Raw genomic sequence first — 50,833 nt, 5'->3', positions numbered from 1 at the left:
TTTGAGCGGACCAAGCCGCACGTCAACGTTGGAACGATTGGTCACGTTGACCACGGCAAGACGACGCTGACGGCAGCTATCACGACGGTGCTGACGAAGAAGTTCGGCGGCGAAGCGAAGGCCTACGACCAGATCGACGCGGCACCGGAAGAAAAGGCGCGCGGCATCACGATCAACACGGCACACGTCGAGTACGAAACGGCTAACCGCCACTACGCACACGTCGACTGCCCGGGCCACGCTGACTATGTGAAGAACATGATCACGGGCGCAGCGCAGATGGACGGCGCGATCCTGGTTTGCTCGGCAGCAGACGGCCCGATGCCGCAAACGCGTGAGCACATCCTGCTGGCGCGTCAGGTTGGCGTTCCGTACATCATCGTGTTCCTGAACAAGTGCGACATGGTGGACGACGCTGAACTGCTCGAGCTGGTCGAGATGGAAGTTCGCGAACTCCTGTCGAAGTACGATTTCCCGGGCGACGACACGCCGATCGTGAAGGGTTCGGCCAAGCTGGCGCTGGAAGGCGACACGGGCGAGCTGGGCGAAGTGGCGATCATGAGCCTGGCAGACGCACTGGACACGTACATCCCGACGCCGGAGCGTGCGGTTGACGGCGCGTTCCTGATGCCGGTGGAAGACGTGTTCTCGATCTCGGGCCGTGGTACGGTTGTGACGGGTCGTGTCGAGCGCGGCATCGTGAAGGTCGGCGAGGAAATCGAAATCGTCGGTATCAAGCCGACGGTGAAGACGACCTGCACGGGCGTTGAAATGTTCCGCAAGCTGCTGGACCAAGGTCAGGCAGGCGACAACGTTGGTATCCTGCTGCGCGGCACGAAGCGTGAAGACGTGGAGCGTGGCCAGGTTCTGGCGAAGCCGGGTTCGATCACGCCGCATACGCACTTCACGGCTGAAGTGTACGTGCTGAGCAAGGACGAAGGCGGCCGTCACACGCCGTTCTTCAACAACTACCGTCCGCAGTTCTACTTCCGTACGACGGACGTGACGGGCTCGATCGAGCTGCCGAAGGACAAGGAAATGGTGATGCCGGGCGACAACGTGTCGATCACGGTGAAGCTGATCGCTCCGATCGCGATGGAAGAAGGTCTGCGCTTCGCAATCCGCGAAGGCGGCCGTACCGTCGGCGCCGGCGTCGTCGCCAAGATCATCGAGTAAGCCAGTTATTCGTTGATCGACAGTTTTGGGGCTGGCATCAGCCAGTCCCAACATGGTTTAGGGGTATAGCTCAACTGGCAGAGCGTCGGTCTCCAAAACCGAAGGTTGGGGGTTCGATTCCCTCTGCCCCTGCCAAAAATCGCCACGTGCCACACGTGGCATTTGTTTTAAGGTGTTATGGCGAATCCATCCGTCGAAACTGTAAATACCTCCGGCGATAAGCTGATGCTGGCCCTGAGCGTATTGCTGGTCTTGGCCGGATTCGTGGGCTTCTTCTGGCTGGCCAACCAGCAGTGGTATGTCCGCGGTGCCGCGCTGGCGGTAGGTATCATCGCCGGCGTGGCCGTCGGGCTGATGTCCGCACCTGGCAAGAGCCTCATCGCATTTGCCAAGGATTCGTACAAGGAAGTCCGCAAGGTCGTTTGGCCCACCCGCAAGGAAGCAACGCAAACCACACTCGTCGTGTTCGGTTTCGTGCTCGTGATGGCGATTTTCCTCTGGTTGAGTGACAAATCGATCGAATGGGTGATTTTCTCGGCGATTCTGGGTTGGAAATGATATGAGCGATACTCCGGCATCCCCGAGCGGAAAGCGTTGGTACGTCGTGCACGCCTACTCCGGTATGGAGAAGAGCGTGCAGCGTGCGCTTCAGGAGCGCATCGAACGTGCTGGCATGCAGGACAAATTCGGTCAGATCCTGGTTCCGACCGAAGAAGTGGTCGAAGTCAAAGGCGGTCACAAGGCTGTGACCGAGCGTCGTTTCTTCCCCGGCTACGTGCTGGTGGAAATGGAAATGACGGACGAAACGTGGCACCTCGTGAAGAACACGGCAAAGGTCACCGGTTTCGTCGGCGGTGCGCGTAACCGCCCGACCCCGATTTCTCCGAAGGAAGTCGAAAAGATCATGTCGCAGATGCAGGAAGGCGTTGAGAAACCGCGCCCGAAAACCCTGTTCGAAGTTGGCGAGATGGTGCGTGTCAAGGAAGGTCCTTTCACGGATTTCAACGGCACGGTCGAAGAAGTCAACTACGAAAAATCGCGCGTGCGTGTGTCGGTCACCATCTTTGGCCGTTCCACCCCGGTCGAACTCGAGTTCGGTCAGGTCGAAAAAGTTTGATCCCGATTCGGTGGGCAGCCTCGGCTGCCCACGTTCGCGCTTACGGTCCGCGTTATGGCCGTTGAGGAGCGTCAGTAGCCAGCGGCGAACGCGCGTTATCACTCACCGAACGCCGTCTGGCGTTCCAACGAGGTTTACAAATGGCAAAGAAGATTGTCGGCTTTATCAAGCTGCAGATTCCTGCAGGTAAAGCCAACCCGTCGCCGCCGGTCGGTCCGGCACTGGGCCAGCGCGGCCTGAACATCATGGAGTTCTGCAAGGCGTTCAACGCGCAGACTCAAGGCATGGAGCCGGGTCTGCCGGTGCCGGTGGTCATCACGGCATACGCTGACAAGAGCTTCACGTTCGTGATGAAGACGCCGCCGGCGACCGTCCTGATCAAGAAGGCGGCGAAGGTGGACAAGGGCTCGAGCAAGCCGCACACCGACAAGGTCGGTTCGATCACGCGCGCCCAAGCCGAAGAAATCGCGAAGACCAAGATGCCGGACCTTACGGCAGCTGATCTGGACGCAGCCGTTCGCACCATCGCTGGTAGCGCACGCTCGATGGGCATCACTGTGGAGGGCGTGTAAATGGCTAAGATCTCCAAGCGCCGTCAGGCATTTGCCGCCAAGGTCGACCGTCAGAAGCTGTACGCGATCGAAGACGCACTGGCACTCGTGAAGGAATGCGCGAGCGCGAAGTTCAACGAGTCGATCGACGTCGCAGTTCAGCTCGGCATCGATGCAAAGAAGTCGGACCAGGTTGTTCGTGGTTCGGTCGTTCTGCCGGCAGGTACGGGCAAGTCGGTTCGCGTTGCTGTGTTCGCGCAAGGCGAGAAGGCTGAGCAGGCTCGTGCAGCAGGCGCGGAAATCGTCGGTATGGAAGACCTGGCTGAGCAGATCAAGGCTGGCCAGATGGACTTCGACATCGTGATCGCTTCGCCGGACACGATGCGTATCGTCGGTACGCTCGGTCAGATCCTCGGCCCGCGCGGCCTGATGCCGAACCCGAAGGTCGGCACGGTCACGCCGGACGTCGCGACCGCAGTCAAGAACGCGAAGGCTGGTCAGGTGCAATTCCGTGTCGACAAGGCCGGTATCATCCACGCGACCATCGGCCGTGCATCGTTCGAATCGACCGCACTGCGTTCGAACCTGTCGGCGCTGATCGAAGCGCTGCAGAAGGCGAAGCCGGCAACGAGCAAGGGTGTCTACCTGCGCAAGATCGCACTGTCGAGCACGATGGGCGTCGGCGTGCGTGTCGACCAGGCTACGCTGGCAGCACAGTAAGCAAGTATTCGGGCCGCTTCGTTCGCGAAGCGGCCTACATGGGCTTTGGGCGGTTGTTCGTGCAGTAGGGCGGGCGACCGGTTATCAAAGACCGTTGGTGGGACGCAGCAGGCAGGCGATCCCTTAATTCAAGCCAACGCAGATGGCGAACCCGAAAAAGTTTTGCAGTGGTGAAGCCGCAGGTCGTGAAGCGATTCACGGCGTGAGGTGGAAATACTCCTAACGAGGTCGGACGCCGTTGTTGAACGAGGTACGTGAGGTTCATGCCATACCGGCAAGCTGAACGTATCGTTTCTGGAGGCTAACCGTGCCGCTTAATAGAGAAGACAAGCAAGCCGTCGTCGCTGAGGTTTCCGCGCAAGTCGCGAAGGCTCAGACCGTTGTGCTGGCTGAGTATCGTGGAATTGCGGTTGGCGATCTGACCAAGCTGCGCGCGAAAGCGCGTGAGCAACAGGTTTACCTGCGCGTGTTGAAGAACACGCTGGCGCGTCGCGCTGTTGAAGGTACGCCTTTCGCTCCGCTGGCAGAGCAGATGACTGGTCCGCTGATCTACGGCATCTCGGAAGATGCAATTGCCGCTGCTAAGGTCGTCAACGACTTCAGCAAGAGCAATGACAAGTTGGTCATCAAGGCTGGTTCGTTCGATGGCAAGGTGATGGACAAGGCTGGCGTGCAAGCGCTGGCAAGCATCCCGAGCCGCGAAGAACTGCTCTCGAAGCTGCTGTTCGTTATGCAATCGCCTGTTTCGGGCTTCGCGCGTGCTCTGGCCGCGCTCGCCGAGAAGAAGCAAGCGGAAGCTGCGTAAGCGAACGTGCATCAGCGTTACTGATCGCTGGCTGTATCCGAATTCAATTTAGGAGTATTTCAAATGGCAATCGCAAAAGAAGACATCCTGGCAGCAGTCGAAGGGATGACCGTTCTGGAACTGAACGAACTGGTCAAGGCGTTCGAAGAGAAGTTTGGCGTGTCGGCAGCTGCAGTGGCAGTCGCTGGCCCGGCAGGCGGCGGCGCTGCTGCTGCTGCTGAAGAGCAGACCGAATTCACGGTCATGCTGCTCGAAGCAGGCGGCAACAAGGTTGCAGTCATCAAGGCAGTTCGTGAACTGACGGGCCTGGGCCTGAAGGAAGCGAAGGACCTGGTTGACGGCGCACCGAAGCCCGTCAAGGAAGCGGTGCCCAAGGCTGCTGCTGACGAAGCCAAGAAGAAGCTGGAAGACGCAGGCGCGAAGGCCGAAATCAAGTAAGTTTCGACGCGCTGTGCGAAGGCTGGCGGTATTTTCACCGCCGGCCTTTTTGTGCTTTGTGGGGACGTTATTCTGGCACTCTTTTGGGAGCCCGAATAATCGGCCCCAGAAGCCAAAGAAAACCGCCAAATCGTTGTCGATGGTCACGATTGGCGTTTCTCTTTGTCTTCTGAAGCGACTGCAGAAGGCAAGTTTGGTCGGGTAGCGGGCAACACAGGCATCCGCTGCCGTCAGCCAGCGGTTGGTAGCGGCCAACCACCAAGCTTCTCGGCTCGTTCAAGCCGTTGGACGGCCATCGGGTCTCAGTCGGTGAACACTCGGGTTTGAAACGTCCAGGTATTCCGCCTCGACAGCACCCGCCGTGATTCGGAGATCGTATGCAATATTCCTTCACCGAGAAGAAGCGCATTCGCAAGAGTTTCGCGAAGCGCCCCATCGTTCACCAAGTTCCGTTCTTGCTGGCCACCCAGCTTGAATCATTCAGCACGTTTCTGCAAGCCGATGTGCCGGTCACGCAACGCAAGCCTGAAGGTTTGCAGGCCGCATTCACATCGGTATTTCCCATTGTTTCGCACAACGGCTTCGCGCGCCTCGAGTTCGTGAGCTATGCGCTGTCCTCGCCGGCATTCAACATCAAGGAATGCCAGCAGCGGGGCCTGACGTACTGCTCCGCACTGCGCGCGAAGGTCCGCCTCGTCATCCTCGACAAGGAATCGCCGAACAAGCCGGTCGTCAAGGAAGTGAAGGAGCAGGAAGTGTACATGGGCGAAATGCCGCTCATGACGCCGACGGGCTCGTTCGTCATCAATGGCACCGAGCGTGTCATCGTCTCGCAGCTGCACCGTTCGCCGGGCGTGTTCTTCGAACACGACAAGGGCAAGACGCACAGCTCGGGCAAGCTGCTGTTCTCGGCACGGATCATTCCGTACCGCGGCTCGTGGCTCGACTTCGAATTCGATCCGAAGGACATCCTGTACTTCCGCGTCGACCGTCGCCGCAAGATGCCGGTCACGATCCTGCTGAAGGCCATCGGCCTCACGCCGGAACAGATCCTCGCGAACTTCTTCGTGTTCGACAACTTCACGCTGATGGACGAAGGCGCGCAACTCGAGTTCGTGCCCGAGCGCCTGCGTGGTGAAGTCGCGCGCTTCGACATCACGGATCGTGATGGCAAGGTCATCGTCCAGAAGGACAAGCGGATCAACGCGAAGCACATTCGCGACCTCGAAGCCGCGAAGACCAAGTTCATCTCGGTGCCGGAAGACTATCTGCTCGGCCGCGTGCTGGCGAAGAACGTCGTCGACGGCGATACCGGCGAAGTGATCGCGAACGCGAACGACGAAGTCACGGAAAGCGTGCTCGAGAAGCTGCGTGAAGCGGGCATCAAGGACATCCAGACGCTCTACACGAACGACCTGGACCAGGGTCCGTACATCTCGTCGACGCTGCGTGTCGACGAAACGACCGACAAGACGGCCGCGCGCATCGCGATCTACCGCATGATGCGTCCGGGCGAGCCGCCGACCGAAGAAGCGGTCGAGGCCCTGTTCAACCGTCTGTTCTACAGCGAAGAAGCGTACGACCTGTCGAAGGTCGGCCGTATGAAGTTCAACCGCCGTGTCAGCCGTGACGAGATCACCGGCCCGATGACGCTGCAGGACGACGACATCCTCGCGACGATCAAGATCCTCGTCGAGCTGCGCAACGGCAAGGGCGAAGTGGACGACATCGACCACCTCGGCAACCGTCGCGTGCGTTGCGTCGGCGAACTGGCGGAAAACCAGTTCCGCGCGGGTCTCGTGCGTGTCGAGCGCGCGGTCAAGGAACGCCTCGGCCAGGCCGAAAGCGAAAACCTGATGCCGCACGACCTGATCAACTCGAAGCCGATTTCGTCGGCGATCCGCGAGTTCTTCGGTTCGTCGCAGCTGTCGCAGTTCATGGACCAGACCAACCCGCTGTCGGAAATCACGCACAAGCGCCGTGTTTCCGCACTGGGCCCGGGCGGTCTGACGCGCGAACGCGCAGGCTTCGAAGTGCGTGACGTACACCCGACCCACTATGGCCGCGTGTGCCCGATCGAAACGCCGGAAGGTCCGAACATCGGTCTGATCAACTCGCTCGCACTGTATGCGCACCTGAACGAGTATGGCTTCCTCGAGACGCCGTACCGCAAGGTCGTGGACAGCAAGGTGACCGACCAGATCGACTACCTGTCGGCGATCGAGGAAGGCCGCTACATGATCGCGCAGGCGAACGCCGCGATCGACGAGAACGGCCAGTTGGTCGACGAACTCGTGTCGTCGCGTGAAGCCGGCGAAACGATGATGGTCACGCCGGACCGTATCCAGTACATGGACGTCGCGCCGTCGCAGATCGTGTCGGTTGCAGCTTCGCTGATTCCGTTCCTTGAACACGATGACGCGAACCGTGCACTGATGGGTTCGAACATGCAGCGTCAGGCCGTGCCGTGTCTGCGTCCGGAGAAGCCGGTCGTCGGTACGGGCATCGAGCGCACCTGCGCGGTCGACTCGGGCACGACGGTTCAGGCGTTCCGCGGCGGCGTCGTCGACTATGTCGACGCAGGCCGTATCGTGATTCGCGTGAACGACGACGAAGCGGTCGCAGGTGAAGTCGGTGTCGACATCTACAACCTGATCAAGTACACGCGTTCGAACCAGAACACGAACATCAACCAGCGTCCGATCGTGAAGATGGGCGACAAGGTCTCGCGCGGCGACGTGCTGGCCGACGGCGCCTCGACGGACCTGGGCGAGCTCGCGCTCGGCCAGAACATGCTGATCGCGTTCATGCCGTGGAACGGCTACAACTTCGAGGATTCGATCCTGATCTCGGAGAAGGTCGTGGCCGACGATCGCTACACGTCGATCCACATCGAAGAGCTGAACGTCGTTGCACGCGACACGAAGCTCGGACCGGAAGAAATCACGCGCGACATCTCGAACCTGGCGGAAGTCCAGCTCGGCCGTCTCGACGAATCGGGCATCGTGTACATCGGTGCGGAAGTCGAAGCGGGCGACGTGCTGGTCGGCAAGGTCACGCCGAAGGGCGAAACCCAGCTGACGCCGGAAGAGAAGCTGCTGCGCGCGATCTTCGGCGAGAAGGCTTCGGACGTGAAGGACACGTCGCTGCGCGTGCCGTCGGGCATGAACGGTACCGTGATCGACGTCCAGGTGTTCACGCGTGAAGGCATCCAGCGCGACAAGCGTGCGCAACAGATCATCGACGACGAACTGAAGCGCTACCGTCTCGACCTGAACGACCAGCTGCGCATCGTGGAAGGCGACGCGTTCCAGCGTCTCGCACGCATGCTGGTGGGCAAGGTCGCGAACGGCGGTCCGAAGAAGCTCGCGAAGGGTACGAAGATCGACCAGGCTTACCTGGAAGACCTCGACCACTACCACTGGTTCGACATCCGCCTGGCGGAAGACGAAGCAGCGGCACAGCTCGAAGCGATCAAGAACTCGATCGAAGAGAAGCGTCACCAGTTCGACCTCGCGTTCGAAGAGAAGCGCAAGAAGCTCACGCAAGGCGACGAACTGCCGCCGGGCGTGCTGAAGATGGTCAAGGTGTACCTCGCGGTGAAGCGTCGTCTGCAGCCTGGCGACAAGATGGCAGGCCGTCACGGTAACAAGGGTGTCGTGTCGAAGATCGTGCCGATCGAAGACATGCCGTACATGGCCGATGGCCGTCCGGCAGACGTCGTGCTGAACCCGCTCGGCGTTCCGTCGCGGATGAACGTGGGGCAGGTTCTGGAAGTGCACCTCGGCTGGGCCGCGAAGGGCCTCGGCTGGCGTATCGGCGAAATGCTGCAGCGTCAGGCGAAGATCGAGGAACTGCGCGTGTTCCTGACGAAGATCTACAACGAGTCGGGCCGCCAGGAAGACCTGGAAAGCTTTACCGACGACGAGATCCTCGAACTCGCGAAGAACCTGCGCGAAGGCGTGCCGTTCGCGACGCCGGTGTTCGACGGTGCGACCGAGGAAGAAATGGGCAAGATGCTCGACCTCGCGTTCCCGGACGAGATCGCAGAACAGCTCGGCATGAATCCGTCGAAGAACCAGGTCCGCCTGTACGACGGCCGCACGGGTGAAATGTTCGAACGTCGCGTGACGCTTGGCTACATGCACTACCTGAAGCTGCACCACTTGGTCGACGACAAGATGCACGCCCGTTCGACCGGTCCGTACTCGCTCGTCACGCAGCAGCCGCTGGGTGGTAAGGCGCAGTTCGGTGGCCAGCGTTTCGGTGAAATGGAAGTGTGGGCACTCGAAGCGTATGGCGCGTCCTACGTGCTGCAGGAAATGCTGACGGTGAAGTCGGACGACGTGAACGGCCGGACCAAGGTTTATGAAAACCTCGTCAAGGGCGATCACGTGATCGATGCAGGCATGCCGGAATCCTTCAACGTGCTCGTGAAGGAAATCCGCTCGCTCGGTATCGACATCGATCTCGACCGCAATTAATCGGACTACGGAGAGAAAGCAATGAAAGCTCTGCTCGATCTATTCAAGCAAGTCCAACAGGAAGAAGTTTTCGACGCGATCAAGATCGGTCTGGCCTCCCCGGACAAGATCCGTTCGTGGTCGTTCGGTGAAGTGAAGAAGCCGGAGACCATCAACTACCGTACGTTCAAGCCGGAACGCGATGGTCTCTTCTGCGCGAAGATCTTCGGGCCGATCAAGGACTACGAGTGCCTGTGCGGCAAGTACAAGCGCCTGAAGCACCGTGGCGTGATCTGCGAGAAGTGCGGCGTCGAAGTGACGCTGGCGAAGGTGCGTCGCGAACGCATGGGCCACATCGAACTGGCCTCGCCGGTCGCGCACATCTGGTTCCTGAAGTCGCTGCCGTCGCGTCTGGGCATGGTGCTTGACATGACGCTGCGCGACATCGAACGCGTGCTGTACTTCGAAGCGTACGTGGTGATCGAACCGGGCATGACGCCGCTGAAGGCGCGGCAGATCATGACCGAAGAGGATTACTACAACAAGGTCGAGGAATACGGCGACGAATTCCGTGCCGAGATGGGCGCGGAAGGCGTGCGTGAACTGCTGCGCGCGATCAACATCGACGAGCAGGTCGAGACGCTGCGCACCGAGCTGAAGAACACCGGCTCGGAAGCGAAGATCAAGAAGTACGCGAAGCGCCTGAAGGTCCTCGAGGCATTCCAGCGCTCGGGCATCAAGCCCGAGTGGATGATCCTCGAAGTGCTGCCGGTGCTGCCGCCGGAACTGCGTCCGCTCGTGCCGCTGGACGGCGGCCGTTTCGCGACCTCGGACCTGAACGACCTGTACCGCCGCGTGATCAACCGTAACAACCGGTTGAAGCGTCTGCTCGAGCTGAAGGCGCCTGAAATCATCGTCCGCAACGAAAAGCGGATGCTGCAGGAAGCCGTCGACTCGCTGCTCGACAACGGTCGTCGCGGCAAGGCGATGACGGGCGCGAACAAGCGTCCGCTGAAGTCGCTCGCCGACATGATCAAGGGCAAGGGCGGTCGTTTCCGTCAGAACCTGCTGGGCAAGCGCGTCGACTACTCGGGCCGTTCGGTCATCGTGGTCGGCCCGACGCTGAAGCTGCACCAGTGCGGTCTGCCGAAGCTGATGGCGCTCGAGCTGTTCAAGCCGTTCATCTTCAACAAGCTGGAAGTGATGGGCGTCGCGACGACCATCAAGGCTGCGAAGAAGGAAGTCGAGAACCAGACGCCGGTGGTGTGGGACATCCTCGAAGAGGTGATCCGCGAGCACCCGGTGATGCTGAACCGTGCGCCGACGCTGCACCGTCTCGGTATCCAGGCGTTCGAGCCGGTCCTGATCGAAGGCAAGGCAATTCAGCTGCACCCGCTCGTCTGCGCGGCGTTCAACGCCGACTTCGACGGTGACCAGATGGCCGTTCACGTGCCGCTGTCGCTCGAAGCGCAGATGGAAGCGCGTACGCTGATGCTGGCGTCGAACAACGTGCTGTTCCCGGCCAACGGCGATCCGTCGATCGTGCCGTCGCAGGATATCGTGCTGGGTCTGTACTACGCGACCCGCGAAGCGATCAACGGCAAGGGCGAAGGCCTGTCGTTCACCGGCGTGTCGGAAGTGATCCGCGCGTACGAGAACAAGGAAGTCGAGCTGGCATCGCGCGTCAACGTGCGGATCACCGAAATGGTCCACAACGAGGACACGTCGGAAGGCGCGCCGCAATTCGTGCCGAAGATCTCGCTGTACGCGACGACCGTCGGTCGCGCGATTCTGTCGGAGATCCTGCCGCACGGCCTGCCGTTCTCGGTGCTGAACAAGCCGCTGAAGAAGAAGGAAATCTCGCGCCTGATCAACACCGCATTCCGCAAGTGCGGTCTGCGTGCGACGGTCGTGTTCGCCGACCAGCTGATGCAGTCGGGTTTCCGTCTCGCGACGCGTGCCGGTATCTCGATCTGCGTGGACGACATGCTCGTGCCGCCGCAGAAGGAAACGATCGTCGGCGACGCCGCGAAGAAGGTGAAGGAGTACGACCGCCAGTACATGTCGGGTCTCGTCACCGCGCAGGAACGCTACAACAACGTGGTCGACATCTGGTCGGCAACGTCGGAAGCGGTCGGCAAGGCGATGATGGAGCAGCTGTCGACGGAGCCGGTGACGGACCGCGACGGCAACGAGACGCGCCAGGAGTCGTTCAACTCGATCTACATGATGGCCGACTCGGGCGCCCGGGGTTCGGCGGTGCAGATTCGTCAGCTGGCCGGTATGCGAGGCCTGATGGCGAAACCGGACGGCTCGATTATCGAGACGCCGATTACCGCGAACTTCCGCGAAGGTCTGAACGTGTTGCAGTACTTCATCTCGACCCACGGTGCACGTAAGGGTCTGGCTGATACGGCACTGAAGACCGCGAACTCGGGTTACCTGACGCGTCGTCTCGTCGACGTCACGCAGGATCTGGTGGTGGTCGAGGACGACTGCGGCACGTCGAACGGCGTGGCGATGAAGGCGCTGGTCGAAGGCGGTGAAGTTGTCGAAGCACTGCGCGACCGTATCCTCGGCCGCGTCGCGGTCGCGGACGTCGTGAACCCGGAAACGCAGGAAACGCTGTACGAATCGGGCACGCTGCTCGACGAAACAGCGGTCGAGGAAATCGAACGCCTCGGCATCGACGAAGTGCGCGTGCGCACGCCGCTGACCTGCGAAACGCGTTACGGTCTGTGCGCGGCCTGCTACGGTCGCGATCTGGGCCGCGGCTCGCTCGTGAACGTCGGCGAAGCAGTCGGCGTGATCGCGGCGCAGTCGATCGGTGAACCGGGCACGCAGCTGACGATGCGTACGTTCCACATCGGTGGTGCGGCATCGCGTGCGGCAGTGGCGTCGTCGGTCGAAGCGAAGAGCAACGGTATCGTGCGTTTCACGGCGACGATGCGTTACGTCACCAACGCGAAGGGCGAGCAGATCGTCATTTCGCGTTCGGGCGAGGCGCTGATCACCGACGATATCGGCCGCGAGCGCGAACGTCACAAGATCCCGTACGGCGCGACGCTGCTGCAGCTCGACGGCGCGGCGATCAAGGCCGGCACGCAGCTGGCGACGTGGGATCCGATGACGCGTCCGATCATCACCGAGTACGGTGGTACGGTGAAGTTCGAGAACGTCGAGGAAGGCGTGACCGTCGCGAAGCAGATCGACGACGTGACCGGCCTGTCGACGCTGGTCGTGATCGACGTGAAGCGTCGTGGTTCGCAAGCTTCGAAGAGCGTGCGTCCGCAGGTGAAACTGCTCGACGCGAACGGCGACGAAGTGAAGATCCCGGGCACGGAGCACGCAGTGCAGATCGGCTTCCAGGTCGGCGCACTGATCACCGTGAAGGACGGCCAGCAGGTGCAGGTGGGTGAAGTGCTCGCACGTATCCCGACCGAAGCGCAGAAGACGCGTGACATTACCGGCGGTCTGCCGCGGGTGGCGGAACTGTTCGAAGCGCGTTCGCCGAAGGATGCCGGCATTCTCGCGGAAGTCACCGGTACGACGTCGTTCGGCAAGGACACGAAGGGCAAGCAGCGTCTCGTCATCACGGACCTCGAAGGCAATCAGCACGAGTTCCTGATCGCGAAGGAAAAGCAGGTGCTGGTCCACGATGCTCAGGTCGTCAACAAGGGCGAAATGATCGTGGACGGCCCGGCGGATCCGCACGACATCCTGCGTCTGCAGGGTATCGAGGCGCTGTCGCGCTACATCGTCGACGAAGTGCAGGACGTGTATCGTCTGCAAGGCGTGAAGATCAACGACAAGCACATCGAGGTGATCGTTCGCCAGATGCTGCGTCGTGTGCAGATCACCGATAACGGCGATACGCGCTTCATCCCGGGCGAACAGGTCGAGCGTTCCGACATGCTGGACGAGAACGATCGCATGATCGCCGAGGACAAGCGCCCGGCTTCGTACGACAACGTGCTCCTCGGTATCACGAAGGCGTCGCTGTCGACCGACTCGTTCATCTCGGCGGCATCGTTCCAGGAAACGACCCGCGTGCTGACCGAAGCGGCGATCATGGGCAAGCGCGACGATCTGCGCGGCCTGAAGGAAAACGTGATCGTCGGTCGTCTGATCCCGGCCGGTACGGGTCTCGCGTTCCACAAGGCACGCAAGGCGAAGGAATCGTCGGATCGCGAGCGTTTCGACCAGATCGCAGCGGAAGAGGCATTCGACTTCGGCACGCCGAGCGCGCCGGCGGAAGAGCCGCAGCAACACCCGACAGCCGAGTAAGTGCGGGCGGCGCGAGCCGCCTCACGTTGCTGTATTCGCTGTCATCGAAACCGCCCGGTTCGCCGGGCGGTTTTTTTTGTCGTTCACGTGCATGACGGGCTTGCTGCGCGACTGCGCAGGCCTGTCATGCGCACTCGAACCCTGTCCGATTGGCCAACGTTGCACGATTCGCCACGCGCTGCGCGAGCGGGTTGTTAAAATTGCGGTCATCGTTCTGCCGTCCACTTTCTCGTTCATGTCCCGCGCCCTCGAAATCCTCGACGAAGTCTTTGGTTATTCCGCATTTCGCGGCCAGCAGGGCGAGATCGTCGAACACGTCGCTAGCGGCGGCGATTGCCTCGTGCTGATGCCGACGGGCGGCGGCAAGTCGCTGTGCTACCAGATTCCGGCGCTGCTGCGCCGCGAGGCCGGGCAGGGGGCGGGCATCGTCGTGTCGCCGCTGATCGCGCTGATGCAGGACCAGGTCGCCGCGCTCAGCGAAGTCGGTGTGCGCGCGGCCTACCTGAATTCGACGCTGTCGGGCGCCGAAGCCGCGGCGACCGAGCGTGCGCTGCGCGAAGGCGAGATCGACCTGTTGTATGTCGCGCCCGAGCGGCTGATGACCGGCCGCTTCCTCGACCTGCTCGAGCGCGCGAAGATCGGCCTGTTTGCAATCGACGAGGCGCACTGTGTGTCGCAGTGGGGACATGACTTCCGTCCCGAATACATTCAGCTGTCGGTGCTGCACGAGCGCTTCCCGTCAGTGCCGCGTATCGCGCTGACGGCGACCGCCGACGCGATCACGCGCGACGAGATCATCCATCGCCTCGCGCTCGACGATGCGCGCGTGTTCGTGTCGAGCTTCGACCGGCCGAACATCCGCTACCGTATCGTCGAGAAGGACAACGCTCGCTCGCAGCTGCTCGACTTCATCCGCGCGGAGCACACGAACGCGGACGGCACGACCGACGCGGGTGTCGTCTACTGCCTGTCGCGCCGCAAGGTCGAGGAAACGGCCGAATGGCTGAAGGCACAGGGCGTGCGCGCCCTGCCGTATCACGCGGGGATGGAGTTCGAGGTGCGGCAGAAGCACCAGGAAATGTTCCAGCGCGAGGAGGGCATCGTGATGTGCGCGACCATCGCGTTCGGCATGGGCATCGACAAGCCGGACGTGCGTTTCGTCGCGCACCTGGATCTGCCGAAGAGCGTCGAAGGCTATTACCAGGAAACGGGTCGTGCGGGCCGCGATGGGATGCCGGCGAACGCGTGGATGGCGTATGGGCTCGGCGACGTCGTCCAGCAGCGCAAGATGATCGACGAGTCCGATGCGGACGACGCGCACAAGCGCGTCCAGACGTCGAAGCTCGACGCGCTGCTTGGGCTGTGCGAGACGATCTCGTGCCGGCGCGTGCGATTGCTGAACTACTTCGGCGAGGCGAGCCAGCCGTGCGGCAACTGCGACACGTGCCTCGAGCCGCCCGATTCATGGGATGCGACGCGCGAGGCGCAGATGGCGCTGTCGTGCGTGTTCCGCGCGCAGCGCGCGAGCGGCTTCAATTTCGGCTCGAGCCACCTGATCGAGATCCTGCGCGGCGGCCGCACCGAGAAGGTGCTGCAGCGCGGTCACGACCAGCTCAGCACGTTCGGGATCGGCGCGTCGCTGTCCGAGCCCGAGTGGCGCGCGATTTTCCGGCAGCTCGTGGCGTATGGCTACCTCGCGGTCGATCATGGCGGTTTCGGCGCGCTCATGCTGACCGAAGCCGCGAAACCGGTGCTGAAGAACGAGGAGAAGGTCACGCTGCGCCGCTACGTGAAGCCGCAGCGCACGCGCCAGTCGTCGAGCCGCAGCGGCACGCGCGTCGACCCGACGGCCGGCATGGGCACGCGCGAGCGCGCCCGCTGGGACGCGCTGAGAACATGGCGCGCGGAAACCGCGAAGTCCGACGGCGTGCCGGCCTACGTGATCTTCCACGATGCGACGCTCGCGGAAATCGCGCGCAACGCGCCCGAGACGATTGACGACCTGCGCCATATCCCGGGCATGGGTGTGCGCAAGCTCGAACGCTTCGGCGACGAGATCATCGATGTCGTCGAATCGGCGTGACACTGTGTTCCGACCTTCCGGTAAACCGCCGGCGCGGGCGGCAAATCACGCAAGCCGTTGACTTAGTTGGCATTTCCGGAATATCATGTTGGGTTCCGGTATTCGGTGGGCCGAGTCGCGTTCGAAGGTTCGTGTCCGTATCGCCGGTTCGGAAGTCAACTGTGCGCCGATTCTCGCTTTGCCCGAAATCGATGTGCAGATTTTGTTCAATTTCAGGAATAAACAATGCCAACCATCAACCAACTGGTTCGCAAAGGCCGTCAGTCGGAAACGACGAAGAGCAAGAGCCCGGCCCTGCAGGACTGCCCCCAGCGTCGCGGCGTGTGCACCCGTGTGTACACGACGACGCCGAAGAAGCCGAACTCGGCACTCCGTAAGGTCGCCAAGGTTCGTCTGACGAACGGCTTCGAAGTGATTTCGTACATCGGCGGTGAAGGCCACAACCTGCAGGAACACTCGGTTGTGCTGATCCGCGGCGGCCGTGTGAAGGACTTGCCGGGTGTGCGTTACCACATGGTTCGCGGCTCGCTGGATACCCAGGGCGTCAAGGACCGTAAGCAAGCGCGCTCGAAGTACGGCGCGAAGCGTGCAAAGGCTGCCAAGTAAGCAGTTTTTGATCAGGGATCGCCGAAGGGCGGTCAAGGCGGGAGTGCCGGATTGCCGGTGCTGTCGAGTAAGTGGTCACCCGGCCAAGCTGGTTAGTCGTGAAGATGTGATCGGGTTTGTTGGTGGCCGCGGGGCTGGAACCAGCTCCAACTGAACAGGTAAAGGAAGAATCATGCCGCGTCGTCGCGAAGTCCCCAAGCGGGAAGTGTTGCCGGATCCGAAGTTCGGCAACGTTGATGTAGCCAAGTTCATGAACATGCTGATGCTGTCCGGCAAGAAGTCGGTCGCAGAGCGCATCGTTTATGGCGCATTCGAACAAATCCAGACCAAGGGTGGCAAGGACCCGCTGGAAGTGTTCACCGTTGCGCTCAACAACGTGAAGCCGGTGGTCGAAGTGAAGAGCCGCCGCGTTGGTGGTGCCAACTATCAGGTTCCGGTCGAAGTGCGCCCGTCGCGTCGTATGGCATTGGCGATGCGCTGGCTGCGTGAGGCTGCGAAGAAGCGCAGCGAGAAGTCGATGGCTCTGCGCCTGGCAGGCGAACTCTCCGAAGCGGCCGAAGGCCGTGGCGGCGCGATGAAGAAGCGCGACGAAGTTCACCGCATGGCAGAAGCCAACCGCGCGTTCTCGCATTTCCGTTTCTAAGCGCCTGGCTGGGCTGTTTGCGGAAATAAATTCCGGGCGGGTGCGCTTTTCAGGCGCCTCGCCCGTTTGTGTTGAAGCACGATGCAGCAGGGCTGCATCGTGTCATCCCAGTAGAGGATCAAAGTGGCTCGCAAGACTCCTATCGAGCGCTACCGCAATATCGGTATTAGCGCTCACATCGACGCCGGCAAAACGACGACGACCGAGCGCATTCTGTTTTACACCGGTGTGAACCACAAGATCGGTGAAGTCCACGACGGCGCAGCAACGATGGACTGGATGGAGCAGGAACAAGAGCGTGGCATCACGATCACGTCCGCTGCTACCACGGCCTTCTGGAAGGGCATGGGTGGCAACTATCCGGAACACCGCATCAACATCATCGACACCCCGGGTCACGTCGACTTCACGATCGAAGTGGAGCGTTCGATGCGCGTGCTCGACGGCGCGTGCATGGTGTACTGCGCAGTGGGCGGCGTGCAGCCGCAGTCGGAAACGGTGTGGCGCCAGGCTAACAAGTACAAGGTGCCCCGTCTCGCGTTCGTCAACAAGATGGACCGTACCGGCGCGAACTTCTTCAAGGTCTACGACCAGCTCCGTCTGCGCCTGAAGGCGAACCCGGTTCCGGTCGTGGTGCCGATCGGTTCGGAAGAAAACTTCAAGGGCGTGGTCGACCTGATCAAGATGAAGGCGATCATTTGGGACGAAGCGTCGCAAGGCACGAAGTTCGACTACGTCGACATCCCGGCCGAGCTCGCAGAGACCTGCAAGGAATGGCGCGAAAAGATGGTCGAAGTGGCTGCTGAAGCCAGCGAAGACCTGATGAACAAGTACCTGGAAGAAGGCGATCTGCCGGAAGCCGACATCGTCAAGGCGCTGCGCGACCGTACGATCGCGTGCGAAATCCAGCCGATGCTGTGCGGTACCGCGTTCAAGAACAAGGGCGTGCAGCGTATGCTCGACGCCGTGATCGACTTCCTGCCGTCGCCGGTCGACATCCCGCCGGTCAAGGGCGAGCTCGAAAACGGCGAAGCTGCGGAGCGCAAGGCATCGGACGACGAAAAGTTCTCGTCGCTCGCGTTCAAGATCATGACCGACCCGTTCGTCGGCCAGCTGATCTTCTTCCGTGTGTACTCGGGCGTCGTCAACTCGGGCGACACGCTGCTGAACTCGACCAAGGGCAAGAAGGAACGCCTCGGCCGTATTCTGCAGATGCACGCGAACCAGCGTGAAGAAATCAAGGAAGTCCGTGCAGGCGACATCGCCGCAGCGGTCGGCCTGAAGGAAGCAACCACGGGCGACACGCTGTGCGACCCGGCGAACCCGATCGTTCTCGAGCGCATGGTGTTCCCGGAGCCGGTGATTTCGCAGGCTGTCGAGCCGAAGACGAAGGCTGACCAGGAAAAGATGGGCCTCGCGCTGAACCGCCTGGCGCAGGAAGACCCGTCGTTCCGCGTGCAGACCGACGAAGAGTCGGGCCAGACCATCATTTCGGGCATGGGCGAGCTCCACCTCGAAATTCTGGTCGACCGGATGAAGCGTGAATTCGGCGTGGAAGCGACCGTCGGCAAGCCGCAGGTTGCGTACCGCGAAACGATCCGTTCGACGGCGAAGGATGTCGACGGCAAGTTCGTCAAGCAGTCGGGTGGTCGCGGTCAGTACGGTCACGCGGTCATCACGCTCGAGCCGAACGAGCAAGGCAAGGGCTACGAGTTCTTCGACGAGATCAAGGGTGGTGTGATTCCGCGTGAATACATCCCGGCGGTCGATAAGGGTATCCAGGACACGCTGAAGTCGGGCGTGCTGGCTGGCTTCCCGGTCGTCGACGTGAAGGTTCACCTGACGTTCGGTTCGTACCACGACGTTGACTCGAACGAAAACGCGTTCCGCATGGCCGGTTCGATGGCGTTCAAGGAAGCGATGCGCAAGGCGAACCCGGTCGTCCTCGAGCCGATGATGGCTGTCGAAGTCGAGACGCCGGAAGACTACATGGGCAACGTGATGGGCGACCTGTCGGGCCGTCGCGGCATCGTCCAGGGCATGGAAGACATGGTTGGCGGCGGCAAGATCGTTCGCGCCGAAGTGCCGCTGTCGGAAATGTTCGGTTACTCGACGTCGCTGCGTTCGCTGACGCAAGGTCGTGCAACGTACACGATGGAGTTCAAGCACTACGCTGAAGCTCCGCGCAACGTTGCTGAAGCGATCATCAGCGCGAAGTCGAAGTAAATCTGTAGCTACCAACCGATATTTTTTGAAAGAAGAGAATCATGGCAAAAGGTAAATTTGAGCGGACCAAGCCGCACGTCAACGTTGGAACGATTGGTCACGTTGACCACGGCAAGACGACGCTGACGGCAGCTATCACGACGGTGCTGACGAAGAAGTTCGGCGGCGAAGCGAAGGCCTACGACCAGATCGACGCGGCACCGGAAGAAAAGGCGCGTGGCATCACGATCAACACGGCACACGTCGAGTACGAAACGGCTAACCGCCACTACGCACACGTCGACTGCCCGGGCCACGCTGACTATGTGAAGAACATGATCACGGGCGCAGCGCAGATGGACGGCGCGATCCTGGTTTGCTCGGCAGCAGACGGCCCGATGCCGCAAACGCGTGAGCACATCCTGCTGGCGCGTCAGGTTGGCGTTCCGTACATCATCGTGTTCCTGAACAAGTGCGACATGGTGGACGACGCTGAACTGCTCGAGCTGGTCGAGATGGAAGTTCGCGAACTCCTGTCGAAGTACGACTTCCCGGGCGACGACACGCCGATCGTGAAGGGTTCGGCCAAGCTGGCGCTGGAAGGCGACACGGGCGAGCTGGGCGAAGTGGCGATCATGAGCCTGGCAGACGCACTGGACACGTACATCCCGACGCCGGAGCGTGCGGTTGACGGCGCGTTCCTGATGCCGGTGGAAGACGTGTTCTCGATCTCGGGCCGTGGTACGGTTGTGACGGGTCGTGTCGAGCGCGGCATCGTGAAGGTCGGCGAGGAAATCGAAATCGTCGGTATCAAGCCGACGGTGAAGACGACCTGCACGGGCGTTGAAATGTTCCGCAAGCTGCTGGACCAAGGTCAGGCAGGCGACAACGTTGGTATCCTGCTGCGCGGCACGAAGCGTGAAGACGTGGAGCGTGGCCAGGTTCTGGCGAAGCCGGGTTCGATCACGCCGCACACGCACTTCACGGCTGAAGTGTACGTGCTGAGCAAGGACGAAGGCGGCCGTCACACGCCGTTCTTCAACAACTACCGTCCGCAGTTCTACTTCCGTACGACGGACGTGACGGGCTCGATCGAGCTGCCGAAGGACAAGGAAATGGTGATGCCGGGCGACAACGTGTCGATCACGGTGAAGCTGATCGCTCCGATCGCGATGGAAGAAGGTCTGCGCTTCGCAATCCGCGAAGGCGGCCGTACCGTCGGCGCCGGCGTCGTCGCCAAGATCATCGAGTAACATCGACGATCCGCGGATCTCTCCGGGGTCCGCGATTCCACGGTAGGCAGTTGTACCGTCGAAGCCGGGTGTCCAGTTCGATCTGGCACCCGGTTTTGTTTTTGTGGTGCGTGCGTCGCTGTATTGCAAACGCACACCACTGTTGAGAATTTTCGTGTAGAATCGCGGGCTTAGCAGTGGAAGTGCCGTTCGGAACCAGGCGCCTCGCTCCCCGCAGGCAACAGGTTTCGCGTTCTTTTAGTGTCCGGCGATGCAACATCGCCTCGCTCTTTTCAAGGAATCGTCATGCAGCAACAGAAAATCCGGATTCGCCTGAAGGCTTTCGACTATCGTCTGATCGATCAATCGGCTGCCGAGATCGTCGATACCGCGAAGCGGACTGGCGCAATCGTCCGTGGCCCGGTGCCGCTGCCGACGCGCATTCAGCGTTTTGACATCCTGCGTTCGCCGCACGTCAACAAGACGTCGCGCGATCAGCTCGAAATCCGTACCCACCAGCGCCTGATGGACATCGTCGATCCGACCGACAAGACGGTTGATGCGCTGATGAAGCTCGACCTGCCGGCTGGCGTCGACGTGGAAATCAAGCTGCAGTAAGGCTTTCGGTGCCAACCGGCTTGCTGGGTGGTGCTAAGTCTTTGTATTGCTTGCGGAAATCGAGAAGTCGGGCTATACTGCTTGGCTTTTCGCGTATTCGCGTAAAAAAGTTGGGCCTTGCGTGCCTGGCATTTTGTAAATCAGCCCCGACCAATCGCAGTCGGGAATGGAGAAAATGATGAGCCTTGGACTCGTAGGTCGCAAGGTTGGCATGACCCGTATCTTCACGGCTGAAGGGGATTCGATTCCCGTCACCGTGCTGGACGTGTCGGACAACCGCGTGACGCAGATCAAGACTGTTGAAACCGACGGCTACACGGCCGTGCAGGTTGCATTCGGCTCCCGCCGCGCATCGCGCGTGACGAAGCCGCTGGCAGGTCATCTCGCCAAAGCCGGTGTCGAAGCCGGTGAAATCCTCAAGGAATTCCGCATTGATGCGGCCAAGGCAGCTGAGCTGTCGAATGGCGCCGTGGTCGGTGCTGATCTTTTCGAAGTGGGCCAGAAGGTCGACGTGCAAGGCGTGTCGATCGGTAAGGGCTACGCCGGTACGATCAAGCGTTACAACTTCTCCTCCGGCCGTGCTACCCACGGTAACTCGCGCTCGCACAACGTGCCGGGCTCGATCGGTATGGCGCAGGATCCGGGTCGCGTTTTCCCGGGTAAGCGCATGACGGGTCACCTCGGTGACGTTACTGTGACGGTGCAGAACCTCGAAATCGCTCGTATCGACGCAGAGCGCAAGCTGCTGCTCGTCAAGGGCGCGATTCCGGGCGCGAAGGGCGGCAAGGTTTTCGTGACGCCGGCCGTCAAGACCAAGGGGGCGAAATAATGGAACTCAAGCTCCTGAACGAAAATGGTCAGGAAGGTGCAGTGGTTAACGCGTCGGACGTCGTGTTCGGCCGTGACTACAACGAAGCGCTGATCCACCAGGTCGTCGTCGCGTACCAGGCGAATGCTCGCCAGGGTAACCGCGCACAGAAGGACCGTGAGCAAGTCAAGCACACCACCAAGAAGCCGTGGCGTCAGAAGGGTACGGGCCGCGCTCGTGCCGGTATGTCGTCGAGCCCGTTGTGGCGTGGCGGTGGTCGCATCTTCCCGAACTCGCCGGAAGAAAACTTCTCGCACAAGGTCAACAAGAAGATGCATCGCGCAGGTCTCTGCTCGATCTTCTCGCAGCTGGCCCGTGAAGGCCGTCTGTCGGTCGTCGAGGACATCATCCTCGAGGCGCCGAAGACCAAGCTGCTGGCTGACAAATTCAAGACCATGGGTCTCGACTCCGTTCTGATCATCACGGACACGGTCGATGAGAACCTGTACCTGGCTTCGCGCAACCTGCCGCACGTGGCGATTGTCGAGCCGCGCTACGCTGACCCGCTGTCGCTGATCTACTTCAAGAAAGTGCTGGTCACGAAGGCTGCGGTCGCCCAGATCGAGGAGTTGCTGTCATGAGCGAGATTCGCAAGAACGATCATCGTTTGATGCAGGTCCTGCTCGCACCGGTGATCTCGGAAAAGGCGACGCTGGTTGCCGACAAGAACGAGCAAGTCGTGTTCGAAGTCGCACCGGATGCCACGAAGCAGGAAGTGAAGGCGGCTGTCGAGCTGCTGTTCAAGGTTGAAGTTGATTCGGTCAACGTGCTGGTTCAGAAGGGCAAGCAAAAGCGCTTCGGCCGTTCGATGGGCCGCCGTAAGGACGTGAAGAAGGCGTACGTTTGCCTGAAGCCCGGCCAGGAAATCAACTTTGAAGCGGAGGCCAAGTAATCATGGCAATCGTGAAAGTTAAACCGACTTCGCCGGGTCGCCGCGCGATGGTCAAGGTGGTCAACAAGAACCTGCACCAGGGCAAGCCGTTCGCGGCACTGCTCGACTCGCAGAGCTCGACCGCCGGTCGTAACAACAACGGCCGTATCACCACGCGTCACAAGGGTGGTGGTCACAAGCAGCACTACCGTATCGTCGATTTCCGTCGCACGAAGGACGGCATCCCGGCAAAGGTCGAGCGTCTCGAGTACGACCCGAACCGTAGCGCGAACATCGCGCTGGTGCTCTACGCAGACGGCGAGCGTCGCTACATCATCGCCCCGAAGGGCCTGACCGTCGGCCAACAGCTGATGTCGGGTTCGGAAGCGCCGATCCGTGCAGGTAACACGCTGCCGATCCGCAACATTCCGGTCGGTACGACGATCCACTGCATCGAGATGCTGCCGGGCAAGGGCGCGCAAATGGCGCGTTCGGCTGGCACGTCGGCCATGCTGCTGGCACGTGAAGGCGTCTACGCGCAGGTTCGTCTGCGTTCGGGCGAAATCCGCCGCGTGCACATCGAGTGCCGTGCAACGATCGGTGAAGTCGGCAACGAAGAGCATAGCCTGCGCCAAATCGGCAAGGCTGGCGCGAACCGCTGGCGCGGTATCCGCCCGACGGTGCGTGGCGTTGCGATGAACCCGGTTGATCACCCGCACGGTGGTGGTGAGGGCAAGACGGCTGCAGGTCGCGACCCGGTGAGCCCGTGGGGTACGCCGGCTAAGGGTTACCGCACCCGCAGCAACAAGCGCACGACGACGATGATCGTCCAGCGCCGTCACAAGCGTTAAGGAGTAGGCAATGGCACGTTCTGTAAAAAAAGGTCCGTTCTGCGACGCCCATTTGCTGAAGAAAGTTGAGGCGGCTGCAGCTTCGCGCGACAAAAAGCCGATCAAGACCTGGTCGCGTCGCTCGACGATTCTGCCGGATTTCATCGGCCTGACGATCGCTGTTCACAACGGCCGTCAACACGTTCCGGTGTACATCTCGGAAAACATGGTCGGCCACAAGCTTGGCGAGTTCGCACTGACCCGTACGTTCAAGGGTCACGCGGCCGACAAGAAGGCCAAGAAATAAGGGGCAATCAAGATGGAAGTGAAAGCAATTCATCGCGGTGCCCGCATCTCGGCGCAAAAAACGCGCCTTGTGGCTGACCAGATCCGCGGTTTGCCGGTCGACAAGGCGCTGAACGTTCTGACGTTCTCGCCGAAGAAGGCGGCTGGCATCGTGAAGAAGGTTGTGCTGTCGGCAATCGCGAATGCGGAGCACAACGAAGGCGCTGATATCGACGAGCTCAAGATCAAGAGCATCTACGTCGACAAGGCTGCATCGCTCAAGCGTTTCACCGCGCGCGCCAAGGGCCGCGGTAACCGCATCGAGAAGCAATCCTGTCACATCACTGTGACGGTCGGGAATTAAGGAGCCATACGATGGGACAGAAAATTCATCCGACTGGCTTCCGCCTGGCTGTCAGCCGCAATTGGGCTTCGCGTTGGTACGCGAACAACAACAATTTCGCGGCGATGCTGCAGGAAGACATCGGTGTTCGTGAATACCTGAAGAAGAAGCTGAAGAACGCTTCGGTCGGTCGGGTCGTCATCGAGCGTCCGGCAAAGAACGCGCGCATCACGATTTACAGCTCGCGTCCGGGCGTCGTCATCGGCAAGAAGGGCGAGGATATCGAACAGCTGAAGACGGAACTGCAACGCCGCATGGGCGTGCCGGTTCACGTCAACATCGAAGAAATCCGCAAGCCGGAAACCGATGCTCAACTGATCGCTGACTCAATCACGCAACAGCTCGAACGTCGGATCATGTTCCGTCGCGCGATGAAGCGTGCGATGCAGAACGCGATGCGTCTGGGTGCCCAGGGCATCAAGATCATGAGCGCAGGCCGTCTGAACGGTATCGAAATCGCTCGTACGGAGTGGTATCGCGAAGGTCGCGTGCCCCTTCATACGCTGCGTGCCGACATCGACTACGCAACCTCGGAAGCGAAGACGACCTACGGGATCATCGGCGTCAAGGTGTGGGTATACAAGGGCGACACGCTCGGCCGCAATGACGCGCCGGTGGTCGAGGAAGTAGCCGAAGACAAGCGTCCGCGTCGCAATGCGCGTCCGGGCGACCGTCGTCCGCGCCGTGACGGCGAAGGCGGCGCTCCGGGTGCTCGTCGTGGCGCACCGCGCCGCGGCGCCGGCAAGCCGGAAGACGGCAAGACTGGAGAATAACGATGCTGCAACCGAAACGCAGGAAGTATCGCAAAGAGCAGAAGGGTCGTAACACCGGCAAGGCGACGCGCGGCAACGCAGTGTCGTTCGGTGAATTCGGCCTGAAGGCGATCGGTCGCGGTCGTTTGACCGCACGTCAGATTGAAGCGGCGCGTCGTGCAATGACGCGTCACATCAAGCGTGGCGGCCGCATCTGGATCCGGATCTTCCCGGACAAGCCGATTTCGCAAAAGCCGGCAGAAGTGCGTATGGGTAACGGTAAGGGTAACCCGGAGTACTACGTCGCTGAGATCCAGCCGGGCAAGATGCTCTATGAAATGGACGGCGTAACCGAAGAACTGGCACGCGAAGCGTTCCGTCTGGCTGCAGCCAAGCTGCCGCTGAAGACGGCATTCATCGTGCGCCAGCTCGGCGCCTAAGGAGAAAACATGAAGGCTTCCGAACTTCTCCAGAAAGACCAGGCCGCGCTCAACAAGGAGCTGGCGGACCTGCTGAAGGCGCAATTCGGCCTGCGCATGCAACTCGCGACCCAGCAGCTCACGAACACGAGCCAGCTGAAGAAGGTTCGTCGCGACATCGCACGTGTGCGGACCGTCATGACTCAGAAGGCGAACCAGAAATGAACGATAGCGTGAAAACCTCGCTGAAGCGGACGCTGGTCGGTCGGGTCGTCAGCAACAAGATGGACAAGACCGTCACCGTGCTGATCGAGCACCGCGTCAAGCACCCGATCTACGGCAAGTATGTCGTGCGCTCGAAGAAGTACCACGCGCATGATGAAGCGAACACCTACAACGAGGGTGACCTCGTTGAAATCCAGGAAACTCGTCCGCTGTCGAAGACGAAGGCCTGGACGGTGTCGCGCCTCGTCGAAGCAGCTCGCGTCATCTAAGCGGGCAGCGCAGTAGGCAGTAACAAGCACTTCGCCACGAAGTGCTTGAAATCGCAAAGTTTTTGCTTGCGTGACCAGGGTTATTTGTTATAATCCTGGTCTTCCCTCTTTATGGGAGCCCCGTCGCGGGCGAAGTTGGTGGGGGAAGCGGACTGGTGCCAGCCTGTCCGAAAGATTCACCGAATTGCGATGGCGGGTTTCGTTTGCCGTCGCTGCTGTTCCAACCCAAGCAGCCGATTGGCTGACGGGACCAAGACTGACCGAATGCATCATGGTGGTGCATCCGGATTAAGTTGGGAAAGACAAACCATGATCCAGACCGAATCTCGGCTCGAAGTAGCCGACAACACGGGTGCGCGTGAAGTCATGTGCATCAAGGTGCTCGGCGGCTCGAAGCGTCGTTATGCCGGCATTGGCGACATCATCAAGGTGACCGTCAAAGAAGCAACGCCGCGCGGGCGCGTGAAGAAAGGCGAAATCTACAACGCCGTGGTGGTCCGCACCGCCAAGGGTGTTCGCCGTCAAGACGGCTCGCTGATCAAGTTCGACGGCAACGCCGCTGTGCTTTTGAATAACAAGCTTGAGCCGATCGGCACCCGTATTTTTGGGCCGGTGACGCGTGAGCTGCGTAGCGAACGATTCATGAAGATCGTTTCGCTGGCGCCGGAAGTGCTGTAAGGAGTCGCGATGAACAAGATTCGCAAAGGTGACGAAGTCATCGTCGTCACTGGCAAAGACAAGGGCAAGCGCGGCGTCGTGCTGGCTGTCGGTGCAGAACATGTGACGGTTGAGGGTATCAACCTCGTCAAGAAGCATGTGAAGCCGAACCCGATGAAGGGTACGACGGGCGGCGTGGAAGCGAAGACGATGCCCCTGCATATTTCGAACGTCGCACTGGTCGACGCGAATGGCAAGGCGTCGCGTGTTGGCATCAAGGTCGAGGAAGGCAAGAAGGTTCGCTTCCTGAAGACGACCGGTGCCGTACTGAGCGCCTGACGCAGCGGAGTAAAAAATGGCTCGTTTTCAAGAGTTTTACAAAGAAAAGGTTGTGCCCGGCCTGATCGAGAAGTTCGGTTACAAGTCGGTCATGGAAGTGCCGCGCATCACCAAGATCACGCTGAACATGGGTCTTGGCGAAGCGATCGCTGACAAGAAGATCATCGAGAACGCCGTTGGCGATCTCACGAAGATCGCAGGTCAGAAGCCGGTCGTCACGAAGGCACGCAAGGCAATCGCAGGCTTCAAGATCCGCCAGGGCTACCCGATCGGCGCGATGGTGACGCTGCGTGGTCAAGCGATGTATGAATTCCTCGACCGTTTCGTGACCGTTGCCCTGCCCCGCGTGCGTGACTTCCGCGGTGTGTCGGGTCGTGCCTTCGATGGCCGCGGCAACTACAACATCGGTGTGAAAGAGCAGATCATTTTCCCCGAAATCGACTACGACAAGATCGACGCACTGCGTGGGCTGAACATCAGCATCACGACGACTGCGAAGACCGACGACGAAGCAAAGGCTCTGCTCGCCAGCTTCAAGTTCCCGTTCAGAAACTGAGGTTACCGTGGCTAAACTGGCACTGATCGAACGTGAAAAGAAGCGCGCCCGCCTGGTCGCGAAGTTCGCAGCAAAGCGCGAAGCGCTGAAGGCGATCGTCGAAGACCAAAGCAAGTCGGAAGAAGAGCGCTACGAAGCACGCCTTGAGCTGCAGCAACTGCCCCGCAACGCAAACCCGACCCGCCAGCGTAACCGCTGCGCGATCACGGGCCGTCCGCGTGGCACGTTCCGTAAATTCGGCCTCGCGCGTAACAAGATTCGTGAAATCGCATTCCGTGGCGAGATTCCTGGCCTGACCAAGGCGAGCTGGTAATAGGAGAAACGTAAATGAGCATGAGTGATCCTATCGCCGATATGCTGACTCGCATCCGCAACGCGCAGATGGTTGAGAAGGTATCGGTTGCGATGCCCTCGTCGAAGGTCAAGGTTGCAATCGCGCAAGTCCTGAAGGACGAAGGCTATATCGACGATTTCGCCGTCAAGGCGGAAGGTGCGAAGTCCGAACTGAATATCGCGCTGAAGTACTACGCAGGTCGCCCGGTCATCGAACGCCTCGAGCGCGTGTCGAAGCCTGGTCTGCGCGTGTACCGCGGCCGTAACGACATTCCGCAGGTCATGAACGGCCTGGGTGTGGCAATCGTGTCGACGCCGAAGGGCGTGATGACCGACCGCAAGGCGCGCGCTACCGGCGTCGGCGGCGAAGTCATCTGCTACGTTGCTTAAAGCCGAGGAGAGAGAAACATGTCTCGAGTAGGTAAAAGCCCGATCGCGCTGCAAGGCGCGGAAGTCAAGCTGGCCGACGGTGCAATCACCGTCAAGGGCCCGCTGGGCACCATCACGCAAGCGATCAATCCGCTCGTGAACGTGGCGAACAACGACGGCACGCTGAATCTGTCGCCGGTCGACGAAAGCCGCGAAGCAAACGCACTGTCGGGCACGATGCGCGCGATCATCGCGAATGCCGTGCACGGCGTGACCAAGGGTTTCGAGCGCAAGCTGACGCTGGTTGGCGTCGGTTATCGTGCGCAGGCGCAAGGCGACAAGCTGAACCTGTCGCTGGGTTTCTCGCACCCGGTGGTGCACCAGATGCCGGAAGGCGTCAAGGCTGAAACCCCGACGCAAACCGAAATCGTGATCAAGGGGATCAACAAGCAACAAGTCGGTCAAGTGGCTGCGGAAGTCCGCGGTTACCGTCCGCCGGAGCCGTACAAGGGCAAGGGCGTGCGCTATTCCGACGAGGTTGTGATCCTCAAAGAAACGAAGAAGAAGTAAGGGTGCGCAATCATGGATAAGACTCAATCTCGCCTGCGCCGCGCTCGCCAGACGCGTATCAAGATCGCTGAGCTGCAGGTCGCGCGTCTCGCCGTGCATCGCACGAACACGCACATCTACGCTCAAGTGTTCTCGCCCTGCGGCACCAAGGTGCTCGCCAGCGCGTCGACGCTCGAAGCAGAAGTGCGCGCAGAACTGGCCGACAAGTCGGGCAAGGGCGGCAACGTTAATGCCGCGACGCTGATCGGCAAGCGTATTGCCGAGAAGGCAAAGGCTGCCGGCATCGAATCCGTCGCCTTCGACCGCTCGGGCTTCCGCTACCATGGCCGCGTCAAGGCGCTGGCTGAGGCAGCTCGCGAAGCTGGGCTCAAGTTCTAAGGAAGGAATTCGTCATGGCAAAGATGCAAGCGAAAGTTCAGGCTGACGAGCGCGACGACGGCCTTCGCGAAAAGATGATTTCGGTCAACCGCGTGACCAAGGTCGTGAAGGGTGGCCGTATTCTCGGCTTCGCCGCACTGACCGTGGTTGGCGACGGCGATGGCCGCATCGGTATGGGCAAGGGCAAGGCGAAGGAAGTGCCGGTCGCTGTCCAGAAGGCAATGGAACAAGCTCGCCGCAACATGTTCAAGGTGCCGCTCAAGAACGGCACGCTGCAGCACGAAGTGCACGGCAAGCATGGCGCATCCGCTGTCCTCCTCGCTCCGGCGAAGGCAGGTACGGGCGTGATCGCCGGCGGCCCGATGCGCGCAGTGTTCGACGTGATGGGCGTTCAGAACGTCGTGGCAAAGAGCCACGGTTCGACGAACCCGTACAACCTCGTTCGCGCCACGCTGGACGGCCTGCGCAAGCAGTCGACCCCGGCAGACATCGCGGCGAAGCGCGGCAAGTCCGTCGAAGATATTTTGGGCTAAGCCCGGGTGGTCACCATGTCTGAAAAAACTGTCAAGGTTCAGCTCGTGAAGAGCCTGATCGGGACCCGCGAATCGCACCGTGCGACCGTGCGTGGCCTCGGCCTGCGCCGACTCAACTCGGTTAGCGAGCTGCAGGATACACCGGCGGTCCGCGGCATGATCAACAAGGTCTCGTACCTCGTTAAGGTCATCGCGTAAGCGGCCCTACGGATCAAGGAGTTGATATGGAATTGAATAACCTGAAGCCGGCCGCTGGTGCAAAGCATGCCAAGCGTCGCGTCGGCCGCGGCATCGGTTCGGGCCTCGGCAAGACGGCTGGCCGTGGTCACAAGGGTCAGAAATCGCGTTCGGGCGGCTTCCACAAAGTCGGTTTCGAAGGCGGTCAGATGCCGCTGCAACGTCGTCTGCCGAAGCGCGGTTTCACGTCGCTGACGAAGGAATTCGTCGGTGAAGTGCGCCTGGGCGACCTCGAGAAGCTGCCGGTCGATGAAATCGATCTGCTCGCACTGAAGCAAGCCGGCCTGGTCGGCGAGCTGACGAAGAGCGCAAAGATCATCGCGACGGGCGAACTGAAGCGCAAGATCGTCGTGAAGGGTCTCGGTGCCACCAAGGGTGCGCGCGCTGCGATCGAAGCGGCTGGCGGTTCGTTCGCCGAGTGACACGCGTAGCGCGTCGTTACTTGCATTCATCGGAGAAGGTACTTGGCTAACAGCCCGAGTCTTGCAAAACCCGGTCGAAGCACGGCGAAATTCGGCGATCTGCGTCGGCGAGCGATGTTCCTGCTCCTGGCGCTGATCGTCTATCGCATCGGCGCGCACATCCCCGTGCCGGGCATCGATCCGGATCAACTGGCGAAGCTGTTCCAGAGCCAGGCGGGCGGTATCCTGGGCATGTTCAACATGTTCTCGGGTGGCGCGCTTTCCCGCTTCACGATCTTTGCGCTGGGGATCATGCCGTACATCTCGGCGTCGATCATCATGCAGCTGTTGGCGATCGTCTCGCCGCAGCTCGAGGCGCTGAAGAAGGAAGGGCAGGCAGGGCAACGGAAGATCACGCAGTACACGCGGTATTTCACCGTGGTGCTCGCGACCTTCCAGGCGTTCGGTATCGCGGCTGCGCTGGAAAACCAGCCGGGCCTCGTGATCGACCCCGGCATGCTGTTCCGACTGACGACGGTCGTGACGCTGGTTACCGGCACGATGTTCCTGATGTGGCTGGGTGAGCAGATCACCGAGCGTGGTCTGGGCAACGGCATCTCGATCATCATCTTCGGCGGGATCGCAGCAGGGTTCCCGAATGCCGTCGGTGGGCTGTTCGAGCTGGTGCGTACGGGTTCGATGAGCATCATTTCGGCGATCATCATCGTCGTTCTGATTGCCGCGGTGACTTACCTGGTCGTGTTCATCGAACGCGGTCAGCGCAAGATCCTCGTGAACTACGCGAAACGCCAGGTCGGCAACAAGATCTACGGTGGCCAGTCGTCGCACTTGCCGCTGAAGCTGAACATGTCGGGCGTGATTCCGCCGATCTTCGCATCGTCGATCATCCTGTTCCCGGCCACGATTCTCGGCTGGTTCAGCACAGGTCAGCCGTCGGGAAGCTGGATCTCCAACACGTTGCATAACGTCGCGGAGGCGCTGAAGCCGGGCCAGCCGGTCTATGTGCTGCTGTACACGCTGGCAATCGTGTTTTTCTGCTTCTTCTACACCGCACTGGTGTTCAACAGCAGGGAAACCGCGGACAACCTGAAGAAGAGCGGCGCGTTTGTTCCGGGCATTCGTCCGGGCGATCAGACCGCACGATATATCGACCGCATCCTCACGCGTCTGACGCTGGCCGGTGCGATCTACATCGTCTTCGTGTGTCTGCTGCCGGAATTCCTGGTGCTGCGCTGGAACGTGCCGTTTTATTTTGGTGGAACGTCGCTGCTGATCATTGTCGTCGTCACGATGGACTTCATGGCGCAGGTGCAGTCGTACGTTATGTCGCAACAGTATGAGTCGCTGCTCAAGAAGGCAAACTTCAAGGGCGGCAACATCCCAATGCGTTAATTAAGGACTATGGCCAAAGACGATGTAATCCAGATGCAAGGTGAGGTGATCGAAAACCTCCCGAATGCGACCTTCCGCGTGAAGCTGGAAAACGGCCATGTCGTGTTGGGGCATATCTCCGGGAAGATGCGGATGCACTACATCCGCATCCTGCCGGGCGACAAGGTGACGGTTGAATTGACGCCTTACGATCTGTCTCGTGCGCGGATCGTGTTCCGGGCGAAGTGATTTGAAAAAAGGGTATTATCATGAAAGTGATGGCATCGGTTAAGCGCATTTGCCGCAATTGCAAGATCATCAAGCGCAAAGGCGTCGTTCGCGTGATCTGCAGCTCGGATCCGCGCCACAAGCAGCGCCAAGGCTGACCGCGCGTTTGTTTGCGCTTTTTGTTTGAGGAAAAACAATGGCTCGTATCGCAGGGGTTAACATCCCGAATCACCAGCATACCGAGATCGGCCTGACGGCAATCTTCGGTATCGGCCGCACGCGCTCGCGCAGCATCTGCGTGGCGTCTGGCGTGGAATTCTCGAAGAAGGTCAAGGACCTGACCGACGCAGACCTCGAAAAGCTGCGTGAAGAAGTGGGCAAGTTCATCGTCGAAGGCGATCTGCGCCGTGAAGTGACGATGAACATCAAGCGCCTGATGGACCTCGGTTGCTACCGTGGCGTTCGTCATCGCAAGGGCCTGCCGATGCGCGGTCAGCGTACGCGTACGAACGCACGTACCCGCAAGGGTCCGCGTCGTGCAGCGCAAGCGCTGAAGAAGTAAGCGGAACTGACAGTTACAGGAAAACGTAATGGCTAAGGCTTCGAACACCGCGGCGCAACGCGTTCGCAAGAAGGTTAAGAAGAACGTCGCTGAAGGCGTGGTTCACGTTCACGCGTCGTTCAACAACACGATCATCACGATCACCGATCGCCAGGGCAATGCACTGGCATGGGCGACGTCGGGCGGCCAGGGCTTCAAGGGCTCGCGCAAGTCGACGCCGTTCGCTGCTCAGGTTGCTGCTGAGTCGGCCGGCCGCGTGGCGATGGAATACGGCGTGAAGAATCTGGAAGTGCGGATCAAGGGCCCGGGCCCGGGTCGTGAGTCGGCAGTGCGCGCACTGCATGGCCTCGGCATCAAGATCACCGCGATTTCGGACGTCACCCCGATTCCGCACAACGGCTGCCGTCCGCCGAAGCGCCGTCGTATCTAAGAATGTTGCTGGCACGTTCGTGCTGGCACATTTGCCTGTCGCCGCGTAGCGTCGACGGGCGTTGCTTTTTTGATTGACTAAGCCCACCGTTCGCCCCAAAGGGCGCGAACTAGCGCGGATTCCGATCCGCGTGACTGATTGATAAAGGAATGCAAAGTGGCACGTTATATCGGCCCTAAGGCCAAGCTGTCCCGCCGTGAAGGCACCGACCTGTTCCTGAAGAGCGCGCGTCGCTCGCTCGCCGACAAGTGCAAGCTCGACAGCAAGCCGGGTCAGCACGGCCGTACCTCGGGCGCACGTACGTCCGACTATGGTACGCAGCTGCGCGAAAAGCAGAAGGTCAAGCGTATTTACGGCGTTCTGGAGCGTCAGTTCCGCCGCTACTTCGCTGAAGCCGACCGCCGCAAGGGCAACACGGGTGAAAACCTGCTGCAACTGCTCGAATCGCGTCTCGACAACGTCGTATATCGCATGGGCTTCGGCTCGACCCGCGCTGAAGCGCGTCAGCTGGTGAGCCACAAGTCGATCACCGTGAACGGCGTCGTCGCGAACGTGCCGTCGCAGCAAGTGAAGGCTGGTGACATCGTCGCGATCCGCGAAAAGGCGAAGAAGCAGGCGCGTATCGTCGAAGCGCTGTCGCTGGCTGAGCAAGGCGGCATGCCGAGCTGGGTTGCAGTCGATGCGAAGAAGTTCGAAGGCACGTTCAAGCAAATGCCGGAACGCGCTGACATCGCAGGCGACATCAACGAAAGCCTGATCGTCGAATTGTATTCGCGTTAATCCGATTGACGGCCGAGGTACCCCGATTGCGTTTCGCAAGGAGGGGCCTCGGCTGTTTATTTTCTGGTTGTTACCGGTCAGCCTTATCGGTGTAACGAGCCGAGGGTATTGAAAAGGAAAGCCCATGCAAACCAGTTTGCTGAAACCCAAGATCATCGCCGTGGAATCGCTGGGCGAGAACCACGCGAGGGTGGTCATGGAACCGTTCGAACGCGGTTACGGCCACACCTTGGGCAATGCGCTTCGCCGCGTGCTGCTGTCGTCGATGGTTGGCTACGCGCCGACCGAAGTCACGATCGCAGGCGTGGTGCACGAGTACTCGACGCTGGATGGCGTGCAAGAGGACGTCGTCAACCTGCTGCTGAACCTGAAGGGTGTGGTGTTCAAGCTGCACAACCGTGACGAAGTGACGGTGACCCTGCGCAAGGAAGGCGAAGGCGTCGTTACGGCCGGCGATATCGAGCTGGCTCACGATTGCGAAGTCATCAATCCGAATCACGTGATCGCACACCTGTCGAAGGGCGGCAAGCTCGACGTTCAGATCAAGATCGAGAAGGGTCGCGGCTATGTGCCCGGCAACGTTCGTCGCTACGGCGAAGACACGGCCAAGATCATCGGTCGCATTGTCCTCGACGCATCGTTCTCGCCGGTTCGCCGCGTGAGCTACGCCGTTGAAAGCGCCCGTGTCGAGCAGCGTACCGACCTCGACAAGCTCGTGATGAACATCGAGACGAGCGGCGTGATCACCCCGGAAGAGGCGATCCGTCAATCGGCTCGCATCCTGGTCGACCAACTGTCCGTGTTCGCGGCACTGGAAGGCACGGAAACGGCCGCCGAAGCACCGTCGCGCGCACCGCAGATCGATCCGATCCTGCTGCGTCCGGTGGACGATCTCGAGCTGACGGTTCGTTCGGCGAACTGCCTGAAGGCCGAGAACATCTACTACATCGGCGACCTGATCCAGCGCACGGAAAACGAGCTGCTGAAGACGCCGAACCTCGGTCGCAAGTCGCTCAACGAGATCAAGGAAGTGCTTGCTTCGCGCGGTCTCACGCTGGGCATGAAGCTCGAAAACTGGCCGCCGGCTGGTCTCGACAAGTAAGCCCGCTTGTAGCCAAGCTGGAGCTGTAGTTGGCAAAGATGCGGATTTACCTTTAGAATCCGCATCTTGCTTTTTTCGTTACCGGCCCGTGCACCCCAGCGGTGCGATAGAAGAGCTGGATCAAAACTTTGAATCAAGGAAACTGAAATGCGCCATCGTCATGGTCTGCGGAAACTGAACCGCACGAGCAGCCACCGTCTGGCTATGCTCCGTAACATGTCCAACTCGCTGATCGAGCACGAAGTCATCAAGACGACGCTGCCGAAGGCGAAGGAACTCCGTAAAGTCGTCGAGCCGCTGATCACGCTCGGCAAGAAGCCGTCGCTGGCAAACCGTCGCCTGGCGTTCAACCGCCTGCGCGATCGTGACTCAGTGGCGAAGCTGTTTGACGTGCTCGGTCCGCGCTTCGCGAACCGTCCGGGCGGCTACCTGCGCGTGCTGAAGTTCGGCTTCCGCGTCGGCGACAACGCACCGATGGCACTGGTCGAACTGCTCGATCGTCCGGAAGTCGACGAAACGGAAAACGTGCAAGAAGCTGAGTAAGCTTCCTGTACGCAGCAGTATCTGAAAAAGGGGCCGAGCAATTGCTTGGCCCTTTTTGTTTTTTGCGGCCCGCGAGCTGCGATCGATTGTCGCAGGCCAGTGCCGGCAGCGTCGCGCGCGCTGCGCTACGATACTGGACTGTCGGCACGGGCTCGCGATGGGCGATCCGCGGCGGCGAAAGCCGGTAGACCAGCCAGGGGGGCGCGTATGGTGGTGGTGTTGATGCTGACGACAGTGCCCGATGCGGCGACGGCCGCGGCGCTCGCCGACGGTGCGCTCGACGCACGGCTTGCCGCGTGCGTGTCGGAGCTCGGTGCGATCAAATCGCGCTATCACTGGCAGGGCAAGGTCGAAACGGCCGACGAGATCCAGTTGCTGTTCAAGACGAGCCCCGTGCGCTCGCTCGAACTGGAGCGATTTATTCTCGCGCATCATCCGTACGAGACGCCGGAAATCGTCTCGTGGCAGGCGACGGCCTCGGCCGCGTATGGCCAGTGGGTGACCAGCGAAACTCAACGTCTATTTCATGTTTAACGGTATGGCGCTTTCCGTGCGCGTGCGCGTGCTGCGGTTCCTCGTAGTCCTGTTGTCGCTCATGTTCGTGCTGGGCGACCTGTCGATCGCGCGCGCGGCCGACGATTTTCTCGATCCGTCGGTGGCGTTCAAGTTCAGCGCGAGCGAATCGCCGGGGCAGGTGGACGTCCGCTTCAAGGTCGCCAACGGCTACTACCTGTACCGCGAGCGGTTCGCGTTCGCGGTGAAGAGCGGGCAGGCGATGCTCGGCGCCCCTCAATTCCCTGCCGGTCATGTGAAGTTCGACCAGACGTTCCAGAAGGAAGTCGAAACCTATCGCGACGAGGTTGTAATTCACGTGCCGGTCAAGCAGGCAGCGGGGCCGTTTGAACTTGCGGTGACGTCGCAGGGGTGCGCCGACGAAGGAATCTGCTACCCGCCTGCGGAGCATGTCGTGAAGATCGACGGCGCTGCGCTGGGCGTGGTCGCGCCGGCCGATGGCGCGGCAGCTTCGGGTAGCTGGTTCGACAAGGTCACGAGCGCGGATTTCGCGCAGTCGCTGCTCGAGGGGCACGGCTTCTTCACGATCGTCGCGCTGTATTTCGTCGCAGGCGTCGTGCTGAGCCTCCTGCCCTGTTCGTATCCGATGATTCCGATCGTGTCCGCGATCATCATCGGCCAGGGTACGCGCGCGACGCATGCCCGCGGCTTTGCGCTGTCGCTTACCTACGTGGTCGGCATGGCGCTCGTTTATACGGTGCTCGGCATCGCTGCCGCACTGGTCGGCCAGAGCCTCGGCGCGTGGCTGCAGAATCCGTGGGTGCTCGGCGCGTTCGGCGTGCTGCTCACCGCATTCGCTGTATCGCTGATTTCGGGCAAGGACATCGCGCTGCCCGAGCGCTGGCAGAACGGCGCGGCCGAAGCATCGAGCGCGCGCCAGGGCGGCCATTTCGTCGCGGTCGCCGCGATGGGCGCATTGTCGGCGCTGGTCGTCGGCGCATGCATGACGGCACCGCTGTTTGCAGTGCTCGCATTCATTGCACATACCGGCAATGCATTGCTCGGCGGCGCCGCGCTGTTCGCGATGGGACTGGGGCTCGGCGTGCCGCTGCTGGTCGTCGGCATCGGTGCCGGCACGGTGCTGCCGCGCGCGGGCGCATGGATGGACGGCGTGAAGGTGTTCTTCGGTATCGTACTGCTCGCGGCCGCGCTGTGGATCGTGTGGCCGGTGCTGGCGGGCGGCTTGAAGATGGTGCTCGCTGCGTTGTGGCTGTTGGTCGCGGCCGCGGCGCTCGGCCTGTTCACGCCGCATGCCGGCGCCGCGTCGATCTGGCGCCGTCTCGGCCGCGGCCTCGGCGCTGCGCTTGCGATCTGGGCTGCGACGCTGCTCGTCGGCCTCGCAGCAGGATCCAACGATCCGGTGAAGCCGCTGGCCGTCCTCGCGGCGCGCACGGTTGCGTCGGGCGATGCGTCGGCAGCCGGTGCGGCTGCCGGGCAGCAGGGGCCGGCGTTTGCATCGGTACGCTCCAGCGGGGAACTCGACGCGCTGCTGAAGACCTCGGGCCAGCCTGTGATGCTCGACTTCTATGCCGATTGGTGTGTGAGCTGCAAGGAGATGGAGCATCTGACGTTCACCGATTCACGCGTGCAGGCGCGGCTCGCCCGGCTTCACCTGGTGCGTGCGGACGTCACCGCGAACAATCCGGACGACCAGGCGCTGCTCAAGCGCTTCAACCTGTTCGGGCCGCCGGGCATCATCTTCTTCGATCGCAACGGCAACGAAATCGGGCGCGTGGTCGGCTATCAGGCGGCCGAGACGTTCCTGCGCAGCCTCGATCGCGCAGCGGTACCGACGGTGTAACGCGCGCTTGTCAGCCCTGCATGGGCGGCCTCTGCACCGGCCGCGCTGCAAAAGAAAACGGCGGGACACCGAAGTGTCCCGCCGTTTTTCATTGTGCCGGCCGGCGCGCGGCTCAGCGTTGCGCTTTCAGCAGACGCGCGGCATCGAGCGCGAAGTACGTGAGCACGCCATCGGCACCCGCACGCTTGAATGCGAGCAGCGATTCGAGCACGACTTTGTCGTGGTCGAGCCAGCCGTTCATCGCGGCAGCCTTCAGCATCGCGTATTCACCACTCACCTGGTACACGTAGGTCGGGAAGCGGAACTCGTCCTTCACGCGGCGCACGATGTCGAGATACGGCATGCCGGGCTTGACCATCACCATGTCGGCGCCTTCGTCGATGTCGAGGCGTACTTCGCGCAGCGCTTCGTCGCTGTTCGCCGGATCCATCTGGTAGGTCATCTTGTTGCCCTTGCCCAGATTGGACGCCGAGCCGACCGCATCGCGGAACGGGCCGTAGAACGCCGACGCGAACTTGGCCGAATAGGCCATGATGCGCGTATGGATGTGGCCGTCGCTTTCCAGCATTTCGCGTATCGCGCCGATGCGCCCATCCATCATGTCCGACGGCGCGACGATGTCGACGCCGGCCTCCGCCTGTGCGCACGCCTGGTCGACCAGGATCTCGATCGTGTCGTCGTTGATTACGTAGCCGTTTTCGTCGAGCACGCCGTCCTGGCCGTGGCTCGTGTACGGATCGAGCGCGACGTCGGTCAGCACGCCGAGTTCGGGGAAGCGCTTCTTCAACTCCCGCACCGCGCGCGGGATCAGGCCTTCGGGATTGGCCGCTTCGCGCCCGTCAGGCGTTTTCAGCGACGGTTCGATGGCCGGGAACAGCGACAGCACGGGTACGCCGAGTTCGACGCACTGCTCGGCGACATGCATCAGCAGATCGACCGACACGCGCTCGACGCCGGGCATCGACGGTACGGGCTGGCGTTCGTTGGTGCCTTCGACGACGAACACCGGGTAGATCAGGTCGTCGGTGGTCAGGCGGTTTTCGCGCATCAGGCGGCGGGAGAAGTCGTCGCGGCGCATCCGGCGCGGACGGTGAAGCGGATGGAAGCTCATGGCGATTTGGCAGAAATCAGGGCAAGAAGGACCTTACGGAACCCTTAGGTCATTTTCGAGATCGTTGGTATATGATAGCGATCGAGCGGCACGCGTAGCGCGCTGCTCCCCGCTTCTCCTCCCTGAGCGGGTGCCTGTCGTTTTTCGATTAGGCTGTTTGACCCGCCGTTCAACGGCGGGTTTTTTTATGAGCCGGCCGAATCCGCAGGTGCCGTCAGGTGCGCACAGCCGATCCCGGCCGCGCGTTGCCCGCTCATTGTGCTACAGGCTCGCTTTTTTCGTCGGCGACGGACGGCCGCACCCAGCTTTCGATCAGTTCGTGCGCCTCGTCGAGCCCGGTGCGCTTCAGTGCCGAGAACAGCTGGACGGTCAGTTTGCCCTTCACGCCCTGGTCGCGGTACGCGTCGAGCCCCTTCTGCGTGTTGCGCAGCGCGTTGATGCTTTCCTGCCGCGTCAATTTGTCGCACTTCGTCAGCAGCGTGTGGATCGGCTTGCCGGTCGGCGCGAACCACTCGATCATCCGGCGATCGAGGTCGGTCAGCGGGCGGCGCGAATCCATCATCAGGATCAGGCCGCACAGCTGCGAACGGGTTGCGAGGTAGGACGACAGCAGCATTTCCCAGTGGGCCTTCGCGGCCCCCGGCACTTCCGCGTAGCCGTAGCCGGGCAGGTCGACGAGGTTCGCGACGGGCTCGGCGGCCGGGCCGACGGAGAAGTAGTTGATGTGCTGCGTGCGGCCGGGCGTCTTCGACGCGAAGGCGAGCCGCTTCTGGTTGCACAGCACGTTGATCGCCGTCGATTTGCCGGCATTCGAGCGGCCCGCGAACGCGATTTCCGGCTGCACCGTCGGCGGCAGGTCGCGCAGATGGTTGACGGTCGTGTAGAAGCGGGCTTGATGGAGCAAAAAGGCCATGGGAAACCGGAGGGACGGGGCGGCGCGAGCCGCTTGGTGGAGGCGGGGTAGCCCCGATAGGCGCGGGAGCTTTCAGCGCGATATTGTACAATACGACGGTTTTGCCGAAGGGCTGCGGGCGCCTGCCTCGCGCTTTTATGCAGCTTCTGCGGTAGACTGGTCGATGTCGTTTTTTGCAGAACCTCAAATTCCCACAAGACGAAACAGGGTGTGCGAATGAATCGACTGTGCAAGTCTCTGATGGTGCTTCAGGTTGCAGCAGGGTTCGTAGGTTTCGTAGCGGAGGCAAACGCGGCGGATGCGGCAAAGCCGGATCTGGACCGCGGCAAGGCGATTGCCGGGCAGGTCTGTGCGTCGTGTCACGGCGCCGACGGCAACAGCGCGTCGGGCAGTTTCCCGAAGCTCGCCGGCCAGCATCCCGAATATCTGGTCAAGCAGTTGAACGACTTCAAGGCCCAACCGGGTGCGAAGGGGCCGGCGCGGACCAATCCGGTGATGGTCGGGTTCGCGAGCGCGTTGAGTGCGGACGACATGCGCAACGTCGCCGCGTATTACGGGTCGCAGACGACAAAGCTCGGCACCGCACGTGATGCGGCGACCGTGCCGATCGGTCAGAAGATCTATCGAGGCGGCATCGCGGAAAAGGGTGTACCCGCCTGCGCGAGCTGCCACGGGCCGACGGGGCAGGGGATGCCGGTCCAGTACCCGCGTCTGTCGGGGCAGTGGGCCGATTACACGGTTGCCCAGTTGACCGCGTTCCAGCAGGGTGTCGGCGCGCGCAACAACAACGAGGCGATGCATCAGATCGCATCGCGTCTGTCGGACACCGAAATCAAGGCCGTCGCGGATTACATCGCGGGCCTGCGTTGAGCGGATCGTCGCGAATGGAATGACCGGGCGCCCGAAGGGCGGCCGGAGTCAGAACAAGAAAAGGGTGGGGCGCCGCGTGATTGCGGCCGCCTTGCCCTTTTTTGTTGTCAGCACTCGCCGGGGGCCGCCCCAAGCGTGCTGACCGCCCCCTCGGGGGGCAGCGAACATAGTGAGCGTTGGGGGCTGTTTCCCCTTAGTCGGAGTTTGAATGAGCGTTACCACGTCGGGGTTGCAGTCGAAGTCGGGTCAAAGTGCGTCCAGGCGCGCAATCGAGTTGCTGAGCTCGATGCGCTTCGCGATCGCGCTGCTGGTGGTGCTGTCGATCGCGAGCATTGTCGGCACGGTCCTGACCCAGGACGACCCGTATCCGAACTACGTGAACCAGTTTGGGCCGTTCTGGGCGGACATCTTCCGCTCGCTGGGCCTGTACAACGTGTACAGCGCGTGGTGGTTCATGCTGATCCTGATCTTCCTCGTCGTGTCGATTTCGCTGTGCGTGATCCGCAACGCACCGAAGATGCTCGCCGATGCGAAGAGCTGGAAGGACAAGGTCCGCGAAGGCAGTCTGCGCGCGTTCCACCACAAGGCCGAATACACGGCGTCCGGCACGCGTGCGACCGCTGCGGCCACGCTCGCCACGTTCGTCACCAAGGCCGGCTACAAGCACGTCGTGCGTGAAACCGACGGCGCGACGCTGATCTCCGCGAAGCGCGGCGCGCTGACGAAGTGGGGCTACATCTCCGCGCACCTTGCGATCGTCGTGATCTGTATCGGCGGCCTGCTCGACAGCAACCTGCCGATCAAATTCCAGATGTGGATGTTCGGCAAGAGCCCGGTCAACACGAGCGCGACGATCAGCGAGATCTCGTCCGACCACCGGCTGTCCGCGTCGAATCCGACGTTCCGCGGCTACGCATGGGTGCCGGAAGGCCAGTTCGTGTCGACCGCGATCCTGAACCAGCCGAGCGGTTCGCTGATCCAGGATCTGCCGTTCTCGATCCAGCTCAACAAGTTCATCGTCGACTACTACACGACGGGGATGCCGAAGCTGTTCGCGAGCGACATCGTCGTGATCGATCGCGAGACGGGCCAGAAGATCCCGGCGCGCGTCGAGGTCAACAAGCCGTTCACGTACAAGGGCGTGTCGATCTACCAGTCGAGCTTCCAGGACGGCGGCTCGCAGATGCAGATGACGGCCTACCCGATGACGGGCGACAACGCGAAGACCTTCGCGGTGAAGGGCACGATCGGCAGTACGGCGCCGCTGCAGATGCCGGGCAGCGACGGCGACACGATCGAGTTTTCCGACTTCCGCGCGATCAACGTCGAGAACATGGCCGACGCGAACGGCAAGCCGGACGTGCGCGGCGTTGCGAAGACGGAGTCGCTCAAGGAGGTGTTCGACGAGCGGCTCGGTTCCGGCGCGAAGACGTCGAAGCCGATGCAGCTCCACAACATCGGCCCTTCGGTGCAGTACAAGATTCGTGGCAAGGACGGCCAGGCGCGCGAATTCAACAACTACATGCTGCCCGTCGACATGGGCGGCACGCGTGTGTTCCTCGCCGGCGTGCGTGCGAGCCCGAACGATCCGTTCCGCTACATGCGGATTCCGGCCGACAGCCAGGATTCGATCGGCGAATGGATGCGCCTGCGCGCAGCGCTCGAGGATCCGGCTGTTCGCGCCGATGCCGCCGCACGCTTCGCGCAACGTTCGCTGCCGACGACCGGGGCGTCGCTGCGCAGCCGCCTGCAGGACAGCGCGTTCAAGGTGCTGACCCTTTTTGCGGCGAGTGACGACAGTGTCGGTCGCGGCGCCGACGGCCAGCCGGTCGGCGGCTTCCAGGCAGTGGCGACGTTCATCGACCGTTCGGTGCCGAAGGCCGAGCAGGAAAAGGCGGCCAGCCTGCTGCTGCGCATGCTCGAGGGCTCGATGTGGGAGGTCTGGCAGATCGCGCGCGAGCGCGCCGGCGAGCCGGCTGCCCAGCAGGGCACGGACACGATCCGCTTCGTTCAGAACGCGATCAATGCGCTATCCGACAGCTTTTTGTATGGATCGCCGGTCTATTTGCAGCTTGACTCCTTCAAGCAGGTGCAAGCTTCGGTATTTCAGTTGACGCGCGCACCCGGCAAGAATCTGGTGTATCTTGGCAGCCTGCTGTTGGTCGCCGGCATCTTCTCGATGTTCTACGTGCGCGAGCGGCGCCTCTGGTTCTGGCTCAAGGATGCCGGCTCGGGCGTCGATGTGGTGATGGCAATGTCCACGGCCCGCAAGACCTTCGATTTCGAGAAAGAATTCGTGCAGACGCGCGACGCGGCCGGCGCCGCCTTGCGCGCCGCACCGCGCGACGCCGCGCCGGCTGGTGCGGCAGCGACTGCCCGTCCGCCCGCCGGCGGCGGTTCCGATTCCGAGAATTCCACCCGGTAACATCATGGATCTCACTCAAGTTTCCTCTTCCCGTTCGGGGCCGGTCCTGGCCCCGAATCCGGCGCCGTTGTTCGACGACCGTCCGTTCCTCGCCCGCCTGTCGGTCATCGACTGGCTGTTTGCCCTGGCGCTCGTGGTCGGCGCGGGCTATGCGTTCGTGCACTACAACGAACACATGAATTACTACGACAAGGCAGTGATGATCGGCACGGTGCCGGCGCTTGTCGTGCTCGGCTGGCGCTGGAAGCCCGCGCGGCTGATGATGGCGTCGATCGCGGTGCTGTCACTGCTGTCGATCCAGATCTACCAGGGCGATCTCGCGCGCGCCGATTCGGCGTTCTTCCTCAAGTACTTCCTGTCGAGCCAGTCGGCGATCCTGTGGATGAGCGCGCTGTTCGTGCTCGCGACGATCTTCTACTGGATCGGCTTGCTCGCACGTTCGGAGTCGGGCTCCGCGATCGGACAGAAGCTCACGTGGGTCGCCGTGCTGATGGGTTTCACCGGCCTGATGGTGCGCTGGTACGAGTCCTATCTGATCGGTGCCGATGTCGGGCACATCCCCGTGTCGAACCTGTATGAAGTGTTCGTGCTGTTCAGCCTGATCACCGCACTGCTTTATCTGTATTACGAAGGTCACTACGGCACGCGCTCGCTTGGCGCATTCGTGCTGCTGGTCATCAGCGCGGCCGTCGGCTTCCTGATGTGGTACTCGGTCGCGCGCGATGCGCAGCAGATCCAGCCGCTCGTGCCGGCGCTGCAGAGCTGGTGGATGAAGATCCACGTGCCGGCGAACTTCATCGGCTACGGCAGCTTCGCGCTGTCGGCGATGGTGTCGGTCGCTTACCTGATGAAGGAGCGCGGCGTGCTCGCCGATCGCCTGCCGACGCTCGAGGTGCTCGACGACGTGATGTACAAGTCGATCGCGGTCGGCTTCGCTTTCTTCACGATCGCGACGATCCTCGGCGCGTTGTGGGCCGCGGAAGCATGGGGCGGCTACTGGAGCTGGGACCCGAAGGAAACCTGGGCGCTGATCGTGTGGCTCAATTACGCAGCCTGGCTGCACATGCGCCTGATGAAGGGCTTGCGCGGCGCGGTTGCCGCCTGGTGGGCGCTCACGGGCCTGCTCGTGACGACGTTCGCGTTCCTCGGCGTCAACATGTTCCTGTCCGGGCTGCACAGCTACGGCAAGCTGTAAGATTTCCGACGCTGGTCCGACAAAAGACCGCCGGCGCACTGCGTGCCCGGCGGTTTTCTTTTGTAACGGGCGGGCGGTCCCGGGCGTCGAACGGCGCATGATGGGTCGGGTCGAACGCTCATGAAGCGTGCGCGCCGCGCATGCAGGAGAGGAGCAGCACGATGTGGATCAAACACCCTATGCGCACCGTACTGACCGGCGGTGATATCGCGCAGAGCCAGATTACGCCGCGCGCGGTGTTCGAGAACCGGCGGCGCGTATTGCAGGTGGCCGGCCTCGCTGCGGCGGGCGGATTGCTCGGCGGCAGCGGCACGGCGTTCGCCGCGTATGCGTCGCCCGACGCGCGAGCCGCGAAGCTTGCGGCGAAAACCAACCCGAAGTTCGTCGCGGCCGACAAGGTGACGCCGTTCAAGGACATCACGTCCTACAACAACTTCTACGAATTCGGCACCGACAAGGGTGACCCGGCGCAGAACGCCGGCTCGTTGCGGCCGCACCCGTGGCGCATGAGCGTCGAGGGCGAGGTGCTGCACCCGAAGGTATTCGATCTCGACGAACTGCTGAAGCTCGCGCCGCTCGAGGAGCGCGTGTACCGGCTGCGCTGCGTCGAGGGCTGGTCGATGGTGATTCCGTGGATCGGCGTGCCGTTGTCAGAGCTGATCAAGCGCGTGCAGCCGACCGGCAACGCGAAATACGTGCAGTTCATCACGCTGGCTGATCCGTCGCAGATGCCGGGGCTGTCGACGCCGGTGCTCGACTGGCCGTACTCGGAAGGGCTGCGGATGGACGAGGCGATGAATCCGCTGACGCTGCTGACGATGGGTGTCTACGGGCAAGTGCTGCCGAACCAGAACGGTGCGCCGGTGCGGATCGTCGTGCCATGGAAGTACGGTTTCAAGAGCGCGAAGTCGCTCGTGAAGATCCGCTTCGTCGACAAGCAGCCGAAGACGAGCTGGAACACGTATGCGTCGAACGAATACGGTTTCTATTCGAACGTGAACCCGAATGTCGATCACCCGCGCTGGAGCCAGGCGACCGAGCGCCGGATCGGCGAGGACGGCTTCTTCACGCCGAAGCGCAAGACGCTGATGTTCAACGGCTATGGCGATCTCGTCGCGTCGATGTACCAAGGCATGGACCTGAAGAAGAACTTCTGAGTGCGACGGTGAGAAACGACATGCCTCCTTCGACGCTGACACCGGCTCGCGCGTCCGGCACGCACACGGCTACTGCGGAGACATCCCGGCGCGGCCCGGCACGTATTGCGTCGCCGAGCTGGCTCGCGCCCGCCAAGGTGCTGGTTTTCGCGGTCGGCCTCTATCCGCTCGCGCGTCTCGTGCTGTTCGGGCTGACCGACCGGCTCGGCGCGAACCCGATCGAATTCATCACGCGCTCGACGGGCCTCTGGACGCTGGTGATGCTCTGCGTCACGCTCGCCGTCACGCCGCTTCGGCGCGTGACGGGCGTTCCCGCGCTGCTGCGCTTTCGCCGGATGATCGGCCTGTTCGCGTTCTTTTACGCGACGCTGCATTTCACGACGTATCTGTGGTTCGACAAGTGGTTCGACGTGCTCGCGATCCTGAAGGACGTCGGCAAGCGTCCGTTCATCACGGTCGGTTTCGCCGCGTTCGTGCTGCTGATTCCGCTGGCCGCGACATCGCCGCGTGCGATGGTGCGCCGGCTCGGCCGTCACTGGGCGACGCTACATCGCGCGATCTATGCAATCGCGCTGTTCGGCGTGCTGCATTTCTGGTGGATGCGGGCCGGCAAGGACGATCTCGCGCAGCCGAAGCTTTACGCGACGATCGTCGCGGTGCTGCTCGGCTGGCGGCTGCTTGGATGGGGCTGGCGGCGCATCCGCGCGTGACGATGCCGACCCGAAAAAACAAAAGGCGATGACGGGAGGTCATCGCCTTTTTCGCGAAAGAAACCGCGCGCGCGGCGGCGCGCGACTACTGCGTGGAGGCTGGGCCCGATGCCGGCGTGGCGGCCTTCGACGCACCGTTCGACAGCTCGGGCGACAGCGTGAGCGGCGTGCCGGAAGAATCGGGAATGCTGTCGGACGACGCGTTTTCATCGGTCGGCGTGACGTCCGACGGCGGCGTGTCCTGCTGCTGGATGGGCTTCGCCGGCAACGGGGGCACGGTAGGCAGATAGAGCGGACCGCGTTGACCGCAGCCGGCAAGAATCGCCAAAGCCGCTACAATCGCGCTCATCCGGAAAACGACTCGCATGATCGTCCCTGAACAATTTAACCGATAGAGTTTAGCATGTCCGATACTGAATACCTGGCCCGTGCCGAGGCCGTGCTGGCGGCCGTCGAGCGTACCGTGGATGCCGCGAACGACGGCGATCACGACATCGATCTGGAGCGCAACGGCGGCGTGCTGACGCTGACGTTCGAGAACGGCTCGAAGATCATCATCAACCTGCAGCCGCCGATGAAGGAGCTGTGGATCGCCGCGAAGGCGGGCGGTTTCCATTACCGTTTCGTGGACGGCGAATGGCGCGATACGCGCACCGGCACCGAATTCTTCTCGGCACTCACCGACTACGCGACGCAGCAGGCCGGCCTGCCGATCTCGTTCGGCGCGTAACGACCGGCACGCCCGCCCGGCGGGGCGCCGATACGTCGGATCAACGCACAAAGAAAAAGCGCCCCGCGGGGCGCTTTTGCATGTTCGGGCCGTTCGTCAGTGGCCGCGGAACAGGTTCATGATGTCCTGCTTTTCCTGCTCGTCGACGTGCGGCACCGCTTCTTCGACGTTCTGCGTGGACGGCGCCTGCGGCACGCCGACCGTCGACACGAAGCCGTGCCCCGGCGCGAACTCGGTGAAGTACAGTTCGCCGCCGAGCGACTGGACGTCGTCCGGCATCGTCGGCTTGAACTCCGGCACGCCCTTCAACGCCGCGCCCATGTAGTCGATCCAGACCGGCAGCGACAGGCCGCCGCCGGTTTCGCGATCGCCGAGGCTGCGCGGGTTGTCGTAGCCGATCCATGCGATCGCCGCGAGCGTGTGCTGGTAGCCGGCGAACCACGCGTCGTGCGAGTCGTTCGTCGTGCCGGTCTTGCCCGCGAGGTCGGTACGCTTCAGCACGTTGGTGCGCGCGCCCGTGCCGCGCTGCGCGACGCTCTGCAGCAGGCTGTTCGTCACGTACGCGTTGCGTGCGTCGATCGCGCGCGGCGCGTTCTGCTCGGCAACGAGCGGCTGCGCGCGGGCGACGATCGCGCCGTTCGGATCGGTCACTTCGGCGATCAGGTACGGATTCACGCGGAAGCCGCCGTTCGCGAATACCGAGTACGCGCCGGCCATCTGCAGCGGCGTGACCTGGCCCGCGCCGAGCGCCATCGGCAGGTAGGCCGGATGACGGTCGGCGTCGAAGCCGAAGCGCGTGATGTACTGCTGCGCGTACTTCGTGCCGATGTGGTTCAGGATCCGGATCGACACGAGGTTGCGCGAGCGCTGCAGCGCGGTGCGCATCGACATCGGGCCTTCGAAGCCGCCGCCGTAGTTCTTCGGTTCCCACGGCTGGCCGCCGGTTTCCGCGGCGCTGAAATACAGCGGGCCGTCGTTGATCACCGTGGCCGGGCCGAGGCCCTTGTCGAGCGACGCCGAGTAGATGAACGGCTTGAACGACGAACCCGGCTGCCGCCACGCCTGCGTGACGTGGTTGAACTTGTTCTTGTTGTAGTCGAAGCCGCCGACGAGCGAGCGGATCGCGCCGTCCTGCGGGACGATCGAGATGAACGCACCCTCGACTTGCGGCAACTGCGTGATCGACCACTTGCCGGCGTCGTTCTTCACGACACGGACGATCGCGCCCGGGCGGATGCGGCGGTTCGGCTGCGCGCTGGCCGACAGCGCGCTCGATGCGAAGCGCAGGTTGTCGCCTTCGATCGTCGCGCTGCTGCCGTCGATGAAGGCAACCGTGATCTGGCGCGGGGTTGCCGCGGTGACGACCGCCGCGATCAGCTCGCCGTTGTCGGGGTGCTCGAGCAGCGCGTCGTCGATTGCCTGCTCGCGGTCGTCGGCTCCGGCCGGCAGCTCGATGAAGCCTTCCGGCCCGCGATAGCCGTGGCGGCGCTCGTAATCCATGATGCCCTTGCGCAGCGCGGTGTACGCGACCTGCTGGTCGGCGGAATCGATCGTCGTGACGACATTGAAGCCGCGCGTATAGGTTTCCTCGCGGTACTGCGCGTACATCATCTGCCGGACCATTTCCGCGACGTACTCGGCGTGCACGCTGAACTCGCGACCCGCGCCCTTGACGACGAGCGGTTGCGCGACGGCCTCGTCGTACTGCTCGCGCGTGATGAAGTTCAGCTCGAGCATCCGCTGCAGGATGTATTCCTGGCGGACTTTCGCGCGCTTCGGATTGACGACCGGGTTATACGCGGACGGCGCCTTCGGCAGCCCCGCGAGCATCGCCGCTTCGGCGAGCGTGATGTCCTTCAGGTCCTTGCCGAAATACACGCGCGCGGCGCTCGCGAAGCCGTACGCACGCTGGCCGAGATAGATCTGATTCATGTACACCTCGAGAATCTGATCCTTCGTCAGCGCGCGCTCGATCCGGTACGCGAGCAGCATCTCGTAGATCTTGCGCGTGTAGGTCTTTTCGCTCGACAGGAAGAAGTTGCGCGCGACCTGCATCGTGATCGTGCTCGCGCCCTGCGACGCATGGCCGTTCGTCAGCGCGACGAAGCCCGCGCGGGCGATGCCGGTGAGGTCGACGCCGCCGTGATCGTAGAAGCGCGCATCCTCGATCGCGAGGATCGCTTTCTTGAGCGAGTCGGGCACGTCCTTGAAATGGACGATGTCGCGGCGTTCCTCGCCGAATTCGCCGATCAGCACGTGATCGGACGTATAGATGCGCAGCGGTACCTTCGGACGATAGTCGGTCAGTGCGTCGAGCGACGGCATGTTCGGCCACGCGACGACGAGCGCGTAGCCGAGCACGAGGCCGCCGGCCACGACGAGGGCCACGCACATCGCGGCGACGCCGATCAGGACTTTCTGCCACCAGGGCCGCTTCTTCGGCTCGGGCGCGGGAGGCGGGGACGTAGGAGACGTGGATTGCATAGGCATACCGGAAAACAGTCCCGCGATTATAGCTGCCCGGTAAGACCGGTCCTGACGCGGGCGGGCGCCCGCCGGAAAGCGGCGGATCGCGGTGCCCCCAGCATAGCGTCCGCGAGGCCGTTGCGCGCCATGCCTGGCCGTTCGGCCGACTGTCGGACAAACGCGCCGCTTTGCAGAATCAGGCATCGGAAACGCGGCGTGGGCCGCAACGATCGCGGGAGGCAGGGATGACAGGACGATGGGCGGCGCGGTTCGCGCCGGGCAGGCACCGTTCGACGGGAATCGACGTCGGGGCGGACGAGGTGAGGGTGGCCGTGCTGAGCCGGCGCGGCCGGGTCGCGGATGTGCGGGTCGAAGGGCTCGAGCGGGAGCCGGTGGGGCTGGCGGACGGTCCGGAGGACGCGCGCTGGGCCGCGGTCGCAAGGGCGCTGGCGGCAGCTATGTCGCGGCTGTCGGCGGCTGGTGTGCGCTGCGATGCGCGCGGCGTGATGGCGCTGCGCGACGACGAGATGCGGACCGCGACGCTCGACCTGGCCGGGCGCGACGACGTCGCCCATGCCGCCCGGCAGGCGGCCGAGCGCATTTCGGGGCTGGCGCCGGACAGCCTCGCGTTCGACTGGCGGCAGGACGACGGCGCGTGTCCTGATGAGATTGCGGTCGCCGTGGCGCCGCAGGCATTGCTCGAGCGGCGGATCGACGTGGCCGCGCAGGCCGGCATTGACCTGACGGCCGTTGACGGCGAGTCGGCTGCCGCGCTGCGCGCGTTGCGCTATGCCGCGCAGTTCGAAATCGACGCGCACGGCCCGTACGCCGCGTTCTGGTTCTGCGACACGGGCGTGCACGGCTGGCGGGTCGACGGCGCGGTCGCCGCACCGGTGCTCGCGGTGTCTGGCGACGTGCAGGCGGCGCTCCCCGACGCATTGCGCCAGTGCGCATTCGCGCCGGTGCGCTGCGTGCTCGTGGCCGGCGACACGCGCTGCATCGCCCGCTGCGGCACATCGGTCGCCGATATCGGCGATGCGCTCGGTGTGGCTGCGGTGCCGTTCGACTGCACCGGATGGAACGGGCTGCCCCGCGGGCCCGCCGGTGGGCCGGGCGCTCCGGCATTTGCCGTCGCGGTCGGGCTGGCGCTGCGCGGGGTGTGGGAATGATGGCCGATACGGGGGGCGGGCGGGTTGTCGTCGGCCACGCCGCGCTCGGCGGCTTCAATCTGCTGCCGTATCGTGAGCGGCTGGCGCAGGCGTTGCGGCGGCGCCGTGCCACGCAGTGCGGGGCAGCGATCGTACTCGGCGTATTCGGGGCCAGCGTCTGGGCGGGGGCGCAGACAGTGTGGAGATGGCGCGTGGATGCCGAGCGTACGCGTGTGGAGGCGCAATTGCGGCAATTGCAGCCACAGGTCGATGCCGCGCGGCGCGCCGCTGGCGCGGCCGCTGATCTTGCGCAACGCGATGCGCGGTCGGTCGTACTTGCCGCGCCTTACCGGCGTGCCACCGGGCTCCTCGCGACGCTGGCGCGGGTGCGCGACGACACCGTTCGGCTCGACGCATTGCGCGCGACTTCGTCTGGCGCCGTGCTCGACGCACGCGCG

At 62.2% G+C, this 50,833-nt stretch carries 58 protein-coding genes and 1 tRNA gene (1 of these 59 only partly in view); 54 read left to right on the top strand and 5 right to left on the bottom strand.

What is annotated here, in order from left to right; genetic code table 11:
* The 10 genes from tuf (DIE15_RS27970) to rpoC form a co-directional block, all read left to right on the top strand.
* Positions 1 to 1,176, top strand: a 1,176-nt coding sequence (gene tuf / locus DIE15_RS27970; RefSeq protein ID WP_260428359.1) for an elongation factor Tu, incomplete at its 5' end; no start/stop codon positions are given.
* 59 nt (positions 1,177 to 1,235) lie between these two features.
* Positions 1,236 to 1,311 (top strand) — tRNA-Trp (locus DIE15_RS27965).
* 42 nt (positions 1,312 to 1,353) lie between these two features.
* Positions 1,354 to 1,734 (top strand): preprotein translocase subunit SecE, encoded by a 381-nt coding sequence (gene secE / locus DIE15_RS27960; RefSeq protein WP_124834844.1) that lies wholly within the window; start codon positions 1,354 to 1,356, stop codon positions 1,732 to 1,734.
* 1 nt (position 1,735) lies between these two features.
* On the top strand, positions 1,736 to 2,293 hold the full coding sequence (gene nusG / locus DIE15_RS27955) for a transcription termination/antitermination protein NusG (RefSeq protein WP_006400672.1): 558 nt from the start codon (positions 1,736 to 1,738) through the stop codon (positions 2,291 to 2,293).
* A 140-nt stretch (positions 2,294 to 2,433) separates the two neighbouring features.
* Positions 2,434 to 2,865, top strand: a complete 432-nt coding sequence (rplK, locus tag DIE15_RS27950; RefSeq protein WP_006400671.1) for a 50S ribosomal protein L11 — start codon at positions 2,434 to 2,436, stop codon at positions 2,863 to 2,865.
* The gene (gene rplA, locus DIE15_RS27945; RefSeq protein WP_017333534.1) at positions 2,866 to 3,564 is read left to right on the top strand and encodes a 50S ribosomal protein L1; all 699 of its coding nucleotides are present in this window, start codon (positions 2,866 to 2,868) and stop codon (positions 3,562 to 3,564) included.
* 307 nt (positions 3,565 to 3,871) lie between these two features.
* The gene (gene rplJ / locus DIE15_RS27940; protein ID WP_021161756.1) at positions 3,872 to 4,369 is read left to right on the top strand and encodes a 50S ribosomal protein L10; all 498 of its coding nucleotides are present in this window, start codon (positions 3,872 to 3,874) and stop codon (positions 4,367 to 4,369) included.
* 63 nt (positions 4,370 to 4,432) lie between these two features.
* Positions 4,433 to 4,807 carry a 50S ribosomal protein L7/L12 gene (rplL, locus tag DIE15_RS27935; protein WP_011350669.1) on the top strand — a complete coding sequence of 125 codons (375 nt, stop codon included), beginning with the start codon at positions 4,433 to 4,435 and terminating at the stop codon, positions 4,805 to 4,807.
* 377 nt (positions 4,808 to 5,184) lie between these two features.
* Positions 5,185 to 9,291 carry a DNA-directed RNA polymerase subunit beta gene (rpoB, locus tag DIE15_RS27930; protein ID WP_057924812.1) on the top strand — a complete coding sequence of 1,369 codons (4,107 nt, stop codon included), beginning with the start codon at positions 5,185 to 5,187 and terminating at the stop codon, positions 9,289 to 9,291.
* 21 nt (positions 9,292 to 9,312) lie between these two features.
* Positions 9,313 to 13,557, top strand: a complete 4,245-nt coding sequence (gene rpoC, locus DIE15_RS27925) for a DNA-directed RNA polymerase subunit beta' (RefSeq protein ID WP_057924811.1) — start codon at positions 9,313 to 9,315, stop codon at positions 13,555 to 13,557.
* A 21-nt stretch (positions 13,558 to 13,578) separates the two neighbouring features.
* Here the strand turns inward: rpoC and DIE15_RS27920 are convergent, their stop codons facing one another.
* A complete protein-coding gene (locus DIE15_RS27920) occupies positions 13,579 to 13,794 on the bottom strand; it encodes a hypothetical protein (RefSeq protein WP_124834843.1) in 216 nt (71 codons plus the stop codon).
* Here DIE15_RS27920 and recQ point away from each other — a divergent pair.
* The 36 genes from recQ to dsbD all read left to right on the top strand — a co-directional run bounded on the left by recQ (position 13,793) and on the right by dsbD (position 37,650).
* Complete coding sequence (gene recQ, locus DIE15_RS27915; protein WP_057924843.1) at positions 13,793 to 15,640, top strand: DNA helicase RecQ; 1,848 nt, start codon at positions 13,793 to 13,795, stop codon at positions 15,638 to 15,640. The genes DIE15_RS27920 and recQ overlap by 2 nt on opposite strands.
* A gap of 225 nt (positions 15,641 to 15,865) precedes the next feature.
* Positions 15,866 to 16,246: a 30S ribosomal protein S12 gene (rpsL, locus tag DIE15_RS27905; protein ID WP_006400662.1), complete on the top strand. Its 381-nt coding sequence runs from the start codon at positions 15,866 to 15,868 to the stop codon at positions 16,244 to 16,246.
* A 172-nt stretch (positions 16,247 to 16,418) separates the two neighbouring features.
* Positions 16,419 to 16,889, top strand: coding sequence for a 30S ribosomal protein S7 (gene rpsG / locus DIE15_RS27900; protein ID WP_006477195.1), 471 nt, complete (start codon positions 16,419 to 16,421; stop codon positions 16,887 to 16,889).
* Between the two features lie 123 nt (positions 16,890 to 17,012).
* Positions 17,013 to 19,115, top strand: coding sequence for an elongation factor G (fusA, locus tag DIE15_RS27895; protein WP_057924810.1), 2,103 nt, complete (start codon positions 17,013 to 17,015; stop codon positions 19,113 to 19,115).
* 41 nt (positions 19,116 to 19,156) lie between these two features.
* Positions 19,157 to 20,347, top strand: coding sequence for an elongation factor Tu (gene tuf / locus DIE15_RS27890; RefSeq protein ID WP_011350666.1), 1,191 nt, complete (start codon positions 19,157 to 19,159; stop codon positions 20,345 to 20,347).
* A 285-nt stretch (positions 20,348 to 20,632) separates the two neighbouring features.
* Positions 20,633 to 20,944 carry a 30S ribosomal protein S10 gene (rpsJ, locus tag DIE15_RS27885; protein ID WP_004199280.1) on the top strand — a complete coding sequence of 104 codons (312 nt, stop codon included), beginning with the start codon at positions 20,633 to 20,635 and terminating at the stop codon, positions 20,942 to 20,944.
* A 178-nt stretch (positions 20,945 to 21,122) separates the two neighbouring features.
* A complete protein-coding gene (gene rplC / locus DIE15_RS27880; protein ID WP_006752926.1) occupies positions 21,123 to 21,773 on the top strand; it encodes a 50S ribosomal protein L3 in 651 nt (216 codons plus the stop codon).
* Entirely contained in the window at positions 21,773 to 22,393 is a 621-nt protein-coding gene (gene rplD / locus DIE15_RS27875; protein ID WP_006477192.1) for a 50S ribosomal protein L4, read from the top strand. Before rplC ends, rplD begins: the two co-directional genes overlap by 1 nt.
* Positions 22,390 to 22,704 (top strand): 50S ribosomal protein L23, encoded by a 315-nt coding sequence (gene rplW / locus DIE15_RS27870; RefSeq protein WP_004199275.1) that lies wholly within the window; start codon positions 22,390 to 22,392, stop codon positions 22,702 to 22,704. The genes rplD and rplW overlap by 4 nt, the downstream gene beginning before the upstream one ends.
* 2 nt (positions 22,705 to 22,706) lie before the next feature.
* Complete coding sequence (gene rplB / locus DIE15_RS27865) at positions 22,707 to 23,534, top strand: 50S ribosomal protein L2 (RefSeq protein ID WP_006482900.1); 828 nt, start codon at positions 22,707 to 22,709, stop codon at positions 23,532 to 23,534.
* 10 nt (positions 23,535 to 23,544) lie between these two features.
* Positions 23,545 to 23,820, top strand: a complete 276-nt coding sequence (gene rpsS / locus DIE15_RS27860; RefSeq protein ID WP_004199273.1) for a 30S ribosomal protein S19 — start codon at positions 23,545 to 23,547, stop codon at positions 23,818 to 23,820.
* A 12-nt stretch (positions 23,821 to 23,832) separates the two neighbouring features.
* Positions 23,833 to 24,162 carry a 50S ribosomal protein L22 gene (rplV, locus tag DIE15_RS27855; RefSeq protein WP_004199272.1) on the top strand — a complete coding sequence of 110 codons (330 nt, stop codon included), beginning with the start codon at positions 23,833 to 23,835 and terminating at the stop codon, positions 24,160 to 24,162.
* An 11-nt stretch (positions 24,163 to 24,173) separates the two neighbouring features.
* A complete protein-coding gene (gene rpsC / locus DIE15_RS27850) occupies positions 24,174 to 24,974 on the top strand; it encodes a 30S ribosomal protein S3 (RefSeq protein ID WP_006482899.1) in 801 nt (266 codons plus the stop codon).
* Positions 24,975 to 24,976: 2 nt separating this feature from the next.
* Positions 24,977 to 25,393: a 50S ribosomal protein L16 gene (gene rplP / locus DIE15_RS27845; RefSeq protein ID WP_006482873.1), complete on the top strand. Its 417-nt coding sequence runs from the start codon at positions 24,977 to 24,979 to the stop codon at positions 25,391 to 25,393.
* 9 nt (positions 25,394 to 25,402) lie between these two features.
* Positions 25,403 to 25,597 (top strand): 50S ribosomal protein L29, encoded by a 195-nt coding sequence (gene rpmC / locus DIE15_RS27840; RefSeq protein ID WP_006400652.1) that lies wholly within the window; start codon positions 25,403 to 25,405, stop codon positions 25,595 to 25,597.
* Positions 25,594 to 25,866 carry a 30S ribosomal protein S17 gene (rpsQ, locus tag DIE15_RS27835; protein ID WP_043191859.1) on the top strand — a complete coding sequence of 91 codons (273 nt, stop codon included), beginning with the start codon at positions 25,594 to 25,596 and terminating at the stop codon, positions 25,864 to 25,866. Before rpmC ends, rpsQ begins: the two co-directional genes overlap by 4 nt.
* Before the next feature lie 309 nt (positions 25,867 to 26,175).
* Positions 26,176 to 26,544 (top strand): 50S ribosomal protein L14, encoded by a 369-nt coding sequence (rplN, locus tag DIE15_RS27830; RefSeq protein ID WP_006752929.1) that lies wholly within the window; start codon positions 26,176 to 26,178, stop codon positions 26,542 to 26,544.
* Between the two features lie 9 nt (positions 26,545 to 26,553).
* Positions 26,554 to 26,862 (top strand): 50S ribosomal protein L24, encoded by a 309-nt coding sequence (gene rplX / locus DIE15_RS27825; protein ID WP_006477187.1) that lies wholly within the window; start codon positions 26,554 to 26,556, stop codon positions 26,860 to 26,862.
* A 16-nt stretch (positions 26,863 to 26,878) separates the two neighbouring features.
* On the top strand, positions 26,879 to 27,418 hold the full coding sequence (gene rplE / locus DIE15_RS27820; RefSeq protein ID WP_006477186.1) for a 50S ribosomal protein L5: 540 nt from the start codon (positions 26,879 to 26,881) through the stop codon (positions 27,416 to 27,418).
* Between the two features lie 7 nt (positions 27,419 to 27,425).
* Positions 27,426 to 27,731, top strand: a complete 306-nt coding sequence (gene rpsN, locus DIE15_RS27815; protein ID WP_006482884.1) for a 30S ribosomal protein S14 — start codon at positions 27,426 to 27,428, stop codon at positions 27,729 to 27,731.
* Between the two features lie 14 nt (positions 27,732 to 27,745).
* Positions 27,746 to 28,141, top strand: coding sequence for a 30S ribosomal protein S8 (gene rpsH / locus DIE15_RS27810; protein ID WP_006477185.1), 396 nt, complete (start codon positions 27,746 to 27,748; stop codon positions 28,139 to 28,141).
* A gap of 18 nt (positions 28,142 to 28,159) precedes the next feature.
* Positions 28,160 to 28,690: a 50S ribosomal protein L6 gene (gene rplF, locus DIE15_RS27805; RefSeq protein WP_006758786.1), complete on the top strand. Its 531-nt coding sequence runs from the start codon at positions 28,160 to 28,162 to the stop codon at positions 28,688 to 28,690.
* A gap of 12 nt (positions 28,691 to 28,702) precedes the next feature.
* Positions 28,703 to 29,068 (top strand): 50S ribosomal protein L18, encoded by a 366-nt coding sequence (gene rplR / locus DIE15_RS27800; protein WP_006477183.1) that lies wholly within the window; start codon positions 28,703 to 28,705, stop codon positions 29,066 to 29,068.
* Between the two features lie 14 nt (positions 29,069 to 29,082).
* Positions 29,083 to 29,601: a 30S ribosomal protein S5 gene (gene rpsE, locus DIE15_RS27795; RefSeq protein WP_006752931.1), complete on the top strand. Its 519-nt coding sequence runs from the start codon at positions 29,083 to 29,085 to the stop codon at positions 29,599 to 29,601.
* 15 nt (positions 29,602 to 29,616) lie between these two features.
* Positions 29,617 to 29,799, top strand: coding sequence for a 50S ribosomal protein L30 (rpmD, locus tag DIE15_RS27790; protein ID WP_006400644.1), 183 nt, complete (start codon positions 29,617 to 29,619; stop codon positions 29,797 to 29,799).
* Positions 29,800 to 29,825: 26 nt separating this feature from the next.
* A complete protein-coding gene (gene rplO / locus DIE15_RS27785) occupies positions 29,826 to 30,260 on the top strand; it encodes a 50S ribosomal protein L15 (protein ID WP_006482880.1) in 435 nt (144 codons plus the stop codon).
* A 42-nt stretch (positions 30,261 to 30,302) separates the two neighbouring features.
* Complete coding sequence (secY, locus tag DIE15_RS27780) at positions 30,303 to 31,652, top strand: preprotein translocase subunit SecY (RefSeq protein WP_006400642.1); 1,350 nt, start codon at positions 30,303 to 30,305, stop codon at positions 31,650 to 31,652.
* A gap of 9 nt (positions 31,653 to 31,661) precedes the next feature.
* A complete protein-coding gene (gene infA, locus DIE15_RS27775) occupies positions 31,662 to 31,880 on the top strand; it encodes a translation initiation factor IF-1 (protein WP_004521905.1) in 219 nt (72 codons plus the stop codon).
* Positions 31,881 to 31,900: 20 nt separating this feature from the next.
* Positions 31,901 to 32,017 carry a 50S ribosomal protein L36 gene (gene rpmJ / locus DIE15_RS27770; RefSeq protein ID WP_004199844.1) on the top strand — a complete coding sequence of 39 codons (117 nt, stop codon included), beginning with the start codon at positions 31,901 to 31,903 and terminating at the stop codon, positions 32,015 to 32,017.
* Between the two features lie 38 nt (positions 32,018 to 32,055).
* Complete coding sequence (rpsM, locus tag DIE15_RS27765; RefSeq protein WP_014898353.1) at positions 32,056 to 32,421, top strand: 30S ribosomal protein S13; 366 nt, start codon at positions 32,056 to 32,058, stop codon at positions 32,419 to 32,421.
* 28 nt (positions 32,422 to 32,449) lie between these two features.
* Positions 32,450 to 32,851 (top strand): 30S ribosomal protein S11, encoded by a 402-nt coding sequence (gene rpsK, locus DIE15_RS27760; protein WP_004197937.1) that lies wholly within the window; start codon positions 32,450 to 32,452, stop codon positions 32,849 to 32,851.
* Positions 32,852 to 33,007: 156 nt separating this feature from the next.
* Positions 33,008 to 33,631, top strand: coding sequence for a 30S ribosomal protein S4 (gene rpsD / locus DIE15_RS27755; RefSeq protein ID WP_006752934.1), 624 nt, complete (start codon positions 33,008 to 33,010; stop codon positions 33,629 to 33,631).
* Between the two features lie 124 nt (positions 33,632 to 33,755).
* On the top strand, positions 33,756 to 34,733 hold the full coding sequence (locus tag DIE15_RS27750) for a DNA-directed RNA polymerase subunit alpha (protein WP_006477176.1): 978 nt from the start codon (positions 33,756 to 33,758) through the stop codon (positions 34,731 to 34,733).
* Positions 34,734 to 34,880: 147 nt separating this feature from the next.
* Positions 34,881 to 35,276, top strand: a complete 396-nt coding sequence (rplQ, locus tag DIE15_RS27745; RefSeq protein ID WP_006477175.1) for a 50S ribosomal protein L17 — start codon at positions 34,881 to 34,883, stop codon at positions 35,274 to 35,276.
* A gap of 207 nt (positions 35,277 to 35,483) precedes the next feature.
* A complete protein-coding gene (cutA, locus tag DIE15_RS27740; RefSeq protein ID WP_057924809.1) occupies positions 35,484 to 35,810 on the top strand; it encodes a divalent-cation tolerance protein CutA in 327 nt (108 codons plus the stop codon).
* On the top strand, positions 35,803 to 37,650 hold the full coding sequence (dsbD, locus tag DIE15_RS27735; protein ID WP_124834842.1) for a protein-disulfide reductase DsbD: 1,848 nt from the start codon (positions 35,803 to 35,805) through the stop codon (positions 37,648 to 37,650). The genes cutA and dsbD overlap by 8 nt, the downstream gene beginning before the upstream one ends.
* A gap of 112 nt (positions 37,651 to 37,762) precedes the next feature.
* On the opposite strand, the gene hemB is transcribed toward dsbD, so the two are convergent.
* Both hemB and yihA read right to left on the bottom strand, forming a co-directional pair.
* Entirely contained in the window at positions 37,763 to 38,761 is a 999-nt protein-coding gene (gene hemB / locus DIE15_RS27730; RefSeq protein ID WP_057924807.1) for a porphobilinogen synthase, read from the bottom strand.
* A 253-nt stretch (positions 38,762 to 39,014) separates the two neighbouring features.
* Positions 39,015 to 39,674, bottom strand: coding sequence for a ribosome biogenesis GTP-binding protein YihA/YsxC (gene yihA / locus DIE15_RS27725; protein ID WP_044848923.1), 660 nt, complete (start codon positions 39,672 to 39,674; stop codon positions 39,015 to 39,017).
* A gap of 216 nt (positions 39,675 to 39,890) precedes the next feature.
* Between yihA and DIE15_RS27720 the strand changes: the two genes are divergently transcribed.
* From DIE15_RS27720 to msrQ, 5 genes are all read left to right on the top strand, one after another.
* Positions 39,891 to 40,544, top strand: coding sequence for a cytochrome c (locus tag DIE15_RS27720; protein WP_124834847.1), 654 nt, complete (start codon positions 39,891 to 39,893; stop codon positions 40,542 to 40,544).
* 208 nt (positions 40,545 to 40,752) lie between these two features.
* Complete coding sequence (locus DIE15_RS27710; protein ID WP_124834841.1) at positions 40,753 to 42,969, top strand: cytochrome c biogenesis protein ResB; 2,217 nt, start codon at positions 40,753 to 40,755, stop codon at positions 42,967 to 42,969.
* Between the two features lie 4 nt (positions 42,970 to 42,973).
* Positions 42,974 to 44,164: a c-type cytochrome biogenesis protein CcsB gene (gene ccsB, locus DIE15_RS27705; protein ID WP_057924804.1), complete on the top strand. Its 1,191-nt coding sequence runs from the start codon at positions 42,974 to 42,976 to the stop codon at positions 44,162 to 44,164.
* Between the two features lie 161 nt (positions 44,165 to 44,325).
* Positions 44,326 to 45,321: a protein-methionine-sulfoxide reductase catalytic subunit MsrP gene (msrP, locus tag DIE15_RS27700; RefSeq protein WP_124834840.1), complete on the top strand. Its 996-nt coding sequence runs from the start codon at positions 44,326 to 44,328 to the stop codon at positions 45,319 to 45,321.
* Positions 45,322 to 45,341: 20 nt separating this feature from the next.
* The gene (msrQ, locus tag DIE15_RS27695; RefSeq protein WP_124834839.1) at positions 45,342 to 46,031 is read left to right on the top strand and encodes a protein-methionine-sulfoxide reductase heme-binding subunit MsrQ; all 690 of its coding nucleotides are present in this window, start codon (positions 45,342 to 45,344) and stop codon (positions 46,029 to 46,031) included.
* 85 nt (positions 46,032 to 46,116) lie between these two features.
* On the opposite strand, the gene lptM is transcribed toward msrQ, so the two are convergent.
* Positions 46,117 to 46,398, bottom strand: a complete 282-nt coding sequence (lptM, locus tag DIE15_RS27690; protein WP_057924802.1) for an LPS translocon maturation chaperone LptM — start codon at positions 46,396 to 46,398, stop codon at positions 46,117 to 46,119.
* Positions 46,399 to 46,434: 36 nt separating this feature from the next.
* Between lptM and cyaY the strand changes: the two genes are divergently transcribed.
* Entirely contained in the window at positions 46,435 to 46,761 is a 327-nt protein-coding gene (gene cyaY / locus DIE15_RS27685; RefSeq protein WP_057924801.1) for an iron donor protein CyaY, read from the top strand.
* Between the two features lie 96 nt (positions 46,762 to 46,857).
* Here cyaY and DIE15_RS27680 read toward each other — a convergent pair whose 3' ends face one another.
* The gene (locus DIE15_RS27680) at positions 46,858 to 49,245 is read right to left on the bottom strand and encodes a penicillin-binding protein 1A (protein WP_124834838.1); all 2,388 of its coding nucleotides are present in this window, start codon (positions 49,243 to 49,245) and stop codon (positions 46,858 to 46,860) included.
* 227 nt (positions 49,246 to 49,472) lie between these two features.
* Between DIE15_RS27680 and DIE15_RS27675 the strand changes: the two genes are divergently transcribed.
* Positions 49,473 to 50,396, top strand: a complete 924-nt coding sequence (locus DIE15_RS27675; RefSeq protein WP_057924799.1) for a hypothetical protein — start codon at positions 49,473 to 49,475, stop codon at positions 50,394 to 50,396.
* Positions 50,393 to 50,833 carry the 5' portion of a fimbrial protein gene (locus DIE15_RS27670; RefSeq protein WP_124834837.1) on the top strand. It continues 195 nt past the right edge of the window, so 441 of the gene's 636 nt are visible here — the first part of the coding sequence; its start codon is at positions 50,393 to 50,395; its stop codon lies off the right edge, out of view. The genes DIE15_RS27675 and DIE15_RS27670 overlap by 4 nt, the downstream gene beginning before the upstream one ends.

This window comes from Burkholderia sp. Bp9031 (assembly GCF_003857965.1).
Lineage (GTDB): Bacteria > Pseudomonadota > Gammaproteobacteria > Burkholderiales > Burkholderiaceae > Burkholderia > Burkholderia ambifaria_A.
The sequence above is the reverse complement of the archived record's forward strand: the minus strand, read 5'-3'. Positions and strand labels throughout refer to the sequence as shown.

Coding starts and splice junctions, on each gene's coding strand:
- secE (WP_124834844.1), top strand. CDS start 1,354: ATGGCGAATCCATCCGTCGAAACTGTAAATACCTCCGGCGATAAGCTG.
- nusG (WP_006400672.1), top strand. CDS start 1,736: ATGAGCGATACTCCGGCATCCCCGAGCGGAAAGCGTTGGTACGTCGTG.
- rplK (WP_006400671.1), top strand. CDS start 2,434: ATGGCAAAGAAGATTGTCGGCTTTATCAAGCTGCAGATTCCTGCAGGT.
- rplA (WP_017333534.1), top strand. CDS start 2,866: ATGGCTAAGATCTCCAAGCGCCGTCAGGCATTTGCCGCCAAGGTCGAC.
- rplL (WP_011350669.1), top strand. CDS start 4,433: ATGGCAATCGCAAAAGAAGACATCCTGGCAGCAGTCGAAGGGATGACC.
- rpoB (WP_057924812.1), top strand. CDS start 5,185: ATGCAATATTCCTTCACCGAGAAGAAGCGCATTCGCAAGAGTTTCGCG.
- rpoC (WP_057924811.1), top strand. CDS start 9,313: ATGAAAGCTCTGCTCGATCTATTCAAGCAAGTCCAACAGGAAGAAGTT.
- recQ (WP_057924843.1), top strand. CDS start 13,793: ATGTCCCGCGCCCTCGAAATCCTCGACGAAGTCTTTGGTTATTCCGCA.
- DIE15_RS27920 (WP_124834843.1), bottom strand. CDS start 13,794: ATGAACGAGAAAGTGGACGGCAGAACGATGACCGCAATTTTAACAACC.
- rpsL (WP_006400662.1), top strand. CDS start 15,866: ATGCCAACCATCAACCAACTGGTTCGCAAAGGCCGTCAGTCGGAAACG.
- rpsG (WP_006477195.1), top strand. CDS start 16,419: ATGCCGCGTCGTCGCGAAGTCCCCAAGCGGGAAGTGTTGCCGGATCCG.
- tuf (WP_011350666.1), top strand. CDS start 19,157: ATGGCAAAAGGTAAATTTGAGCGGACCAAGCCGCACGTCAACGTTGGA.
- rpsJ (WP_004199280.1), top strand. CDS start 20,633: ATGCAGCAACAGAAAATCCGGATTCGCCTGAAGGCTTTCGACTATCGT.
- rplC (WP_006752926.1), top strand. CDS start 21,123: ATGAGCCTTGGACTCGTAGGTCGCAAGGTTGGCATGACCCGTATCTTC.
- rplD (WP_006477192.1), top strand. CDS start 21,773: ATGGAACTCAAGCTCCTGAACGAAAATGGTCAGGAAGGTGCAGTGGTT.
- rplW (WP_004199275.1), top strand. CDS start 22,390: ATGAGCGAGATTCGCAAGAACGATCATCGTTTGATGCAGGTCCTGCTC.
- rplB (WP_006482900.1), top strand. CDS start 22,707: ATGGCAATCGTGAAAGTTAAACCGACTTCGCCGGGTCGCCGCGCGATG.
- rpsS (WP_004199273.1), top strand. CDS start 23,545: ATGGCACGTTCTGTAAAAAAAGGTCCGTTCTGCGACGCCCATTTGCTG.
- rplV (WP_004199272.1), top strand. CDS start 23,833: ATGGAAGTGAAAGCAATTCATCGCGGTGCCCGCATCTCGGCGCAAAAA.
- rpsC (WP_006482899.1), top strand. CDS start 24,174: ATGGGACAGAAAATTCATCCGACTGGCTTCCGCCTGGCTGTCAGCCGC.
- rplP (WP_006482873.1), top strand. CDS start 24,977: ATGCTGCAACCGAAACGCAGGAAGTATCGCAAAGAGCAGAAGGGTCGT.
- rpmC (WP_006400652.1), top strand. CDS start 25,403: ATGAAGGCTTCCGAACTTCTCCAGAAAGACCAGGCCGCGCTCAACAAG.
- rpsQ (WP_043191859.1), top strand. CDS start 25,594: ATGAACGATAGCGTGAAAACCTCGCTGAAGCGGACGCTGGTCGGTCGG.
- rplN (WP_006752929.1), top strand. CDS start 26,176: ATGATCCAGACCGAATCTCGGCTCGAAGTAGCCGACAACACGGGTGCG.
- rplX (WP_006477187.1), top strand. CDS start 26,554: ATGAACAAGATTCGCAAAGGTGACGAAGTCATCGTCGTCACTGGCAAA.
- rplE (WP_006477186.1), top strand. CDS start 26,879: ATGGCTCGTTTTCAAGAGTTTTACAAAGAAAAGGTTGTGCCCGGCCTG.
- rpsH (WP_006477185.1), top strand. CDS start 27,746: ATGAGCATGAGTGATCCTATCGCCGATATGCTGACTCGCATCCGCAAC.
- rplF (WP_006758786.1), top strand. CDS start 28,160: ATGTCTCGAGTAGGTAAAAGCCCGATCGCGCTGCAAGGCGCGGAAGTC.
- rplR (WP_006477183.1), top strand. CDS start 28,703: ATGGATAAGACTCAATCTCGCCTGCGCCGCGCTCGCCAGACGCGTATC.
- rpsE (WP_006752931.1), top strand. CDS start 29,083: ATGGCAAAGATGCAAGCGAAAGTTCAGGCTGACGAGCGCGACGACGGC.
- rpmD (WP_006400644.1), top strand. CDS start 29,617: ATGTCTGAAAAAACTGTCAAGGTTCAGCTCGTGAAGAGCCTGATCGGG.
- rplO (WP_006482880.1), top strand. CDS start 29,826: ATGGAATTGAATAACCTGAAGCCGGCCGCTGGTGCAAAGCATGCCAAG.
- infA (WP_004521905.1), top strand. CDS start 31,662: ATGGCCAAAGACGATGTAATCCAGATGCAAGGTGAGGTGATCGAAAAC.
- rpmJ (WP_004199844.1), top strand. CDS start 31,901: ATGAAAGTGATGGCATCGGTTAAGCGCATTTGCCGCAATTGCAAGATC.
- rpsM (WP_014898353.1), top strand. CDS start 32,056: ATGGCTCGTATCGCAGGGGTTAACATCCCGAATCACCAGCATACCGAG.
- rpsK (WP_004197937.1), top strand. CDS start 32,450: ATGGCTAAGGCTTCGAACACCGCGGCGCAACGCGTTCGCAAGAAGGTT.
- DIE15_RS27750 (WP_006477176.1), top strand. CDS start 33,756: ATGCAAACCAGTTTGCTGAAACCCAAGATCATCGCCGTGGAATCGCTG.
- rplQ (WP_006477175.1), top strand. CDS start 34,881: ATGCGCCATCGTCATGGTCTGCGGAAACTGAACCGCACGAGCAGCCAC.
- cutA (WP_057924809.1), top strand. CDS start 35,484: ATGGTGGTGGTGTTGATGCTGACGACAGTGCCCGATGCGGCGACGGCC.
- dsbD (WP_124834842.1), top strand. CDS start 35,803: ATGTTTAACGGTATGGCGCTTTCCGTGCGCGTGCGCGTGCTGCGGTTC.
- hemB (WP_057924807.1), bottom strand. CDS start 38,761: ATGAGCTTCCATCCGCTTCACCGTCCGCGCCGGATGCGCCGCGACGAC.
- yihA (WP_044848923.1), bottom strand. CDS start 39,674: ATGGCCTTTTTGCTCCATCAAGCCCGCTTCTACACGACCGTCAACCAT.
- DIE15_RS27720 (WP_124834847.1), top strand. CDS start 39,891: ATGAATCGACTGTGCAAGTCTCTGATGGTGCTTCAGGTTGCAGCAGGG.
- DIE15_RS27710 (WP_124834841.1), top strand. CDS start 40,753: ATGAGCGTTACCACGTCGGGGTTGCAGTCGAAGTCGGGTCAAAGTGCG.
- ccsB (WP_057924804.1), top strand. CDS start 42,974: ATGGATCTCACTCAAGTTTCCTCTTCCCGTTCGGGGCCGGTCCTGGCC.
- msrP (WP_124834840.1), top strand. CDS start 44,326: ATGTGGATCAAACACCCTATGCGCACCGTACTGACCGGCGGTGATATC.
- msrQ (WP_124834839.1), top strand. CDS start 45,342: ATGCCTCCTTCGACGCTGACACCGGCTCGCGCGTCCGGCACGCACACG.
- lptM (WP_057924802.1), bottom strand. CDS start 46,398: ATGCGAGTCGTTTTCCGGATGAGCGCGATTGTAGCGGCTTTGGCGATT.
- cyaY (WP_057924801.1), top strand. CDS start 46,435: ATGTCCGATACTGAATACCTGGCCCGTGCCGAGGCCGTGCTGGCGGCC.
- DIE15_RS27680 (WP_124834838.1), bottom strand. CDS start 49,245: ATGCAATCCACGTCTCCTACGTCCCCGCCTCCCGCGCCCGAGCCGAAG.
- DIE15_RS27675 (WP_057924799.1), top strand. CDS start 49,473: ATGACAGGACGATGGGCGGCGCGGTTCGCGCCGGGCAGGCACCGTTCG.